This window comes from Pseudomonas sp. MF06569 (assembly GCF_059862735.1).
In genome coordinates, this window is record NZ_JCBCUZ010000036.1 from 1 (window position 1) to 40,515 (window position 40,515).

34 protein-coding genes and 3 pseudogenes are annotated in these 40,515 nt (G+C 54.1%); 24 read left to right on the plus strand and 13 right to left on the minus strand.

Annotated elements, in window-relative coordinates; translation table 11 throughout:
- Window positions 1–770 precede the first annotated feature (770 nt).
- The gene (locus AC19YQ_RS22545; RefSeq protein WP_095019784.1) at window positions 771–1,136 is read left to right on the plus strand and encodes a histone-like nucleoid-structuring protein, MvaT/MvaU family; all 366 of its coding nucleotides are present in this window, start codon (window positions 771–773) and stop codon (window positions 1,134–1,136) included.
- Window positions 1,137–1,441: 305 nt separating this feature from the next.
- On the opposite strand, the gene AC19YQ_RS22550 is transcribed toward AC19YQ_RS22545, so the two are convergent.
- Window positions 1,442–2,422 (minus strand): IS5 family transposase, encoded by a 981-nt coding sequence (locus tag AC19YQ_RS22550; RefSeq protein ID WP_083333486.1) that lies wholly within the window; start codon window positions 2,420–2,422, stop codon window positions 1,442–1,444.
- Between the two features lie 437 nt (window positions 2,423–2,859).
- Between AC19YQ_RS22550 and AC19YQ_RS22555 the strand changes: the two genes are divergently transcribed.
- Both AC19YQ_RS22555 and AC19YQ_RS22560 read left to right on the plus strand, forming a co-directional pair.
- Window positions 2,860–3,321: a hypothetical protein gene (locus AC19YQ_RS22555; protein WP_500595991.1), complete on the plus strand. Its 462-nt coding sequence runs from the start codon at window positions 2,860–2,862 to the stop codon at window positions 3,319–3,321.
- A 188-nt stretch (window positions 3,322–3,509) separates the two neighbouring features.
- Window positions 3,510–5,174 carry a BCCT family transporter gene (locus AC19YQ_RS22560; RefSeq protein WP_500595992.1) on the plus strand — a complete coding sequence of 555 codons (1,665 nt, stop codon included), beginning with the start codon at window positions 3,510–3,512 and terminating at the stop codon, window positions 5,172–5,174.
- Between the two features lie 90 nt (window positions 5,175–5,264).
- Here the strand turns inward: AC19YQ_RS22560 and AC19YQ_RS22565 are convergent, their stop codons facing one another.
- Complete coding sequence (locus AC19YQ_RS22565; RefSeq protein ID WP_095019783.1) at window positions 5,265–5,987, minus strand: 3'-5' exonuclease; 723 nt, start codon at window positions 5,985–5,987, stop codon at window positions 5,265–5,267.
- A gap of 2 nt (window positions 5,988–5,989) precedes the next feature.
- The gene (locus AC19YQ_RS22570) at window positions 5,990–7,864 is read right to left on the minus strand and encodes a DUF294 nucleotidyltransferase-like domain-containing protein (protein WP_037031797.1); all 1,875 of its coding nucleotides are present in this window, start codon (window positions 7,862–7,864) and stop codon (window positions 5,990–5,992) included.
- A gap of 472 nt (window positions 7,865–8,336) precedes the next feature.
- On the opposite strand from AC19YQ_RS22570, the gene AC19YQ_RS22575 reads away from it, so the two are divergent.
- From AC19YQ_RS22575 to AC19YQ_RS22615, 9 genes and pseudogenes are all read left to right on the plus strand, one after another.
- The gene (locus AC19YQ_RS22575) at window positions 8,337–8,771 is read left to right on the plus strand and encodes a YeeE/YedE thiosulfate transporter family protein (protein WP_198821531.1); all 435 of its coding nucleotides are present in this window, start codon (window positions 8,337–8,339) and stop codon (window positions 8,769–8,771) included.
- A 2-nt stretch (window positions 8,772–8,773) separates the two neighbouring features.
- Complete coding sequence (locus tag AC19YQ_RS22580; protein ID WP_130871454.1) at window positions 8,774–9,196, plus strand: DUF6691 family protein; 423 nt, start codon at window positions 8,774–8,776, stop codon at window positions 9,194–9,196.
- Between the two features lie 541 nt (window positions 9,197–9,737).
- On the plus strand, window positions 9,738–9,944 hold the full coding sequence (locus AC19YQ_RS22585) for a GGDEF domain-containing protein (protein ID WP_500596009.1): 207 nt from the start codon (window positions 9,738–9,740) through the stop codon (window positions 9,942–9,944).
- 288 nt (window positions 9,945–10,232) lie between these two features.
- Complete coding sequence (locus AC19YQ_RS22590) at window positions 10,233–11,798, plus strand: methyl-accepting chemotaxis protein (protein WP_500595993.1); 1,566 nt, start codon at window positions 10,233–10,235, stop codon at window positions 11,796–11,798.
- Window positions 11,799–12,542: 744 nt separating this feature from the next.
- A complete protein-coding gene (locus AC19YQ_RS22595; protein WP_500595994.1) occupies window positions 12,543–13,157 on the plus strand; it encodes a hypothetical protein in 615 nt (204 codons plus the stop codon).
- Window positions 13,158–13,883: 726 nt separating this feature from the next.
- The gene (locus AC19YQ_RS22600; RefSeq protein ID WP_500596010.1) at window positions 13,884–13,964 is read left to right on the plus strand and encodes a hypothetical protein; all 81 of its coding nucleotides are present in this window, start codon (window positions 13,884–13,886) and stop codon (window positions 13,962–13,964) included.
- Window positions 13,942–14,208, plus strand: a pseudogene (locus AC19YQ_RS22605) (integrase core domain-containing protein); the annotation flags it as partial. The gene AC19YQ_RS22600 and the pseudogene AC19YQ_RS22605, both read left to right, overlap by 23 nt.
- A 10-nt stretch (window positions 14,209–14,218) precedes the next feature.
- Window positions 14,219–15,313: pseudogene (locus AC19YQ_RS22610) on the plus strand (cation:dicarboxylate symporter family transporter); the annotation flags it as partial.
- A gap of 373 nt (window positions 15,314–15,686) precedes the next feature.
- On the plus strand, window positions 15,687–16,556 hold the full coding sequence (locus AC19YQ_RS22615; RefSeq protein ID WP_133079179.1) for an isocitrate lyase/PEP mutase family protein: 870 nt from the start codon (window positions 15,687–15,689) through the stop codon (window positions 16,554–16,556).
- A 45-nt stretch (window positions 16,557–16,601) separates the two neighbouring features.
- Here AC19YQ_RS22615 and AC19YQ_RS22620 read toward each other — a convergent pair whose 3' ends face one another.
- Window positions 16,602–17,477 (minus strand): LysR family transcriptional regulator, encoded by an 876-nt coding sequence (locus AC19YQ_RS22620; protein WP_500595995.1) that lies wholly within the window; start codon window positions 17,475–17,477, stop codon window positions 16,602–16,604.
- A gap of 201 nt (window positions 17,478–17,678) precedes the next feature.
- On the opposite strand from AC19YQ_RS22620, the gene AC19YQ_RS22625 reads away from it, so the two are divergent.
- Complete coding sequence (locus AC19YQ_RS22625; protein WP_500595996.1) at window positions 17,679–18,260, plus strand: TetR/AcrR family transcriptional regulator; 582 nt, start codon at window positions 17,679–17,681, stop codon at window positions 18,258–18,260.
- Window positions 18,261–18,287: 27 nt separating this feature from the next.
- On the opposite strand, the gene AC19YQ_RS22630 is transcribed toward AC19YQ_RS22625, so the two are convergent.
- A complete protein-coding gene (locus AC19YQ_RS22630) occupies window positions 18,288–18,920 on the minus strand; it encodes a TetR/AcrR family transcriptional regulator (RefSeq protein WP_500595997.1) in 633 nt (210 codons plus the stop codon).
- Between the two features lie 334 nt (window positions 18,921–19,254).
- On the opposite strand from AC19YQ_RS22630, the gene AC19YQ_RS22635 reads away from it, so the two are divergent.
- Window positions 19,255–20,358 (plus strand): alkene reductase, encoded by a 1,104-nt coding sequence (locus AC19YQ_RS22635; protein ID WP_500595998.1) that lies wholly within the window; start codon window positions 19,255–19,257, stop codon window positions 20,356–20,358.
- 39 nt (window positions 20,359–20,397) lie between these two features.
- Here the strand turns inward: AC19YQ_RS22635 and AC19YQ_RS22640 are convergent, their stop codons facing one another.
- From AC19YQ_RS22640 to AC19YQ_RS22660, 5 genes are all read right to left on the minus strand, one after another.
- Entirely contained in the window at window positions 20,398–20,985 is a 588-nt protein-coding gene (locus tag AC19YQ_RS22640; protein WP_500595999.1) for a flavin reductase family protein, read from the minus strand.
- Between the two features lie 235 nt (window positions 20,986–21,220).
- Window positions 21,221–21,604: a nuclear transport factor 2 family protein gene (locus tag AC19YQ_RS22645; RefSeq protein WP_339474660.1), complete on the minus strand. Its 384-nt coding sequence runs from the start codon at window positions 21,602–21,604 to the stop codon at window positions 21,221–21,223.
- 320 nt (window positions 21,605–21,924) lie between these two features.
- On the minus strand, window positions 21,925–22,923 hold the full coding sequence (locus tag AC19YQ_RS22650) for a LacI family DNA-binding transcriptional regulator (RefSeq protein WP_500596000.1): 999 nt from the start codon (window positions 22,921–22,923) through the stop codon (window positions 21,925–21,927).
- 120 nt (window positions 22,924–23,043) lie between these two features.
- The gene (locus tag AC19YQ_RS22655; protein ID WP_500596001.1) at window positions 23,044–24,237 is read right to left on the minus strand and encodes a carbohydrate porin; all 1,194 of its coding nucleotides are present in this window, start codon (window positions 24,235–24,237) and stop codon (window positions 23,044–23,046) included.
- 147 nt (window positions 24,238–24,384) lie between these two features.
- A complete protein-coding gene (locus AC19YQ_RS22660; protein ID WP_500596002.1) occupies window positions 24,385–25,662 on the minus strand; it encodes an MFS transporter in 1,278 nt (425 codons plus the stop codon).
- Window positions 25,663–25,867: 205 nt separating this feature from the next.
- Between AC19YQ_RS22660 and AC19YQ_RS22665 the strand changes: the two genes are divergently transcribed.
- A complete protein-coding gene (locus AC19YQ_RS22665; protein WP_500596003.1) occupies window positions 25,868–27,343 on the plus strand; it encodes a glycoside hydrolase family 32 protein in 1,476 nt (491 codons plus the stop codon).
- Between the two features lie 42 nt (window positions 27,344–27,385).
- Here AC19YQ_RS22665 and AC19YQ_RS22670 read toward each other — a convergent pair whose 3' ends face one another.
- Window positions 27,386–27,520 carry a DUF2256 domain-containing protein gene (locus tag AC19YQ_RS22670; protein WP_019827081.1) on the minus strand — a complete coding sequence of 45 codons (135 nt, stop codon included), beginning with the start codon at window positions 27,518–27,520 and terminating at the stop codon, window positions 27,386–27,388.
- Window positions 27,517–29,055: a cryptochrome/photolyase family protein gene (locus AC19YQ_RS22675; RefSeq protein ID WP_133079169.1), complete on the minus strand. Its 1,539-nt coding sequence runs from the start codon at window positions 29,053–29,055 to the stop codon at window positions 27,517–27,519. The genes AC19YQ_RS22670 and AC19YQ_RS22675 overlap by 4 nt, the downstream gene beginning before the upstream one ends.
- A 261-nt stretch (window positions 29,056–29,316) precedes the next feature.
- Here AC19YQ_RS22675 and AC19YQ_RS22680 point away from each other — a divergent pair, with 261 nt between their 5' ends.
- The 4 genes from AC19YQ_RS22680 to AC19YQ_RS22695 all read left to right on the plus strand — a co-directional run bounded on the left by AC19YQ_RS22680 (window position 29,317) and on the right by AC19YQ_RS22695 (window position 33,864).
- Entirely contained in the window at window positions 29,317–30,108 is a 792-nt protein-coding gene (locus AC19YQ_RS22680) for a bestrophin-like domain (RefSeq protein WP_133079168.1), read from the plus strand.
- Between the two features lie 114 nt (window positions 30,109–30,222).
- Entirely contained in the window at window positions 30,223–31,101 is an 879-nt protein-coding gene (locus AC19YQ_RS22685; RefSeq protein WP_133079167.1) for a LysR substrate-binding domain-containing protein, read from the plus strand.
- 386 nt (window positions 31,102–31,487) lie between these two features.
- Entirely contained in the window at window positions 31,488–32,651 is a 1,164-nt protein-coding gene (locus tag AC19YQ_RS22690) for an MFS transporter (protein WP_500596004.1), read from the plus strand.
- A complete protein-coding gene (locus AC19YQ_RS22695; RefSeq protein WP_500596005.1) occupies window positions 32,644–33,864 on the plus strand; it encodes a cyanate transporter in 1,221 nt (406 codons plus the stop codon). Before AC19YQ_RS22690 ends, AC19YQ_RS22695 begins: the two co-directional genes overlap by 8 nt.
- 76 nt (window positions 33,865–33,940) lie before the next feature.
- On the opposite strand, the gene AC19YQ_RS22700 is transcribed toward AC19YQ_RS22695, so the two are convergent.
- Window positions 33,941–34,831, minus strand: coding sequence for a LysR family transcriptional regulator (locus AC19YQ_RS22700; RefSeq protein WP_500596006.1), 891 nt, complete (start codon window positions 34,829–34,831; stop codon window positions 33,941–33,943).
- 166 nt (window positions 34,832–34,997) lie between these two features.
- Between AC19YQ_RS22700 and AC19YQ_RS22705 the strand changes: the two genes are divergently transcribed.
- The 5 genes and pseudogenes from AC19YQ_RS22705 to AC19YQ_RS22725 all read left to right on the plus strand — a co-directional run.
- A complete protein-coding gene (locus tag AC19YQ_RS22705; protein WP_133079163.1) occupies window positions 34,998–36,080 on the plus strand; it encodes a 4-oxalomesaconate tautomerase in 1,083 nt (360 codons plus the stop codon).
- 45 nt (window positions 36,081–36,125) lie between these two features.
- Window positions 36,126–37,445, plus strand: a complete 1,320-nt coding sequence (locus tag AC19YQ_RS22710) for a dicarboxylate/amino acid:cation symporter (protein ID WP_500596007.1) — start codon at window positions 36,126–36,128, stop codon at window positions 37,443–37,445.
- A 139-nt stretch (window positions 37,446–37,584) separates the two neighbouring features.
- Window positions 37,585–38,889, plus strand: a complete 1,305-nt coding sequence (locus tag AC19YQ_RS22715; RefSeq protein ID WP_339474674.1) for a CitMHS family transporter — start codon at window positions 37,585–37,587, stop codon at window positions 38,887–38,889.
- A gap of 91 nt (window positions 38,890–38,980) precedes the next feature.
- On the plus strand, window positions 38,981–40,234 hold the full coding sequence (locus tag AC19YQ_RS22720) for an OprD family porin (protein ID WP_500596008.1): 1,254 nt from the start codon (window positions 38,981–38,983) through the stop codon (window positions 40,232–40,234).
- Window positions 40,235–40,378: 144 nt separating this feature from the next.
- Window positions 40,379–40,515, plus strand: a pseudogene (locus AC19YQ_RS22725) (amino acid ABC transporter substrate-binding protein); the annotation flags it as partial.

Sequence of the window (40,515 nt, forward strand, 5' to 3'; positions counted from 1 at the left end):
TCGGCGCCGCCGCTCCTGGCCCAAAAGCTCCCCACTCTTATCGTTGCTATTAGTCATAAACATAACCGTTTGCCTATCCCTTATCGTAAGGGGGAAACGGTGTCCTGTCTTTCATGGGGCTCGTTCAAGCTGCTGTACTGACCAATTAACACTGTGGCTACGCTCTACAATCCAATATGCCTGTTTTAGGAGGCGCTTACATCGATTTACACACACCGACGACTTTGGGCAGAGGCAGGGCGATGGTTACCTTAGTCAGCAGGTCAATCCGCAAGAAGCCGTTGAAGTAGCCCGAGGCGTGACTGGACATTCAGTGGATTTAAAAGGCCTGCTTGGGCTGGGCCCGGTGTCCGATCTACATACCCAAATCTGCCTCAAGACGGGAACCCTTCAAATTGGTCGGCAATGTCCCGACGGGCATGATTTTCAGTATCTCGCTAGTGAGATAATCGGCGTGAGCGGAGTAAGTCGCGATTCGCCCTTGCTCAACCGACCTATAAAGCACAGCCGCGTCTGCAACTGCTGGGTAAATCTCAGAATACTCAGCACATCATCCTGAATAACCCCTAGTTTCATAGACACATCCATGCCACAAAGATGTTGACCTCAATACTTCGCTTTTGACAGGGAACGAATAAAATTAGAGTGTGAGCCCAGACTCCACAGTGCGCGTCTTCGTGATCGTTACTCATGGATCTTATACCTAAACGATTGGCGGAAAACTCCAAAGTTGGTGTATTGTTATGGGACTAACTACGTAGAGATTAAACATGTCCAAACTTGCTGAATTTCGCCAACTCGAAAAACACCTTGCCGAACAACTCGAGGCTCTCGAAACACTGAAAGGCGATGCTGGCCTCAAAAAGGAAATAGAGTTTGAGTCGAAGCTGCGCGCTCTGCTTGCTGAATACGGTTACAGCCTGTCTAACATCATCAACTTGTTGGATCCTCAGACTGGCCGCAGCACTCCAGTAGTGAAATCCAAAGCTGGCACTCGTAAACCACGTCAGGTGAAGGTCTACAAAAATCCGTACACTGGCGAGGTCATCGAAACCAAAGGTGGGAATCACAAAGGTCTGAAGGAGTGGAAGGCAGAACACGGCTCAGATACCGTTGAGTCCTGGCTGACCAAGTGATTTTGGTTTGAGTACAAAAGGGCCCTTCGAGGGCCCTTTTTGTATGTTATTTGAGATAGGTGGTTGATCTTCTCGGCGGAGAATTCAAGCATCTCCAGAGGCTCTTGAGTAACTCCTATCTGACGCTGAAATCTGTGCGTTTCTGGCCATAGAAGCTTAGGGATGGTCTGAAGTAGGCCGCTATTTTTCGACTGCTGAGCCATAGGCGCTTTCAAAAAACGGCAGCCGTTCAAAATCGATCAAGTCTGCCGCCTATTCCATCCATTTTTGCCGCTGCACGCGCCTCGCAGCAGCTATTTCACTCATTACGGACGCACCTCTCCTACGCTGGAGAGCAAATATCGACGCGCCATCCACAGGTTTGACAGGGCGAACAGCGTCACCATCTGAGCAGTGTTCTTCACCAAGCCTCGGAAGCGCACTTTCGTATAACCAAACTGGCGCTTGATCACCCGAAATGGATGCTCAACCTTGGCGCGAAACTGGGCCTTGGCTTTCTCGATCTTGCGCATCGCTTTGTACAACGCGCTGCGTTTACCGTGTTTTTTGTAGGTACTGCGCCGGGCTGCAATCTGCCAGATGACGTGGCGTCCCGCATGCTCTTCGCGCTTCTCGACACCGGTATAGCCTGCATCGGCGCAGACCACGTTCTCAGCACCGTGTAGCAATTTGTCGACTTGGGTTATATCCGCGACGTTGGCCGCAGTGACCACCACGCTGTGCACCAGCCCTGACTCATCGTCGACACCAATGTGAGCTTTGGCACCGAAGTAATACTGGTTACCTTTCTTTGTCTGGTGCATTTCCGGGTCGCGTTTGCCGTCCTTGTTCTTGGTCGAACTGGGCGCATGAATCAGCGTGGCATCGACGATGGTGCCTTGTCGCAGTGACAAGCCACGGTCGCCCAGATAGCCATTGATCACGCCGAGAATACCAGCGGCCAACTCGTGCTTTTCCAGCAGGCGACGGAAGTTGAGGATGGTAGTTTCATCTGGGATCCGCTCCAGGCTCAGACCGGAAAACTGGCGCAAGATCGTCGTCTCGTACAGAGCTTCCTCCATCGCAGGATCGCTGTAACCGAACCAGTTCTGCATGAGATGAACCCGCAGCATCGCCATCAAAGGATAGGCAGGACGACCACCTTCGCCCTTCGGGTAATGAGGCTCGATCAGGGCAATCAAACCCTTCCAGGGTACGACACGATCCATCTCGATCAGGAACAATTCCTTGCGGGTCTGCTTGCGCTTACCGGCGTACTCGGCATCGGCGAAGGTCATCTGCTTCATTGAAAAGCTCGGCGATTGGTGTCCGGGGATTTTGCCAAATCAGGAAGTCTTTTTCAGGATTTCCTTAGTGTTAGCCAACTCCCCCAGATTACGACCCATCCTGACCGCCCCTGCTGAGTATCAAAACAATAACCTGATAAACAAGGACGGTTTTCCCCGTCGTATTAGCGACATCGACTTTAAAAACAGCCCCCCCAGTTCATAGTTCCGTGCGTGGATGAGTGGTTGTATTACTTAAGCTGAGAGCTAGAGAATATCTCTAGGCACGACCGGAGCCACAAGCGTTTAATCGCACCGACGGGGCTAGTTGGCAAAGAGACCGACAACACCTTTGCCGACACTAGTCAGTTCGACAGGATCACCCAGCGCATCAATGGTGACCAGAATGGAGTGGCCGATCGGCAAGCGTTGTATGCCCAAGCGCTCAAGGTGTTGGCGTGAGGGCTGATACGGTGCTGGGTGCTGCTGATCATCCTTGCCCTGATGGTGGGCAGCGCGTGAACTGCATGGCCGTGGCAGGCCACGCCTACGATGAGCAATTGGTCGCCAAGGAAGCTGCCCACCAAACCAAGTTCACCCTTCTGGCCAATGCCAGCCCCACGCGGGTTCTGGCAGAGCAGGGCAAGTTCCTTACGCTGGAGCAATCGCTGGCAGCCAGTGACCGATCCTATTGCCGAACTCTGACCGATGCAAAAACCAAACAATCACGCCTGGGTGATCGCTTGCTACTGCCGACCTGTGGCTTTAAGTCCAACTCGACGGAGCTACGAATGGTTGTGACGCAGTGCAACCTACCACCGGTGCCGGCGGCATGGCTTATGGTGCCCTTAGAACCCAACTTGTTCCAGCGCATGCCCAACGAATTATCGGAGTCTACGGCGACGGCGATTAGGGACTAATCGCGTTGCAAGCCTGCAAAGGCTACGCGAGAGAAGTCTCTGGTAAGAAGTCAAAAGAGCTGAGGTTTTAGAAATTTTGTTCCCAAAGCTTGCTAGGATAGCTTGGCTAAAATCTCGTTTTACCATAGGAACAGCGGGGATAATGATAATTACACGTTTTATGACGTGAATCTCAAAAGGGGAATCTTATGGTTGGAAAGCCTACGGATGATAGTCCAAACACACCTTCTCAACCCAGTGAAGGCATTCCTGCTCCTACTGGAGCGGCCAATCTTATCGATACTGACTATGTCATTGGTCAAGACAACATCAAGGGAGAGTTTTCGTTCTCACTCGATATCCACGGTAAAGTTTTCATCATTTCAGCAGCCACCATTTTACTATTCGTGATTTTGACGCTGGCATTGCAGAATGAAGTAGAACCCCTTTTTAGCTCCATTCGAAACTGGCTAACCAGCCATCTAGCCTGGCTCTTCATGAGCATTGCGAACGTTTTTGTCTTGCTATGCATTGCACTTATTTTCTCTCCGCTGGGCAAGGTTCGTTTGGGCGGTAGAGATGCCAAACCAGACCATAGTTACGTCGGTTGGTTTTCAATGCTTTTTGCTGCGGGGATGGGCATTGGGTTGATGTTTTATGGGGTAGCCGAACCCATGTCGCATTACGCTGCTTCAATGGGAGGTGTGACAGTAGATGCGAGCGGTTTACGCACGGATTGGGCGCCCCTAGGAGGTGCCGAAGGTGATATTAAGGTTTCTGCTGACTTGGCTATGGCGGCTACAATCTTTCACTGGGGACTCCATCCTTGGGCTATATACGCGATTGTGGCGCTGTCTTTAGCGTTGTTTTCTTATAACAAAGGCTTGCCGCTTTCAATACGCTCAATTTTTTATCCACTATTGGGTGAGCGTGTCTGGGGATGGCCGGGACATATCATCGATATACTAGCGGTATTTGCCACGCTATTTGGTTTGGCGACCTCTTTAGGGATTGGCGCAGAACAGGCTGCTGCAGGGATTGAATATCTCTTCGGAATTCAATCGACAAATCTGAGCAAGGTTGTACTGATCGTTGGGATCACCATAATCGCTCTTTGGTCAGTCCTTTCCGGCTTGGACAAGGGCGTCAAAATGCTTTCCCAGATCAATATGGGGCTTGCGCTGCTCTTGTTGGTGTTCGTAATCATTGTGGGGCCGACCCTGGCTATTTTCACTGGATTCTTTAAAAATCTGGTGACTTATGTTGAATATTTGCCTGCGCTCTCAAACCCATTTGGACGTACTGATATCGAGTTCACTCAAGGCTGGACTGCCTTCTACTGGGCTTGGTGGATCAGTTGGTCACCATTTGTAGGCATGTTTATCGCTCGCGTCAGTCGTGGTCGAACTGTCAGAGAGTTTCTGATCTCTGTTCTACTTGTGCCTTCAGTAGTTTCTGTATTGTGGATGACTACGTTTGGCGGTACGGCAATTGACCAAGTGACCACTCAAAGCCTTATGGGAGTCAAGGACGCGGTCTTAGAGCTGAAGTTGTTCGCCATGCTGGGAGAGCTCCCCCTCAAGGAGATCAGCTCATTCCTAGGTATTATTCTGGTCATAGTGTTCTTTATTACTTCCTCTGACTCCGGCTCATTGGTGATCGATACCATCACAGCTGGAGGCAAGGTTGACGCGCCTGTTCCTCAACGGGTGTTCTGGGCGGTAATCGAAGGCGTGATTGCGATTGCACTGCTATTGGGGGGCGGTCTGGTGGCACTGCAGGCAATGGCAGTATCCACGGGGTTGCCTTTCGCAATAGTTCTAATGATAGGGTGTATCTCTCTAGTGAAAGGACTAATGTCTGAGCCTCGCTAGTCAGTATGAGCTAGGCTATAGGTAAGATTGACCTCAAGCTTCAAGGTGTAACATATCTATCTGCTTGCACCTTGAAGCTATTAACTTGGTTCAATTCCATAACTCACCGACAGGTGTGAGTGGCGAGTAGTGAGTTGCTATCTGCGCCTGCAACAACTCGGCAGTCGCGAGAGCATCGGTTAATGCATGATGTGCGTGATAAGCCGGCAGGTTTAACCTAGAGCGACTGTCTGCCAGCCGTATGGACTGTTGCTTGCGTCCAATCAGTCGGCCGAACCAGCTAATTTTTTGCCTATGGAAGTGTGCCTCTAACTGCATCGTATCGATGACTGGAAACTTAAGGCCTTCACCTAAATACCTACGCACTGCCTGATCCAAGAAGGCGCGCTCAATATTCCGGTAATGGACGACAATCACTCTGCCCGCCATGGCTTCAAGCAAAGGATCAAGCACCTGCGCAAACACAGGGGCATCTAAAATTTCGGCATGGGTTATGTGATGAAAGGTCACTGACTTTTCATTCAGTTCGGACGATGGTTTTATCACCCAGTAGAGTGAATTCCCGCAACAAATACGATTCAGCGTGAACGGCATAACACCAATACTCACGATGCTGTGGGACTGTGAGTCAAGGCCGGTAGTCTCTACGTCCATGGCCAGCAGTTGAACGCTCTCAATGGGTGCCAGCGCTGAAACCGCGCCAGCTTGATAGAACTTTCGTAATAGAGGATTAACCGAAATCTTCGCCAATGTCTCGAACTCGGCAGACCAGTCCAACACTCTATTTTTAGGCTGCTTTTTTAGGTTTTTCATCGCTAAAAGCGGCCCTTTGAAGGATATCGGAATCGCAAGAAATTTTGGCCATTGCTCAACACCTGAAACGCTTCTTTGAGGTTATGTCGTTCACTGCTAGAAAAGCGCTCGGGCTCAATGTAGTTATTGAGTGATGCCCCCTGTTCAAGTGCGTCCGCCTGGTGTCGAATACGCACCATCGACAGGAACTCTAGTGCGTACCGAAGTTGCTTTAATGCTTCTGGAGGAATGACTTTACTTCGGGCTATAGCATCCATGCGATCAAATGAGTTCTGAGCGGTACTGCCACATGCTAGCGCATGAATCCGGATAAGGTCGGTCAGCGGTGCCGTGCCACGCCCTTTAAGGTTGATGATCCTTTTTTGCTGTCCGTCAGTCTCAACGACAAAAGTACGAAAGAATCCTAATGGCGGCGTTCGATTAAGGGCAATACGAGCCATTGCGCTTAGAAATACAGGGTGTGTACTTGCTTTTCGAGCGCACAGGTCTTTAAGCTCTTGTACCAACTCAAGCTTGCCAAAAACCCCATCCAGATCGAAAAAAATACAGCTATTAAGCAACGTAGTTGGATTAGGTTTTTCGATCCACTGATCGAAGTAACTTCGCCATACCTTCAAAGGCTGTCGCCACTGCTCGTTGGTCGCCATGACCCCGCCCTTGCAGTAGCTGTAACCGCACGCGGCCAGTCCATCGCTAACAAACGTTGCCAGGGCTCGGAAGTAAGAGTCGTGTTGGATCGGATCGAAGCTGTCGTCGAGTACTAACGCGTTGTCCTGGTCAGTCACTAACAACTGCTCATCACGCGCCATTGATCCCAAAACCATAAAGCAGTAAGGCACTGGAGGCGGGCCTAACTTTTTCTCGGCCAGCTCAAGCAAACGCTGGGTAAAGGCACGGCCAATACCTGAAATCGCGCTTCCGATCATGTGCGCAGTAGCCCCGTCACGCACCATGCGGATATAGGTTCCTCGCAGGTCACGCAAAAGTGATCTCAGGCCTTCAACTGAGGTCTGGTTAGAGATTCTGTTAACCAAGTACAAACTGCTATGCGATTCGTACCTGATGATATCCGACAGGTTTATAAGGCCAATTGGATTACCATCGTGCACAACCGGCAAGTGATGAATATTGCGGCGCAACATCACAAGCATGGCTTCAAACACTGAATCATCGGAGCCAATTACAACCGGATCGACTGTCATAATGTCGCTGGCACGAGTTTCGTCAGCGTTTAGGCCCACTGCAACAAATCGCGTGCGAAGGTCTCTATCTGTGACGATCCCTTCTATTTCAGCCGTCTTTAAACCTGCCGGAGACATGACTAGAACGCAGGATACACTTTGCTCAGTCATGATTTTTGCAGCTCCGCCGACAGAGATATCTGACGTGACCCACACCAAGGGACGTGAGATGAGGGCGCGACATTTGAGCTGAATAAGCTCACTAGCACGCCCCTGAGCTTCAACAGCAGTTTTGAGTCTCGAGTTTCCCTCTGCTTCAACGAAGTCAGCGAAAGCATCATGTTGCGCACAAAGGTCAGCGAAAACGTCGGCAGGGATGTAATAGATCAGGCTATCTTCCAACGCTCGGGCGGGAAAGCGTACCTTGTTGCTACGTAACAGACCTGCCTGACCGAATAGGTCACCTTCGACGAGACGGTCATAGAGCTCACCATTACGCCGGTAAATCTCCACCGCACCACTACGAACATAATGCAGATCCTGAATGGTCGCACCGGCTTCAAGAATGTCACTGCCGGCTTTGAAATAACTCACTTCAATTCGCCGAGCGATGGCGTCTACCGACTCCTTTGGCAGGGCATCAAAAGGAGCGAAACGATAGAGGTGGTCGCTAATCTCCTGTAACTCAATCTGCATGAAACCTCGTGATGCTGGAAAAATAAAAGTCGCGAGCGCCATAGTTGGCGAATGGGAATAGTCTTTCTGTATCGGCCACCACATCACATCCTGTGACTAGGATCAAGCTTCGTGGCTGACTTACGTTATGCGTTGTAACCACTTTGAGTAACTGCGTACGGTAATTTTTGCGATACCTAAAGGATCAATATTAATCGCCCCGGGTTTCTGAGGTGTTCAGCAATCACTATTCGCCTAGAAATGCCCCTCCTGAAATGCGGCAACCAGCCAAAAGCGGACTGATCGAACCTTGCCTCATCTTGTGTCCTTTTGAGGCTTCGATATCTCTAGGAGAGCCGGGGCGGATTCAGGGGCTGAAATCCTATAAGGGTCTCGACAGGGTCTTTGATCGCCTTTAGGGGGAGCTCAGAATCTCAGGTGACACCTTTGAAATCCATGTCTTTTACCAGCAATTATATGCAGGAGATTCAAAATGAGCATTGATTGGATCAACTTCACGCCTTGGACTTCATTAGCTGGAGGCGCCTTGATAGGGCTGGCTGCTAGCTTGTTTGTTCTCGCGAATGGACGCATCGCCGGCATCAGTGGACTGCTTGGAAGCGTGCTGCGATTCGATAGTGAGGGTTGGAGTGAGAAGGTGTTATTTCTTCTTGGTCTACTGATTTCTCCGTTGTTGTGGGGAGCGTTTACCGTAATGCCAGAGATCGAGATTAAGGCAGGGTGGCCGACGCTGATCATTGCGGGCTTGCTTGTCGGAGTGGGTACTCGTTACGGATCTGGTTGTACAAGCGGCCATGGCGTTTGCGGGATCTCTCGACTCTCAGCACGATCCATCACGGCAACGATGTGCTTTATGTTTGCTGGCTTTGCAACGGTGTACGTCACCCGTCATGTGGTGGGAGCATGAAAATGATCAAGTTGACCGCCTTTTTTGCAGGACTGATCTTCGGCCTTGGTCTTCTCCTGGCAGGCATGGCGAATCCCGCCAAAGTATTAGCTTTTCTTGATTTGGCCGGGGCCTGGGATCCATCACTCGCACTGGTGATGGGTGGGGCCATCGCGGTGGCGATTATTCCCTTGAATTGGGCGCGCAAAAACAAACAATCCTTGTTGGGTGCCCCGATGCAGTTTCAAATGAAAAGGGAGTTGGATTCCCGCTTGATTGGCGGCAGCCTGTTGTTCGGTATAGGTTGGGGTCTTGCGGGGATATGCCCTGGGCCAGCGTTAACAATTCTGCTTACAGGGCACGGCCAAATCATCATATTCGTATTGGCCATGTTGGCCGGAATGTACTTGTTTAACCTATTAGAACGTAGCGCACGACCCGATTAGGCTGAAACCGTGGACATGAGTACAGCACAGTCAGACTCTCAAACCTGCTGACCAGATCGATAACACGTATTTCCGGCCAATGAATATTTGATGTCCGGGCTGAACGATTCACAAGTCTTCATTTTCGCTGAGCGATTCTTGCTGGCCTGGAACCGAATAAAACTTTCGCTGATGGCGTTTAGATTTTGATTGAACGATCCGGACTATGCTGCAAATTCCAATACCCAACTCGACCCTCGCGCAGAATCTGACAGCCAAAGCTGACCGATTGAAAAACCAAACAAGCACGCCTTCGTGACCGCTTTGCTGCTGATCTGCGGCTGTCAGCCCCACTCGATGTCACCGCCACAACTGCGGCGTGGTTTATTACGCCCATAGAGCCCAACTTGACCGAGCTCATGCTAGACGAATCGTCGGCGACCATGGGCTGATCGCCCTGAAAACCTACCCAGGAAGTATCGGCAAGTAAAAAAAGGAGTGATCGAATCAACATGTTTTGGAGGTGCTGTCTTTAGATTTTGAACCAGTTAGTTGATCAAAGATTTCAACAAGTAAAGTTCTAGTTCGGGTGACTGTTAGCATGGGTGTAGCATTCGCGCTGCCCTCGGGAGATACCCCGAGTAAGTTAGTTGTTAGAGCGGATGATGCGCTTTACTGTGCAAAACAAGCTGGTCGTAATAGGGTCTGTTCTGCTCGTGGTAATGATGACGCTTCGCAAGTTACGACAATGTCGACAAATGACTCTTAGTGTTTGGCGGCAAGTTTAAGCGGATTGAATAAAGTAAACGTGGCTTTTATTTTTCAAGGAAAGTCACAGCCTGCGCGAAGCGGCTATTTATTGGAGCTGTTTTACACCCTGGTCGTGTTGACGCGATGGAGGACTCATAGAGTTTGGTGGCAGCTTGTTCGTTGTTGCCAATGGGCCGCATTCCGAGCGCAGACGGATTACCAGGTGCAAAATACCCTATGGAAATACTCATTAAGCTTTTCATATTAGCTGCCGATACCCTTGACACAGGGCAAGGGATCTATCTAAATGAGAAACAATCAACCGGTCACGCAGCGCGAGATTGCCTTGGGAGCGCAACAAAAACTTATTTCTACAACTGATGCACGAGGTGTCATTACGTATTGCAATGATGCTTTTGTCGAGATCAGCGGTTTCAATAAGTCAGATCTAATAGGCGCGCCCCAAAATATCGTCCGACATCCCGATGTCCCCTCTGCCATATTTGCTCATATGTGGGGCGCTCTCAAACAGGGCCAGCCTTGGATGGGTATCGTAAAGAACCGAACTAGCAGTGGCGACCATTACTGGGTGAATGCTTATGTCACTCCGATTTTCGAGGGCAGCCAGGTAATTGGTTATGAATCGGTCAGAATTAAGCCTACGACCGATCAAATTCGACGCGCAGAGAACCTTTACAATCGCCTAAACCTAGGCAAGTCGGCTATTCCCAGCAGTGACAAATGGCAACCTGTACTCATGGACTGGCTACCACTTTTGGCTATGGGGCTAGTGGGCTCCTTAGGGGGAGTATTTTTCAGTACTTCTCTGGCATTAACCTTGGCGGTATTAATATCTGTTCTCTTCGGGCTGATTGTTTCGCGTCAGAAAAATCAAGGGGCGCTGCATCTGTTGAAAATGGCTGACCCCACAACCTCGGATCAGTTAATTGCACAGATGTATAGCGATGAGCGCGGCCCACAGGCGCGGCTTGAAACCGCATTTGTGAGCCAGACATCGAGGCTCAAGACTTGCCTTACTCGTTTGCAAGACACCGCAGAGCAGCTCACTGGTCTGGCTGAAAGATCGGATAACCTTGCCTCAGATAGCTCGCGCGGACTTGAACGTCAGCGAGTCGAGACTGAGCAAGTGTCAGCTGCAGTTAGTCAGATGGCTGCGACCACGCAGGAGGTCGCAACCCACGTTCAGAGAACCGCTAGCGCTACTCAAGAAGCCAATGAGCTAACAGGACGGGGCCGTGATGTAGCTCGAGATACCCGAGAGGCCATCCAACGCCTCTCGATCGTTGTCGGAGAGACTGGCCAAGCGGTTGCACAGTTAGCTAAAGACAGCAATGAAATCGGAACGGTTGTCGATGTCATTAAAGGTATTGCCGATCAAACCAACTTGCTTGCTTTGAATGCCGCGATCGAAGCTGCACGTGCTGGAGATATGGGCCGAGGCTTCGCTGTGGTTGCAGACGAGGTGCGTCAGTTGGCGCAACGCACCACTCAGTCAACTATTCAAATTCATAGCCTGATCTCCAAGCTGCAAACCTCGTCAATTTGTGCTGTTAAAACCATGGAGAATGGACATCGCCAAGCTGAAGAAGGAGTCGCCTGGGTACTAGAAGCTGACAAGGCATTGGTTGGAATTAGTGATGCGGTAGCTCACATTACTGATATGACCACCCAGATCGCCGCAGCGACTGAAGAGCAAACTGCCGTTGCAGAGGAGATTAGTCGCAACATTACGACCATCGCAAATCTTGCAGATCAAACATCTGAACAAGCAAGAAGCTCGGCAGAGCTCAGCAAAGAATTAACTCAAACAGCGACGACCCAGTACTCATTGGTCGAACGATTCAACCGTTAACAAACGAACCTTCTCGACAAAAGCCCGCTCTGCGCGGGCTCTCAATTGCGCTCTTAGCCGGGCTCTGATCTCAAGGTTTTGCGAGAGCAAATCCAAGGTTTAGAGGGGCTTGTTGATAGCGGTGCCAATCAGCTAACCCTCTCCCATGCTGAGCGCAAAGTGTCCCGGTTTCTGTCAGAAGCATTCGCCCAGTTACCGATGTGACTCGTGCTTACACGTGGTAAATACCGCGAGCTGACTGGCAGGTTGGGTAGGGGATATGGAGCGGTAGGTGGCGGCGAGCGGAGCGCGCAGGCGTGAGGATGGAAGCCCGCAGGGCCGAGACGTAGACTCGGTTTACGATACCAAAGGCTCTAAGCCGCGCGGCGTATATCAGTGAAGCCGCGTCGCCCTAGAAACCCGTTAGATGAACATTAGTCAACATGAGATATTAATATAAACACCGCCTGTTTGCGAACTCTTCCATGTTGTTTTGTTGCCCGACTGACATCCAAAGCTACACACTAAAAAATCAACGGATCAAAATGAAAGATAGACTGTCAATATATACCAATTAGGAATTGGTCAAAGCTAAAGATGGGTTGTCAATATATGTAAATTAGAAATTTGTCAAAATGAAACATGGACTGTCAATATATACCAATTAGATTGAGGTGTATTGAAAGCTTGCACCTTACCATGCTTGCAAGATATTTTTTTTGATTATGATGACCAAAATAAACTGATTAAAGGTCATTGGCTAAAATGAACTACACAGTATATCCTCCACAAGAAGTCGACAACGCTCTGACTGCCAGAGCTGCAATTACGCACTTGGGAGAACATCTACAAGCGTTCCTGAATGCGAATAATATTGCAAACTGGGCTCCGGCGGACGATTACACCCTCAGAGACGACAGAGTGGCAGATGTTCTAGTGTATCTTGGTACCTCGAAGGGTATGAGTATCGCTCAGATTAAATATCAAGCGAAGAAAATTATGAAAGTGGTAAGGTTATCCGGTAGTACGATGAAGCTGAGCTTTGCCTACAACCTTATTGCTAATTGTCTAGGATATGCGCATTTTCAATTTGCTTACATGTGCCGTTCAGTTGATCATTATGTGGAAAACCTATGGCCGTTGGGGTTGCTGAGTAATGGTTGTTTATTTACAGACATGGAGCGATCAAATTGGCCGTCTTCATCGGTTTCGTTAAGAATGCGCGAAAACATTCAGTTCAATAAGATTCGGGATGGGGTTGTCAAAGAAATAAAGCGGAAGAGTAAAAAGGAACGGAGTCAAAAAGAAAATGATTTTTTGACGATAAGAAATACTACCCTGACCCGAAGAGCGACTATGCCAATCGGAACGCGCGAGTAGATATTTTTGAATCTGCCTCACCTTTAGGCAAGACGTGATCCTGGAGCAAACCTGAGGCCTTATTAGTCGTGATGGAAATAGGCTGTCTACTGCAACATTCCATGCCCGTCAGCCAGCTAGGCTTGTAACTTCTGGAGGGCCTTGTCAGTGAGGGTACGTCTATGCCATGAGTCCTACTAAGAACACTGACCAAAATGCGGCATGCGGCAGCAGAGCATGTACACATCCTGGACACCAGTCCCTGGTTCCTTAAGTCCGTTAGAGAAGCTGAGATCTTTTGACCAAGGGTTAGGTTCCTTGAGCTAAAATGCTACTAGTCGATGGTAAAATCATCCGCCTTGGAAATTCGACTTATAGATAGAGTCCCCGTCGGCACTGTTAGCTAAACGGCGAAGAACCAGTGACGCACCGGTTATCGCTCCCCAGACATTCGAGCAAGGAAGATCGATGTACGTTGCTTTCGAGCTGAACGGATACCAACCCCTTCGCAAGGTTTCTTCATTGGAAACCTGCCGTTTCAAAGAGCAGGCGAAGAGCACCTTTAACAGGCTTTCTGATTACATGTTGGGTAAGTTCATAGGCATGGATGTAATCAACGCGGAACAGCTTACTGGCCATTTGTTCACTTCCAAGAAGGCCAATGTGTTCCTATCCCATTCGCATTGGGATGCTGATCAAGCATACGACATACCTGATGGGGTGCTCAAATTGTGCGTTCGCGTTGCCATGGCTGGCTATGTACTACAGTGGTACCACCTCGATTGCTCACCCGACCATAGCATCACGGATAAGGCTTACCTACTATGACTCAAGCCAGAGCATGAGTCGCCGGGGCAATTGCTACGACAACTCGCCGATGAAGCCTGTATTTCGAAGCTTGAAAACCGAGTGGATACCTTCAGTGGGTTATATGTCGGTTCAGCAGGCGCAACGGGACATCAGCCATTATTTGATGCATCGCTACAACTGGATACGGCCTCATGCATTCAATGGCGGGCTCGCGCCTGCTCAGTCCGAGAAAAAACTTAACGCAGTGTCCGGGATTACTTGACCACTACACCATTGTTTTTTGTTACATGATCCTCGGCATCGCAGGGGGAGGTGATAACAAATCCTTTGGCCGTATGGGCGCAAAGTCCCTGATTTACTTCTTTGCGATCACCAGCCTGGCCATTGTCATGGGGCTGGTCTTTGCCAACGTGTTCGAGCCCGGTAAAGGCACCGAGATAGCAGGCATTGCGCACAGCGGCACTTCTACGGTCACGATGGAGCCTTCAAAAGGCGCGCTGATCATTCTGCAAAACATCGTGCCCGATAACGTCATCGTTGCAATGTCGGAAGCGAAGTTGCTGTCAGTGCTGTTTTTTGCCGTACTGCTCGGGATGGCGTTGAACGCATTACCCAAAACCAGGAGTGCGCCGGTCATTGCGGTTATTCAGGGTTTGTCCGATGCAATGTTCAAGGTCGTCTCGTTTGTCATGGCGTATGCGCCGATTGGCGTGTTCGGGATGATCGGGGCGACAGTCGCGACCTTTGGCTTTGCTTCACTGTTGCCATTGCTCAAGTTGATTGGTGTCGTGTACCTCGCACTGATTACCTTTGCCCTGGTGTTCCTGGGAGGTATTTGTTATCTGATCGGCGAAAACGTGTTCAAGCTGATCAAGTACTTCAGGGATGAGCTGATCCTGGCTTTTTCCAGTGCTGCCTCGGCAGCCGTGATGCCACAGTTGATCAGCAAGCTCGAAGCCTATGGCGTTCCACGGCGAATTGTCAGCTTCGTGGTACCGGTCGGTTACGCCTTCAACCTGGATGGCGCGTCCATTTTCCTGGGAGTGGCGACGATCTTTATCGCTCAGCTTTATGGCATTGAACTGTCGCTGACCCAGCAAATTCTGTTGGTGGTGACGATGGTCTTGACGTCAAAGGGCGCAGCAGGAGTGCCTGGGTTCGCGATCATTATTCTCTCGGCCACCCTGGCATCGGCCGGACTGCCGTTGGAAGGGGTTGGATTGATCGCCGGTATTTTCAGGATTATCGACAGCGGAACTACGACCTTGAATGTTCTCGGGAATGCCATTGCTCCCCTGGTGATCGCCAAGTGGGAGAGGGCTCCACTCGTACGTCAGGCTAGCGCGAGCGTTGGGCAAAGCACCTGATCTGAGATGTATAAGAGCCTTCCACGTTGAGAGCGTCGAAGGCTCTTTTTATGTCGATTGAGCACAGGGCTGGGAGCTGAGCTGTATGCGCGCAGAGGCGAACGTATAAAGTTGACGGACAAGGGTTGTGAGCCGACGAAAAATAATCAGCTTTAAATAATGGATCGACCGCGTAAAATCAGTCCCCTGTACGAGGGCAGGAGCCCGCCTGACAGGAAAACGCAAACGACGCCCAGCGCGTCATTTGATTCCTGCAGGTCACTCAGGAGGACAGGCCGTACGGGTGGGCCAAACTGCTCAATTCGCAATCGATTGCGTGTATTACTTCCACCCAGTCTTACCCGTGTAGATAACATTCGTCCGAGGTGCCAACGTGTCCAGACTTTCCCATCAGCAACTGCGGGTCGAATTTCGCAAGTTACTCGCTTCTACATCCTGCTTTCACACCGCCTCCGTGTTCGATCCCATGTCTGCCAGAATTGCCGCCGACCTGGGTTTTGAAGCCGGTATCCTGGGCGGTTCGGTTGCTTCGCTGCAAGTATTGGCAGCCCCAGATTTTGCCCTGATCACATTGAGTGAATTTACCGAGCAGGCGACCCGGATCGGGCGTGTGGCACAGTTGCCGATCATTGCCGATGCCGATCATGGTTACGGCAATGCGCTCAATGTGATGCGTACCGTGGCGGAGCTGGAGCGTTCCGGCGTGGCTGCATTGACCATCGAAGATACCCTCCTGCCTGCGCAATTCGGCCGCAAATCGACCGATCTGATCTCGATTGAAGAGGGCAGTGGCAAGATCAAGGCTGCCATTGAGTCTCGCGTAGATCCTGAACTGGTGATCATTGCCCGAACCAACGCCGGGACGTTATCCGTCGAGCATGTGAAATCCCGTATCAAGGCTTACACCGAGGCCGGTGCAGATGGTATTTGCCTGGTTGGCGTGAAGGATTTTGCTCACCTTGAGCAGATTGCCGAAGGCGTCGAGCTTCCGCTGATGCTGGTGACCTACGGAAACCCCGAACTGTCCGACAGCCAGCGTTTGGCTGCGCTGGGCGTGCGGATCGTGGTAGCCGGGCATGCGGCTTATTTTGCTTCGATCAAAGCCACTTACGACTGTTTGCGCGAACAGCGCAATGTCACCTGCAGCACCTCTGATCTGAGTGCTACAGAGTTGACCCACACCTACACGCGACCAGAGCGTTATCAGGTGTGGGCCAAAGAGTTCATGAACGTAGACGAGTAGTTAAATAAAGTGATCATGTTCAGCGACTGATTACCGTGGCAGGCATCAGGTTTTTTTCAGAACCTGCTCGGTAATCAGCTGGACAAGTGACTTCACAGGCTCGCTGAGGCTGCGGCGCGCGCGATGCACGAGCCCGATATCACGATGAAATGTCCGTTGCTTCAGGTCTATGGCCCGAACCTCTGCCGGCCATCCTTGATGGGTTGCCGTTTCTGGAACCAGCGCAACGCCCACCCCATTGGCAACCAGCTTGATGATCGCATCCAGCTCATCGAGTTCGCATACTTCTCGCAAAACCACATGGGTTTGGCGCAAGAATCGGTCAACCTGCCGACCGCCGAAAGACGATCGGTCGTAGCGTATGAATGGCTCGGTCGAGACCAGTTCAGACCAGTCATCCCCGGGCATGTCGGCCGGCACGATGAGCCGATAGGGTTCGCGCGCCAGCGTTGTCCATCGCAAGTCACTTTGAAGTGAGAAAGGCGGGCGGATGATCACAGCCATGTCGATCTCGCCAGCATCCACCTGATTGACCAGCTCCATTGAAAGGCCCGGAATCACTCGAGTCCTGCACTCCAGGAATAGTTGGTGAAACTGCGCCAGTGCTTCCGGTAAAAAAGAGCGTTGCACAGAGGCAATGGCTCCAATCGTTACCAGAATGCTTGCAGGCAGCCCAACAGTTGTTGTGCCCAGATTCTTGAACTGGCGCACCAGCTCCTGTCCCTGCAACAGCACTTGATGACCCATCCGGTTGAGTTGGGCCGAGCGGCCTTGTCGGTCAAACAGCTCGACGCCGAGTTCCGCCTCCAGACGTTGCATTTGCGCACTGACAGCTGCCTGGGTCAGCCCAATCTTGCTGCCCGCAGCCGCAAAGGTGCCTTCTCTCGCCACGGCGATGAGGGTTTTCAATTCTTTAATCATGGTCAAATAATAGTTATGTTTATGCGGTAAATATATTCATTTCTGTTGTTGGTTGTCGCCGGTGACGGTGAAGCCAACTCACCGGTTTCAGGGCGGATACGTCGTCTATGAGCACGTTGCCCATCGCTGGCAGGAGGGGCGTGTGCGCACCGTTTAAAAGCATGCGACCCACGATGCTTTTTTGATAGCATGCGCCGCACTATGAAGAAACCAGTCCAAGACATGCGCCAGCACATCATTGATGTCGCCCGATCGCTTATGACCCAAAAAGGTTACACGGCGGTTGGCCTGACCGAGTTGCTTGGCGCCGCCGGCGTGCCTAAAGGCTCGTTTTATCACTACTTCCGCTCCAAGGATGAATTTGGCCAGGCACTGCTCGAAGAGTACTTTGAAGAGTACCTCTCGCGGGTTGATGTGCAGATGGCCAAAGAGGGCAGCGGGGCAGAGCGACTGCTGAATTACCTGCGGTATTGGGCCCAGACCCAGGCTTTTGATCACACCGACCAAAAATGCCTGGTGGTCAAACTGGGGGCAGAAGTGTGTGATCTCTCCGAAAACATGCGTGCCGTCCTTGAAAAAGGCACTGCGCTGATCATCGAGCGGATGACTCGCTGCGTTGAGCAAGGCAAATCCGATGGTTCCATCACCGCGCCCACTGAAGCCTCTGTACTGGCAGAAGCGCTTTATCAGATGTGGCTGGGTGCCTCTTTGCTGGTCAAGGTCAACAGAACCCACGCACCGTTTGATGTGGCGTTTGAAATGAGCCGTCGGCTGTTGGCCTGAAAAGCAGTCAGCGCAAAGCCAGCCTCATCATTGGGCAAGTGAAGGGGCGAGCATCGCCACGGCGGTGGCGCCGATGCCCTCAAGGTCTTCGCGACTGGCCCCATCATGGGCCTGCAACGACATGCCCTCGAGCAATGTATTCAACGCACTGGCGAGAATGCGGGTATTGGTCTGCGGCTTGAGTTGACCGTCCTCAGCCCCGCGATCCAGTCGTTGCTGCAGGTAGTCCCGACCTTCCTGGCGCAGGGCTTTGAGTGCCGCCGAAACCTCTGCGGCATCCTCTGAAACGTTGACCGCCGCCAGAACCACCATGCAGCCACACGGAGCCAGGGGTTCTGTCAGGATGGTGGCTGATGCCTGGAAAAAGTCGCTGATGCCGCGCACCAGGTCCGGCTCACTGCCCATTTTTTCCCAGGTGGCATCCCAGAAGGTCGCTTCGTAGTAGTCGACGGCTTCCAGAAACAACTTGGCCTTATTCCCAAACGCCGCGTACAGGCTGGGTGGGTTGATACCCATCGCGGTACACAGCTCTGCCACCGATGCAGGTTCATACCCGCGCCTCCAGAACACCGTCAGGGCCTGAAGCAGCGCCTGGTCGCGGTCGAACGTGCGAGGGCGCCCCTTGGTGCGCGGAGCGGAGGATGAGATGGCGTTGGTCATGGGGTGGACTACCTTAATGCCTGTCGCCAGAAAATCGCGTCTGGAGACGATGTTTAGGGGCCGATGATACACAAAATGACCCGAGCCCGTTGTGCGGTGCCAGCTGGCGGCAGTTTGAGGCAGGCCAGATACGACAGACCGTTGATCGAGAGTCATCCTGATCTTGGATAATTCCTAGACGACCGGTCTATTCATGCCTTAGGATACCTGCACCATTCACCCGGCTCGAACGCTGTATCGAGCTGGGACGCGCAGCGCTTAAAGATCCCTGACCAGGGCAAAGCGACTTTTTTATTACCTTAATAGACGACTGGTCTATTAATTCAGGTTGACCATGACAGATAACAGTAACCGTACCGACTTGTTCACCCCCGTCACCATGGGTGACATTGAACTGGCTAATCGCATCGTAATGGCCCCTGTCACCCGCAGTCGCTATGGCGAAGACGGCATCCCCAATGAGATGCACGCGGAGTACTACGCGCAGCGTGCCACAGCCGGTTTGATCGTTGCCGAAGCCACCAATATCTCCCCTCAAGGCCGCGGTTATGCCGCTACGCCCGGCATCTGGAGCGACGAACAGGTTACAGGCTGGAAGAAAGTTACCGATGCCGTGCACGCTGCCGGTGGCAAGATCGTCAGCCAGCTCTGGCATGTGGGTCGTTTCTCCAGCGTAGAGTTGCAGTCAGACGGCGTTGCGCCGGTCGCACCTTCTGCGATCCAGGCTGAAGGTCAAACCTATACCGCGAATGGTTTTGTTCCGGTGTCGATGCCTCGAGCACTCGAAACCGATGAAATTCCGGGGATCATCGAACAGTACAAACGCGCTGCCGAAAATGCCAAGCGCGCCGGTTTCGATGGTGTGGAAGTTCACTCTGCCAATAGCTACCTTCTGGATCAATTTCTGCGCGACTCGACCAACCACCGAACCGACCACTACGGCGGCTCGATCGAAAACCGTGCACGCCTGACCCTGGAAGTGACAGACGCGATCGTCAAGATCTGGGGCAATGACCGCGTCGGTATCCGCTTGTCTCCGGTTACACCCGACGCCGGTAACACCCCCCCGGACAGCAATGTGATGGCACTGCACGGCTACCTGATCCAGCAGTTGAACGCCTTCAATCTCGCCTACCTGCATTTTGTTGAAGGGGCGACTGCAACTTCCCGTGAAGTGCCGGAAGGCGTGGACATGGACGCCCTGAGCGCACAGTTCAATGGCTTCTTTATCGGTAACAACAACTACGACCTGGAGATGGCAATCGAGCGTCGCGCCCAAGGCAAGATCGATGCAGTAGCATTTGGCCGGCTGTTTATTTCCAACCCTGATCTGGTTGAGCGCTTGCGTTGTGACAGCGAACTGACCATTGCACCCCGCGAGTCCTATTACGGTGGTGGCGCCAAGGGCTATACCGACTGGCCTGTCGGCAGCTACTGATCACGGCTGTACCAGCGGTGATCAACAATGCTGGCGACGTCACGTGACGTCCTTGGCCTCCACACTCAATGCTTCGCCGATGGCATAGAAATGGCCTCCCGCGATGTAGTGCAGGCTGCGAAGGTCCGGATGGGCGGTTTCAAAGTGCCAGTGCCCATCCCTGAAGACTCGGGTGTCTGCCCAGGCACCCACCACCTCGCCGATAAACAAGTCATAACTCGCCTGGTTGTGAGGCTCGTGTATCAACGTGCACGCAAGCCACGCCGAACAGCCCGCAACGAAGGGCTGGTCATGGCCGGGCATGCTGAATAACTGGACATTGCTCTTCGCCAGTTTGTCCGGCGTATCGGACAGGCTCATGCTGCCAACATCACTGGTCAGTTTGAGCTGGGCCACGGTAGGAACCTGGATCACGAAAACGCCACTGCCCTCTACCAACTCACGAGTCCGGGTCATCTTGTCCAGCACTACAGTCACTTTTGGCGGTGAAAAATCCAGCGCGCAGGCCCACGCAGCGGCCATGACATCCTTTACCCCGTCGTGCTGAGCAGATACCAGTACGGTAGGGCCGTGATTGATCAGCCTGTAGGCCTTTTCAAGGGGTACAGCGGCAATGTGGTCGTCCATCGTTACTCCAGAAAAAAAGGCCTCGAATCCATGAATGGACCGGGGCCGTTCAGGTTTAAACCGAAGCCGTTCTGCTCAGGTGAAGCTGAAGGCTTTCATGGCCACCTACGATGAGCGACCCGATGGCAGGGGTCAATTCGGTCTTCGAACCGGGCGCTATATTTCACCTTTGCCACTTATTACGCGCGCTTGTTTTTACCCGCGTCTACGCGCCTCGGGAATGCGTCTGCACGGGTCAGGGGGCCACGTGGGTGTGGTAAATCTTGCTGACTACGGTCCACTGGCCTTCAACTTTCAGCAGGTTGAAAAAGTCGGTGAAACAGAAGCCGGAGATGTCGTTGGTATCGATGCGTGCACTGGCAGCCGTGCCGACGATATCGATGTTGACGATTGCGCACTGGGCTTCTGGGGAAGGGCGGAATGCGTTGTCGATGATGTCGAACAACCCTTGAATCGGGCCGCCGGTGAGTTTGCTCTCGGCGTCTACGCCAAAGATCGTCGCCTGCTCGCTGAAGGCAGGTTTCATGATGCTGCTGTTGGCGTGTTTGCCACCTTCGTTGTACTGGTTCAGTACAGCGACGATTGCGTTGTATTCCTGCACGTAAGTCGGATTGCTCATGATGGGGTCCTGTTTGTGGGTTCGCTCAACCATTAATGTAGTGGTCACTACTTAAGTGTGTTGATTCTATAGCGAGCACTACAGTTTATGCCAATGATTTCGTGGGCGGTCGTCGGGTGTGATGTAAATGGCAAGGCTTCGCCTCAAACGGGTTACCGTTCAGGCAATCCATCAGCGAGCAGGCGAAGCACCGCAGAGCACGGGAAGGTGCCAAGGGCGGGCATAAAGGGCGGGGGCACGAGCAGCTTCGTGCCAAGGGCAATGCATGTGGGGGTTGCAGTGGTCGTGTTTAAACGCCGGTGGTAAACCGGCACGCAGCGTTACAAGGACATGCGTTCGACAAGGGGGCAGGGCACCTTGTGAGTGAAGGGCTCATCCTTGTTTTCGATCAGGTGCAAGGCGGCACGACGGCCCATCTCGTAATAGGGCAGTTGCACGGTGCTCAGGGGCGGGTAAAACAACTCCGCGACTCCGATCATGTTGTCGAAGCCAAGCACCGCAACGTCCGCCGGAATTCTCAAACCCTGGCCAAGCAGGAACTGATAGGCAACCAGGGCGATACGGTCGTTACCACACACCAGCAGGTCGAAGGTCGGCTTTGCCGGTGACTCGCCCAACTGTCCCTTGAGCGCTTCAATGGTTTCCAGGTACTCGTCATCCGCAGACAAATCATATTGCAGCACACTGTCCAACGGGATGCCTGCCTCTGTGAATGCACGTGACAAGCCCTGCTGGCGCAACTTCCAGGCAATGCTGTGGCGGGGCAGGTTAATGCACAGCGGGCGCCGATAACCCCGTTGAAGTGCCTGGCTCACCGCCTGGTACTGACCCTCTTCGTCATCGGAGACATAACACGCCACACCCGGGCTGGAGCTTATGCAATTGCTCAGTACCAGCGGGTAGCTGCGCAGCGCCTCAGGTATCTCCAGCTCGCGCAGTTCCATGGAACTGAAGACGATTCCGTCTGGACGATGTGACAGCATCAGATCGATGGATCGCGAGTCCGGTGGGTTTTCGAACACGTTGATGATCAGGACGTTCCAGCCGTTTTCCCGTGCAGTGTGCTCAAGCGACAGCAGCATGTTCACGGCGAAAGGGGTCGTCGCGGTGTCCAGGGCGAAAACCCCGATCAGTTTGCTGCTGAAATGCCCGCCGCGAATATTGCGTGCGGAGAGATTGGGCACATAGCCCAGGGTCTCGATGGCTTGGCGGACAGTCGCCAGGGTTTCGGCATTGAGTTTTTCGGGAGTGTTGATCGCTCGAGACACGGTCATCAGGGAAACCCCCGCCAACCGTGCAACATCTTTAACCGAGGCCATTTACGAATGCCATTGAGTTTTCTCCATGCATGAAAGTCATGTCCGGCAAGAGCATGACATCATGGCAATGGTGACGTAAATGACCGAGTCTTTCGCCCGCGTCGGCTCGACCGTTTCAGGTCAGAAAAAATAATACTTGAAGCGCACCCGGGCACCATAACGATCGCTGTCGTCATTTGCCCGACTCCCATCGTTATCGGGAAGGTTGAGCATTGACCAATAGGCACCCAGATCAATATTGAAGTTGTCCATGTCCATGACATTGGTGATGCGATAGGACGTATGGATCGTGTGAATGTCATACCGGCCAGGAACAGTTGCCACACCGTCTTTGGCAACCAGATCATTCATGTTGAACGCTTGAATATCATTTTTGGCAAAGATGTAGCCGAGTTCAAAGTTGCGCCACAATATATTGCTCCCGGCACTGAAGTCTTTTTCATCCTTGGCGTTCATGTAGGCCGTGCTGATATTAAAGACAATGCCATTGGTGGGATCTTCTTTTAATGAGTTCCAGGTAAAGGTCGCACCGTATCCAGTGCGTTGTGACTGGTCTTGAATATCTCCCGAGGCATCGCGAAAGCCATACGCATTGCTGACGATGTTGGTTTCCATCGCCAGCGCGATGGAGGCTTTGTCGAAACGTAACGCGGCGACGGGCCGGACGTAGGCTGCATTTTTTTCATTTTCCAGCACATTGCCGTGATAGCCATTGTCGGCAAACAGGGTGGTGCCGTCCTTTACCAGGGTATTGAGTTCGAGGTACAGCGGCCCTGCCTCCTTGCTCAGCAGTACCGCGCCGCCACCGCTGCTGCGCCCGCGTCCTTCTTTCATCATATAGATGTAGCCGAAGCCATCGCTGTACAGGTCGTTGGAGGTATTGCCCGAATACTGGATGAACGTGTCCTGGTTAAGCGGGAACATGTCGTAGGCTTCAAAACGGCCAACTTTGATTTTCCAGTTTTTCTCCTGACCAAAAAAGAACGCCGCATCATCAGCACTCAAGTTCCCGGACACATTAACCAGTGGCTGAACGCTAAAGCCGGCGAACTGATCATTTTTGCCTTTGCGGTAGCCATCGAGTCCTAAAAGAATTCGCCCGTTGATATCCCATTTTTCCGAGTCACCGACACGCCAGTCTTTATTGTCATCGGTTTTGAACGACGTCAACTGACCCGCACTACTGGCGGCATCAAGGTTGAACTCTACATCGCCGTAAACTTTCAAATCGCCGTGTTCCGTAGTCCAGGTCATATCCGCCATGCCCGACGAAGAAAACATGCCCAGTAAACAAACAACTAAACTCTTTTTCATGGCCGTGCCCAATCAAGTTATGGACGCACTTTCCCTTGCCCAAAGAATGGGAGGCATGCGATTTTTTTTTTTAGTGTGCTGCGCGAGCAAGCCCAGCGACGTTCAATGCTCAACGTTCTGCTTTTTTAGTGCGCAAAGGCACCGCCGCTACACGACTGCTGTCGTGGCCGGTGGTGAAGGCGCGTGATCCGGGACGGTGGAGGAGGGGGTTCGAGAAGACTCCGAGCGCAAGGTCAAGCACGAGATCAGGAGGCAAGCGCCCACGACTCCCGCCATTAGGACATACACGCTGGAAAATCCAATATGGTCATAGCCATACCCGGCGACGGGGGCCAGGAACATGGCGGTCAACGACTGGGCAGCCTGGAAGCCCACGAGATAAATGGTCGAAGACAAGCGCGAATCGAAATTACCGGCAATGTACTTGAATGCAGAGACGAGCAAGATCGGCACTTCGAGGGCATGCAACATCTTGCAGCTGGCTATCACCCACACATCCACGGCCACTCCGGACCCCAAAATGCGCACGAACATGATGGTGCCTGTGAGGATCAAGCCATTCTTGGCTCCGATCCGCGATACCAGCCAGGGTGCGAACAGCATGCACAGCGCTTCAACGAAGACCTGCGAGGAGTTGAGATAGCCGTAGGCGCGTATCCCGTCTTCCGGGTTCGGATAAAAGGAGGAGAAGTACACGGGGAACTGTTGGTCGTAGACCGCGTAAATCCCGCAAACCCCAGTCATGAACAGGCCGAATGCCCAGAAACGAGGCAGGGTCATGAGTACCCAGAAATCTTTCATCCGCAACGGGTTGGCAAACGCCTTGGCCGCCCGGGATGTTGAGTCGCAATACTTGCCCAGGTCCATGCGAAACAGGATCAGCAGAAAGATGATGCCGGAAGCCGTGCTCATGTAGAACATGATGTTGGGGTTGATGCTGAACATGACCCCCACCACACCGGTGGCAGAAGCCCAGCCCAGCGATCCCCACAGCCTGGCCTTGCCGAACTCAAAGCCCATGTAGCGCGATAACCGCTCAGTGTAGGACTCCATCAGTCCAGCCCCTGCGAGCATGGCAAAGCCCAGAAACGCCGCACCCACCACGACGCCCAGTACCAGGTTCGTGGCCAACAGCCAGGAGTAGACATAGATACAAAAAGGCGCAGTGCAGCAGAGCAGGACACCAATCCAGACCAGCAGTTTTTTCGACATGCCCAGTCGATCCTGGAGCACGCCATAGAAAGGCAGGATAAGCATGGCCGCAATGGTGTTGGCCGCAAAGACCATGCCCGTTTCGGCACCATTCAGACCTATGGCTTTGTGAATCCAGATAGAGAACAGCGAGAAGCTGGATGAGAATGCGAAGAAGAAAAAATAAAGCAAACCACTGACTTGCATGTACTCGATTTTTCTAGAAGCGCGCATTGAGGCACCCTCTTGTTTTTATTTTTGATAACGTTAACATCGAAGATATTACGCGCTTGGCGGTTGCTCGCTGTCAAGCGTAATTCCAGGGGAGGGCCTCAGGGATTGATTCTGATGGCGCGAGGTTTACGCCAACCCGGATGCGCCAGCGACAGGGACGGACCAGAGAGCTGGCCACTCAATACCCATTCAAACAAGGATAATCATGCACGCTGTCTTGCTGGAAAAAGCGCATCACGCCATCAAAGAAAAACTGCCCGAACGCGGCAACGATCATCGCCTCGGTTTTCATCTGTCGCCCCCTGTGGGGTGGATGAATGACCCGAACGGGCTGGTGTATTTTCGGGGTGAGTACCATGTGTTCTACCAGCATCACCCGTACTCACCACAGTGGGGGCCCATGCACTGGGGACACGCCAAAAGCCGTGACCTGGTGCATTGGGAACACTTGCCCATTGCACTGGCGCCCAGTGAGTCCTATGACCGGGACGGGTGTTTTTCAGGCTCGGCAGTGGTGGTCGACGATACGCTTTACCTGATCTACACCGGGCATGTCTGGCTGGGTGCGCCACGGGATGACAATCAGATCGAGCAGGTGCAATGCCTTGCCAGCAGCACCGATGGCATTACCTTCACCAAGCACGGGGTGATCATCGACACACCACCGGCTCCTGAGATCAAGCATTTTCGCGACCCCAAGGTCTGGAAGCGCGGGGAAGAATGGTGGATGGCCCTGGGAGCCCGCAAAGGGGATGACCCCCAGCTGTTAATTTATCGTTCTGCGGACCTGTACCACTGGGAATACCTGAGCTGTGCCCTGCAAGGCGTGCGCGAGTCAGACGGCTACATGTGGGAATGCCCGGACCTGTTCGAACTTGATGGCAGCGACGTGTTCCTCTATTCGCCCCAAGGCCTCAAGCCCAGTGGCTACGACAACTGGAACACATTCCAGAACAGCTACCGAGTGGGCCAACTGGACGACAGCGGCCACTTCAACACGAGCGCAGCCCTGCACGAGCTCGATCACGGCCATGACTTTTATGCTGCCCAAACCCTGCTGGCACCGGACGGGCGACGCCTGCTTTGGGCGTGGATGGACATGTGGGACTGCCCGATGCCAAGCCAGGCGCAACACTGGTGCGGCGCGCTGTCCTTGCCCCGTGAGCTGAGTCGTGAAGGCGATCGCCTGCGCATGCGTCCCGCCCGTGAGCTGACTGCGTTACGCAAGTCCCGACACGGGCTGCAGATCCCGGTGGTGGAGTCTGCCAGTCGTCCCCTCGATGTGCGTGGCGCACTGCTTGAAATTGAACTCGAACTGGATCTGGCTGGCAGCACCGCCGAACACTTTGGTCTCGCGCTTCGCTGCAGCGAAGATCAACACGAGCGGACGTTGTTGTACTTCGATGCCATGGCCCGTCGCCTGGTTCTCGACCGGCAACATTCGGGGGCGGGCGTGAGCGGTGTTCGCAGTGTTCCGATAAGCCCGGAACAGACCCGCATAGCACTGCGGATTTTTCTCGATCGCTCATCGATCGAGGTGTTCGTCGACGACGGTGCCTACACCATGACCAGCCGGATTTATCCACGGCCCGACAGCCTCGGGATAAGTGCTTTTGCCGTCAACGGAACAGGGGTGTTTGGCGATCTCGAGGCCTGGGAACTGACCGACCTTAAAATCTGACCTCATCCGGGATGAGCCCATTGGCACTGCCCGCCAATGGGCTCACAGGTGCTTGCTACGTCGGCAACGCTCTGAGCAGTAACGCACCTCATCCCAACAGCGAGCCCACTTTTTTCGCCATGTGAAAGGCAGGCCACAGGTCACGCAGGTTTTGACGGGCAACTCGCTCTTTTTCAAAGTGACTCGCCTTTATCCAGTGTGGCGAGCAACAACTGGCCTCGCTGCCACAGCGCCTGCTGTTTGGATTCAGGCATCCGGTCAAGGTTTTTATAAATCATGCCCATGCGCTGATTGCCTCGCAAAAGCTCACCGTGACGCATCAGGAAGTGCCAATAGAGCGCGTTGAAAGGGCAGGCGTCATCGGTGGTGCTTTCGCTCACTTTGTAAGCGCAGCCACGGCAATAGTCGGACATGCGCTTGATGTACTGGCCGCTGGCACAGTAAGGCTTGGACCCCAGATAGCCGCCATCGGCGTGCATGACCATGCCCAGCGTGTTGGGCAACTCCACCCAGTCGAAGGCATCCATATAGATGGCCAGGTACCACTCGCATATTTGACTTGGAAGGATGCCGGCGAGGAGAGCGAAATTGCCGGTGACCATTAGCCGCTGGATGTGGTGGGCGTAGGCATGTTCGAGGCTTTGGCCGATGGCTTGGCTCATGCAGTTCATTTTCGTGTCGCCGGTCCAGTAGAACTCTGGAAGCGACCGGGTGTTGCCGAATACATTGCCATCGGCATAGTCGGGCATCTTCAGCCAGTAAACCCCACGCACGTATTCCCGCCAGCCGATGAGTTGGCGAATAAAGCCTTCGGCGGCATTGAGTGCAATGCTGCCCGACCAGTACGCGGACTCCACATCGCTGCATAGCTGACGAACATCCAGCAAGCCAATATTGAGCGCAGCACTGATGCGGGCATGAAACAGAAACGGCTCGTCGCTGGCCATGGCGTCTTGATAGTCGCCGAAGGCTGCCAGGCCCCAGTCCAGGAAGTAGCTCCACAAGGCCTGAGCCTGGGCGTGAGTGACCGGATAGTCGAACGTATCGAGGGTGCCATAGTGGGTGGTGAAGTTTTTTGCCACCAGCTCCAGTACATCCCGGGTAATGGCATCGGGTGAGAAGCGGGCGGGCGAGGGCGGCTTGATGCCTTTGGGCAGCGCCTTGCGGTTTTCTGCATCAAAGTTCCAGGCGCCCCCGACCGGGCTGCCATCGCCGTTGAGTAACAACCCGCTCTTGCGCCGCATCTCCCGATAGAAATACTCCATGCGCAGCTGCTTTTTGGCATTCGCCCAGGCGGAAAACTCAGGGCGCGAGCAGAGAAAGCGAGCATCGCCATGCCACTGGATCCCCGCGCCACACGCCTTGAGTGAATGCTCCAGACGCCAGTCGCCGCACTCCGTCATATGGATTTCATCAGGCTGCAGGAGTGCTTCCCAGCGCCGTAATTCACCTGGCACCGATCCGCTGTTGTCCGGGTCATCGAGCTTGACGTACTGCACCCGGATTCCACGCTGTTGCAGCGCCTCGGCGAAGTGGCGCATGGCACTGAACACCAGAACGATTTTTTGCGGGTGATGGGGGACATGGCTGGCTTCCTCCATCACCTCGACCAGCAGCACGGTGTCGTTTTCGGTATCCAGGCCCTGCAATGAACGAAGGTCAAAAGACAATTGGTCGCCCAAGACGAGGCACAGTCGGCGGGTAGCATTCATCGAGCAGATTTCCGTTGAGTAGACACATGTGAAGGCCTGGGGACTTCGGGGCGAAAGGAAGGCAGGCTGCCTTGTACAGTAGAAAATTATTGTACAAGTATTTCGTGTCTGGCAGGCAGGAAAACGCCTGCGATCTTTTCCGGTCAGCGCCCATTCCCGGGGCTTGCGTGCTGGGTCTCAACACACGGTTTTTTTCAAATGTATGTGTGTTGCGGCCGTGTTATAACGCGTGCATCCGTATAAAAACCCTAAGAAAAAACTATGCCCTCGATCTTGTATTCCGTTGATGTCAATTCCTGGTACCTGTTGGTCTCCATGCTGCTGGGTTTATGCGTGGCGGCTTTCGCGGGGAAGATGACCTGGGGTCAAAAAGTCAGGCGTGACGCTGCGTTTGATGATGAATTGAAAGTCGTACTGGGTGGGACGCTGTCCATGTTTGGTTTGCTCATGGGCTTCATTCTTTCGTTTGCAATCAGTGGTCTGAACACCCGGATGACGGCTGAAGAAAATGAAGCCATTGCCATTGGCAACGCCTTCCAGCGTACAACGTTGCTGAGCGAGTCCCAGCAAGAGCAAGCCGAAAAAATGCTGATGGACTACCTGGCTATCCGCATTTCATTCTTTGCCACGGAGGATGACGATCAGCGCGCAGCCATCCGGTTGGACTCCATTAAAATGCAATCGCACATGTGGGCTTTGATCAGCAAGATTGCCAAGGAAAAACCCAGTTCGGTGATTGTCACGGCCCTTAACGCCACGAATGAGTTGTATGTGTCGCAACAAAAGACGATGGCCAGCTGGCGGCCTCAAATACCCGGTGTGGCGTGGGCGCTATTGATCCTGTTTGCCGTCTGTTCCAACTTTTTGATTGGCTACAACGTCAAGGGCAGCCGGGGTGGAAACACCCTGGTCTGTGTGATGCCGATATTTACAGCTTTGGCGTTATTCATGATTGCGGAAATTGACGTTCCGGGCAAAGGCATCATTCAGGTGGTTCCAGATAACTTGAGGGCTCTTATAGTGACTCTGGAACACGGTGGGCTGACTTTATAACCAGCTAAAGCTGCTTGCTTTAGAGGCACTTGATAATAAGTGTTCAAGCGTGGCGTCCCCTTGCCTGTCTTGTGTCTGGCATGGAGGTGCCTACGGAATCCGGGGTAATGCACCATGAATAACGATCACAAACCCGCCAGGCCGATCTTTGACCTGGACATGCTCAGAACGATGGTGATGGTCGCCGATTGCGGCAGTTTCACCACCGCTGCAACCAGACTGCACTCCACCCAATCCACCGTCAGCCAGAAGGTGCGCCGACTGGAGGAACTTGTGGGGCACCAGTTGCTTGATCGAAGCAGCCGGGAAATACGTCCCACTGATGCCGGCATCATCCTGTTGGGGTATGCGCGCCATCTTCTGGCCGTGAGCAATCAGTTGGGCGAGGCGCTTTCGAGCGGAATGAGCGTCACCATACGGCTCGGTGTTCCTGATGATTTCGCCGCAAGCAAAACCATGCCCGTGCTGGCCGCCTTCAATCGCAAGCACCCCAAGGTGAAGCTGGAAATCATCAGTGGATTGAGTTCAGACCTGCTTCGCAGCTATGACCGCGGCGAGCTGGACTTGATCCTGATAAAACAGCGACGCCACAGCCGTGAGGCCAACGCTTGCCGATCAGAAACCATGGAGTGGATTGATAGCGCGACGCGTCCGTGTTTCGACCAGGACCCTATTCCCTTGGTGACATTTCCGTCACGGGGACTCTATCGGGATGACATGATCAGCGCGCTCGAAGCCCTTGGCCGTACGTGGCGCATCTGTTTCACGGGCACCAGCCTTGCCAGTATTCAGGAGGCAGTGGCCAATGGGTTTGGTGTCAGCCTGCTCCCAACCCGGGCAGTCACTCCTGATCACAAGGTGCTGGGTGTCGAGGACGGGTTGAGCCCGATTACCGCATTCGAGATAGCCGTATTCCATCGCCCGAGCATCGACCCGGTGATCAAAGAACTGGCTGATGTGCTCATCCAGATAGTGGATGAAGAGGTGCATTGATCAAGCGTGCCGGGTGAGCGAGGCATCTGGCGCCAGGGCGATGTCTCTCAGTACGCCAATGCCCCTCTCTAATGTACGCAGATGACCCGCTGCCGGCAGTAGCGGTCGAAGCCACTTTATTAAAAATCCGAATACTTGGGATTCCTTTTATTAACTTTCAATAGGGCGCAGTGCCGGTCTAGGATCCGTTGCAAGGACGTGGATGAATCAAGGCCCGCCGGGCCATCCCGTTCTACCTGGGTTATCCAAAACTACAACAACGAGTGCTGCGTATAGACGGGTGGCAGCTACAGGCTGCGGGCGCTTTCGATGCCTGTTCTGGACAGAACGCCAAGGCACTGTCGAGGCACACACCCCCTAGTTCGCTCAGCGCATCAGGGTCCCATATGAATAGCAATCCCAAGATACTGCGTGCCTCCCTCATCTTCATTGCGTGTACGGCGTTTATCGTGTGTGGTGTTCAACCCATTTTCATGGGGTTGCTGACAGATCAGTTGAATCTGTCGCTGGATCAACAGGGCTGGGTGGTTTCAATAGAAATGGTCGGGATGACATTGGGCACCATTATTTGTCCACCGCTGATGAAGCGCTACAGCGCCAGAAACCTGTGCCTCTACACAGGCATGCTTTGCGTTGCGCTCAGTGTCGCCACAGCATGGGCATCAACGAACAATCTGTTGCTGGTGGTGCGACTGCTTGCCGGGACCTGCGCGGGATTGATCTACGCGTATGCCGTATCAACCCTGGGTCGTCTTCCCAATCAGGACCGCTCATTCGGGTTGATGCTGCTTTTGCAAACGCCTGAATATTCGTTTTTCTCCGCAGCACTGCCCATTCTCGCGGTACAAAGCGGAATCGTGACCGCGCTGTGCTCTTTCGGCCTGTGGTACGTCCTGATCTGTGTTGCCAGCCTTGCGCTGCCGCGCAAGGTGGCTGACACCAGCGAGACGCTACAAAGAGTCGCGGCCCAGGATGGTTCGTCACGGGAAGGGCGCAGTGCGCTGATCGGAATGCTGTTCATGCAAATCGCCATTTACTGCGTGTGGGGCTTCATCGATCAACTGGCCCGGGATCAGGGTATTTCCAGTGTCGATATTGGCTGGGCATTTGGCCTTTCGGCTATCGCCGGTTTGCCGGGCGCAGCGCTTCCAAGCCTGCTGGGTGGCCGTGTCAATCGCCGCTTCATGATCGGCCTGGGCTTGCTGTCCGTGTTTGTGTCGATTGCCATGCTCACCTCGTACACGCGCACACCTACTCAACTGTTCGCCGCTCTTTTCTTGCTGCAATTCGGCTGGGTACTCGCGCTGTGTTACTACATGGCATTGATTACCACCAACGATCCCACCGGCAAACTGACGCCTCTGGTCAGTATTACGCTGATGGGGGCTGCAGCCGTGACGCCGGCAGCCATTGCGCTGCTGGTGCAGGGCTCCAACCACCAACTGATCTTTGTGCTCGGCACAGGTGCACTGCTGGTGGCCTTCGCGGTGACTTGCCTGGGCGGGCATGCAAAGGGCATCTGGCGCGAAAGAAGTGCGTGCCATGACTGATCGCGCTTCGGCTTTCATCGCAGCCTGCGCGCCGCGTGCAGGCAAGGTGTCACTGACCGCACTGGTGCTGCTGGTGCTGCTTGGCTTGAATTTGCGGCCCTTCTTGACTTCGGTTGGGCCCGTGCTCGATTTGGTGCGTGGCGACATTGGCCTGGATTTTCGCGCCGCTGCAATGCTGACCACCTTGCCTTTCGTGTTGATGGGGCTGATGGCCTTTATTGGTATAGGTCTGGCCCGTCGCTTTGGGGAAAGGCAGGCGCTGACCGGCGCATTATTGCTGCTGATGCTCGGGTGTGCGTCACGGGCGGTGGTCAAGGACGGCGCGCAGTTGATCGCCTGCGCGGGTATCGCCGGCACCGGCGTGGCAGTGATCCAGGCCTTGGTGCCGGCGATCGCCAAGCGCTGGTTTCCTCAACAGATAGCGATGGCGATGGGGCTTTACTCGGCGGCACTGGTCGGCGGCGGGGCGCTGGGCTCGCTGGCAAGCACGTGGCTCACTGCCTATGGCGGCTGGAGGTTGGGCCTTTCCGTGTGGGCGTTGCCGGCACTTGTCGTGCTCCTGCTCTGGCTGCTTTGCGCGCCGCGCACACCACCGCTGGTTGCAAGCGGACCTGCTCCGGTTTTGAGTAGCTTCTTCAAGAACCGGCGGGCGTGGCAGTTGGCTGCCTACTTTGGACTCACCAACAGCGGCTATTCGAGTCTGGTGGCATGGTTGCCGTCTTTCTACCAGCAGCAGAACATGGGCCTGCAGGCTTCGGGCAACCTGCTCGCCTGGTTGGCGATATTCCAGGCGACGGCGGCATTCGCCATGCCGATGCTGGCACGGCGCAGTGCTGACCGACGCGGGCCCTTATTGCTCACGATAGCGCTGCAGACTGTGGGTTTCGCCGGTTTCGCCCTGGCTCCCAACGCCGCGCCGTGGGTGTGGGTTGCACTGGCCGGGTTTGGCCTCGGCGGGTTTTTCTCGCTCAGCCTGATTGTCGCGCTCGACCATTTGCCCGGCGCCCAAGCGGCTGGCACCTTGGCAGCCTTCGTCCAGGGGGTTGGTTTCTTGCTCGCATCAAGCGCTCCCTGGTTGATCGGCTGGCTGCTTGACTGCGGTGGCAGCTTCATTACGGGGTGGTGGTTACACATTGGGGTTCTCGCCGTGATGGCGGTGCTGACGCTCAACTTCTCTCCAGCGAGCTACCGCCCCAGCATGGGAGAGAGGTGAGCCAGGTTCAACCAGGCATGCCGCGCGTCCGGGTTTTGCGGGCGCTATGTGGTCGAACGCCGCCTCGTTCCACTCGTCATTGCTCCCACTGCTCCAGCAATATGGCGACGAATTTTTCCGCTGCCGGCGACAGTGACGCGCCTCGCCGGTAAACCAGCCCCAACGATCGGTTCACAACCGGATCTACCAGCGGGACGCTCACCAGCGTTGGGTGATCCACTGCCGGCATGGCCAGGCTGGGCATGGCCGACACTCCCAGACCCGCTTCCACCAGGCCAAGCGATGTCGACAGGTGCTGCACCTCATAGAACCACTGCGGACGCCAGCTCAAGCCCGACAGGGCGTGGTCAAGCAGCATCCGGTTGCCGCTCAGGCGACCGACCCCGATAAGACGGTAATTGCTGAGTTCTGCCCAGGACACCGAGCTGCGCTCTGCCAGCTCATGATCGCGTCGGCAAGCCAGGACAAAAGGCTCGTTGACCAACGGCACGAACTCAATGTCCGGGTGCTGGCCGCTCATCATATTGATGCCAAAGTCGGTTTCACCGCGCAGAACAGCTTCCAGCCCTTCGTTCGCACTCAGATCCAGAAGCCGGATGCGGATTTGTGGATAGCGCTCGTTATAAAGGCGTATCACCGAAGGGAGAAAGTAAAAGGCCGCCGTCGGGATGCAGGCCAGCGTGACACGACCGCTCTGGCGCTCTGCCAGCTCCCGGATGTTGAGAATCGAATCGTCGAAGTCATCCAGCAAGCGTCGAGCCTTGGGCAGAAAGTCCCGCCCAACGCTTGTAAGGCTCACTCGTCGAGTCGTGCGGTCAAGAAGCGCTGTACCCAATCCGTCTTCGAGCTTTTTCATCCTGCGGCTTAACGCCGGCTGGGAAAGATGCAACGCATCCGCAGCCTCGTGAAAGCTGCCAAGTTCTGCGATTTTCACGAAAGATCGTATGTCATTCAGCTCATAATTCATCATTTTGATCCAGGCCGAAGAGAAGGGTGCGTTCAAATCATCCTAAATTTATCATTCGTCAAACGCAATAATCCGGCTGATATTTGCATTGGAAACAATTTTAGAAGCCTGCGACTCTTGCTTCCAAGACATCAATCACCCGGATTGATCAACAAGAGTCCGTCCCATGCAAAGAATTCCCTGTGTGCTAATGCGCGGTGGTACCTCCAAGGGCCCGGTATTTCTCGCCTGGGATCTACCGGCTGCCATCGAAGAACGTGACGAGTTGCTGCTCAACCTGATGGGCTCTGGCCACGAACTTGAGATTGACGGTATCGGTGGCGGCAGCCCGCAAACCAGCAAAGTGGCGATCGTAAGCCCGTCGCTTCACGCTGACGCTGACGTCGATTATCTGTTCGTTCAGGTCATGGTCTCCCAGCGTCGGGTCGATACCGCGCCCAATTGCGGCAATATGCTGTGCGCCGTCGGCCCGTTTGCCATCGAGCAGGGGCTGGTGAAAGCGTCCGCCGATGTGACGCGGGTGCGTATTCGCAACCTGAACACCGGGACATTTGTAAACGCCGAGGTACAGACCCCCGGCGGCAAGGTCAGTTATGAAGGCGACACTGCCATCGACGGCGTGCCGGGCACCGCCGCGCCTGTGCAACTGACGTTCCTAGACGCTGCTGGCAGCAAGACCGGCAAACTGTTCCCCACCGGGCACACACAGGATGTGATCGACGGTTTTGCGGTAACGTGCATCGACATGGCGATGCCGATGATGATCGTCGAGGCCAGCCAGTTGGGTAAACAGGGCGATGAAAGTCCCGCTGAACTGGATGCCGACGTTGAGTTTCTGCGCCGACTGGAATCCCTGCGCCTGAAAGCCGGTTTTGCAATGGGCCTGGGCGATGTCAGTGACAAAGTGATTCCCAAGCCGGTGCTCGTGTCACCGGCCAGGTCTGGCGGTACGATTCAGGTGCGCTACTTCATGCCTCACACCTGTCATCGTGCACTGGCAATCACCGGAGCTATTGGCCTGGCGACCGCCTGTGTCACGGAAGGCAGCGTGGTCTCGCAACTGTTGGGTAACGTTGATGAACCCCGTTTGAAACATGTGCGAATTGAACATCCAAGCGGCGGGATAGACGTTGTATTGTCTTACACCGGCGCTCGGGAAGAGACCATTCGCGCCTCGGTCGTGCGCACATCGCGCAGGCTGTTCTCCGGTTTTGTTTACGCTACAGCTTCCCAACGACTCGCCGGATAATTTCCCCCAGGTCATTGCCGCTTTTGCATCAGTACAATTCTAAAAATGGGTGATGCCATGAAAGTTATAAAATCGCTCTACTTCCAGATTCTCTGCGCCGTAGTGTTAGGCGTACTGTTCGGACACTTCTGGTCGCAGCAGGCCATTGCCTTGAAACCCCTGGGTGATGCGTTCATCAAGCTGATCAAGATGATGATCGCTCCTGTGGTGTTCTGCACAATCGTGACCGGTATCGCCGGCATGAGCGACAAGCGCTCGTTGGGACGTTTGTTGAGCAAGACCATGCTGCTGTTCCTGGCCCTGACCGTGATCAGCCTGATCATCGGCCTGGTGTCGGTCTATCTGTTCAAGCCCGGAGCGGGAATGAACATTGACCCGAGCCAGTTGAGCACCCAGGGATTGTCGCAGTACACCGATTCGGCTGCGAAGCTGGGAGTGGTCGAGTTCTTCATGCACATCATCCCGGATACCTTTATCGGTGCTTTCAATAAAGGTGAAGTGCTTCCCGTGTTGTTCATCGCGGTACTGTGCGGCTTTGCGCTTTCGGCAATAGGTGAGCGGGGCAAGCCCGTACTGGTTGTACTGGAGTCCGCATCCCACATGGTGTTCAAGATTTTCTCCTACCTGATGCGGTTTGCCCCGATCGGTGCATTCGGAGCCTTGGCGTTTACCGTAGGCCAGTACGGCATTACATCGCTGGGCTCGCTGGCCAAGCTGATCATGACTCTGTACATCGCCTGTGCCTTCTTTGTCTTTGTCGTGCTGGGCAGCATTTGCCGGGCGAACGGTTTCAGCCTCTGGAAGCTGCTGCGCTATTTTCGTGAAGAGTTTCTGGTGGTACTCGGCACTTCTTCCACCGAGCCGGTCATGCCCAGAATGCTGGAAAAGCTTGAGGCCCTGGGGTGCAAAAAAGGCGTAGTGGGGCTGGTGTTGCCAACAGGGTACTCCTTCAATCTCGACGGCACGGCCATCTACCTGTCGCTGGCTGCCGTCTTCATTGCGCAGGCCTGTAACATCGAGCTGACCCTGACGCAGACGGTGACCATGCTGGCAATCATGCTGCTGTCTTCCAAGGGTGCGGCAGGGGTCACGGGGGCCGGTTTTGTTGCGCTGGCCTCGACCCTGACCGTCATTCATGACATTCCACTGGCCGGTCTTGCCTTGTTGATTGGTATCGATCGATTCATGTCGGAAGCCCGTGCGTTGACCAGCCTGGCCAGCAATGCCGTCGCCACCGTGGTGATGTCCATCTCGGAGAACGCCTGCGATCGCGAAACCCTGATGCGTACATTGGACCGCAAGCCATTGCTTGTTGCGGCCCCGGATGAGTCCTGGGATGGTCCGGCGGTGGTTGAGCGCGTCTGACTATTTAGTGCAGTTCAAAGCCCGATAGCTTCTCGTTAAGTCCTCCCGCCAGACATCGTTGGTTCATGTCGTCCGGCGGGAATGGGGTCGTGCGCCTTTGCGCCGGCCGCACTCATTATAAAAACAAGAGAATTGACCTATGCTCGCATTTCTTGGTTTGGCCATGGTGGTCGTCTTCACCTTCCTGATCATGACCAAACGGCTGTCACCCATTGTGGCGCTTGTTGTCGTGCCGATCGTATTTGCCGTCATTGGCGGTTTTGGCGGCACCACCGGCAAAATGATGCTCGATGGCCTGAAAATGGTGGCGCCTTCAGCTGCGCTCCTGTTGTTTGCCATCCTGTTCTTCGGCTTGATGATTGATGCAGGCTTGTTCGACCCGCTGATCCGCAAAATCCTCAAGCGCGTCAATGGCGATCCGATGAAAATCGCGGTCGGCACTGCACTGCTGTCATTGCTGGTCGCACTCGACGGCGACGGTACAACCACCTACATGATCACCTGCGCTGCGATGTTGCCGCTGTACAAGCGCATTGGCATGAACCCGATGGTTCTGGCGACCATCGCCATGTTGTCCTTGAGCATCATGAGCGGCATGTCTCCTTGGGGCGGACCTGCTACCAGGGCCATCGCGGCCCTGGGCCTGGACGCCGGCGAATACTTCGTGCCGATGCTGCCGACGATGATTGGAGGCGCCATGTGGGTAGTCTTCACGGCCTTCTTGCTGGGTCGTGGCGAGCGCAAGCGCATTGGCAATATCCAATTGCAAAGCGGCGGGGGTAATTGCTACATCAAGGCCATCCTTGAAGACACACCCTACAAGCGCCCCAGGCTGGCCTACATCAACCTGCTGCTGGTGATCGCGGTGATGGTTGCGCTGGTGATGGGGATCATGCACTCGGCGATCCTGTTTCTGATCGGTTTTGTCCTGGCATTGATGATCAACTACCCGCAACTGGATATTCAGAAAGAACGCATCCTTGCCCACTCCGGCAATGCGATGACCGTGGTGTTGCTGGTGTTTGCCGCTGGCATCTTTGCCGGGATCTTCTCGGGCACCAAGATGGTCGATGCTCTGGCTCAAACCCTGGTGGACTGGATTCCGCCGTCCTGGGGGCATCTTTTCCCGCTGGTGGTGGCGATCACCAGCATGCCGCTGACGTTTGTCCTTTCCAACGATGCTTATTACTTCGGGGTGGTGCCGATCCTGGCCAATGCGGCGGCGGCCTATGGCATAGACCCCCTTGAAATCGCCCGGGCATCGGTCCTCGGCCAGCCCGTGCACCTCATGAGCCCGCTTGTGGCTTCGACGTTGCTGCTGGTGGGCATGGTTGACCGTGATATCGGCGACTTCCAGAAAGCCACCGTCAAATGGGCGGTGCTCACCTCCCTTGTGATTACGGCACTGGCCTTGCTGACCGGGGCGATAAGCCTCTTCTCCTGATACACCCAGACATCCTGCTTTTTATCGACGCGCCTCGACGGTGAGGCGTGCGCAGCCCTGCACCCCAAATAACAACAATGAGAAGTTTGCCATGACCTGCTTACATACCCGTTGGACGTTGCTTTCTGTTCTAGGACTGCTACCCCTGGCGAGCGCCAGCGCAGACGGATTTGTCGATGACAGCAAGCTCAAGCTGCAATTGCGCAACGTGTACTTCAACGAAAACTTTCGCGACGAGCATGGCATGAGTGCGAAATCAGCAAGAACGGCGAAGAGCGAACGAACCGAGTGGGCCCAGGGATTTCTGCTCGATTACCAATCGGGATTTACCCCTGGAACCCTGGGCTTCGGTATTGATGCGCTGGGCCTGCTGGGGGTCAAGCTCGACTCGGGTCGCGGTCGCAGCGGCACAGGACTGCTGCCTGTGCATGACGATGGTCGGGCCGCAGACGAGTTTTCAAGCGCCGGGATAACGGCCAAAGCCAGGCTCGCCAGGACCACCCTGAAGTACGGAACCCTGCTCCCCAAAACACCGGTGCTGATCTACAACGATGCGCGTCTTTTGCCCCAGACCTACAAGGGCGGCCAGATCATCAGCAGTGATATCGAGAACCTGACACTGACAGGGGGGTATCTGGAACGTTTCAAGTTGCGAGACTCCACTGACAGCATTGCACTGGTGCCCGACGGTTACGGAGGCGATAAATCGGGGGATTTCAGCTACGCCGGTGCCGAATACAAAGCAGGCAAAACCATCCGCCTCAGCTATTTCTACGGGGAGCTTGAGAACTTCTACCGGCAAAATTTTGCCGGAATCCAGCACGATCTGCCCATCGGCGCAGGGGTACTCACCAGTGACCTGCGTTACTTCAACAGTGCCGATACGGGGGCGGCCCATGGGGGCAAGATCGATAACGATATGCTCAGCGGCCAACTGACCTACGCAATTGCGGGCCATTCCTTTGGTGGCGGCTACCAGACACTCAGTGGCGATGCCGGGCTGCCCTACATCAGCGGCGCAACCGTGTACTCCTTCAGTAACGCGGGTATCGGCAAATTCATTGAGGAAGACGAGAAGACCTGGATGCTGAACTATGGCTACAACTTCGCCGCCGTGGGTGTACCAGGGCTGACATTCGCCACCCGCTACCTGAGCGGTAACGACGGCAAATCCAGCAGTACAGTCAAGGAATGGGAGCGCGATGCCGAACTGGCCTATGTGGTGCAGCAAGGTTCACTCAAGGGGGTGGGGGTCAAGCTGCGCAACTACGTCTATCGTTCGGACTTCTCGCGAGGACGTGACAGTAACCGGGTCTACCTGACTTACGATATCGCGCTCTGGTAGTGCCTGTTATATGTCAGTTATGTCGCGATGAATCGTGGGATATAACCCAAAGTGAGGTTGTTATTCCATCAAACCAGTTCAAATGAGATTTATAGTACGTTCTAATCTATTCATATAACTTTGAAATGATTGGAGTTTTTGTCCTTGAAAACATCGGCGCTCTTACCTTTCGGCCTCGCTTTGCTCGCGACCTGTGCAACGGCTTTTGCGGGCCCCACCCTGGATCGCGTAACCCAAAAAGGGGAGATGACGGGCGTGCTGATGGAGAGCTATCCGCCATT

Bases quoted from the DNA above. Each gene is read 5' to 3' on its own strand.
- AC19YQ_RS22545 (WP_095019784.1), top strand. From the start codon at position 771: ATGTCCAAACTTGCTGAATTTCGCCAACTCGAAAAACACCTTGCCGAA.
- AC19YQ_RS22550 (WP_083333486.1), bottom strand. From the start codon at position 2,422: ATGAAGCAGATGACCTTCGCCGATGCCGAGTACGCCGGTAAGCGCAAG.
- AC19YQ_RS22560 (WP_500595992.1), top strand. From the start codon at position 3,510: ATGGTTGGAAAGCCTACGGATGATAGTCCAAACACACCTTCTCAACCC.
- AC19YQ_RS22565 (WP_095019783.1), bottom strand. From the start codon at position 5,987: ATGAAAAACCTAAAAAAGCAGCCTAAAAATAGAGTGTTGGACTGGTCT.
- AC19YQ_RS22570 (WP_037031797.1), bottom strand. From the start codon at position 7,864: ATGCAGATTGAGTTACAGGAGATTAGCGACCACCTCTATCGTTTCGCT.
- AC19YQ_RS22575 (WP_198821531.1), top strand. From the start codon at position 8,337: ATGAGCATTGATTGGATCAACTTCACGCCTTGGACTTCATTAGCTGGA.
- AC19YQ_RS22580 (WP_130871454.1), top strand. From the start codon at position 8,774: ATGATCAAGTTGACCGCCTTTTTTGCAGGACTGATCTTCGGCCTTGGT.
- AC19YQ_RS22590 (WP_500595993.1), top strand. From the start codon at position 10,233: ATGAGAAACAATCAACCGGTCACGCAGCGCGAGATTGCCTTGGGAGCG.
- AC19YQ_RS22595 (WP_500595994.1), top strand. From the start codon at position 12,543: ATGAACTACACAGTATATCCTCCACAAGAAGTCGACAACGCTCTGACT.
- AC19YQ_RS22600 (WP_500596010.1), top strand. From the start codon at position 13,884: ATGGCTGGCTATGTACTACAGTGGTACCACCTCGATTGCTCACCCGAC.
- AC19YQ_RS22620 (WP_500595995.1), bottom strand. From the start codon at position 17,477: ATGATTAAAGAATTGAAAACCCTCATCGCCGTGGCGAGAGAAGGCACC.
- AC19YQ_RS22625 (WP_500595996.1), top strand. From the start codon at position 17,679: ATGAAGAAACCAGTCCAAGACATGCGCCAGCACATCATTGATGTCGCC.
- AC19YQ_RS22630 (WP_500595997.1), bottom strand. From the start codon at position 18,920: ATGACCAACGCCATCTCATCCTCCGCTCCGCGCACCAAGGGGCGCCCT.
- AC19YQ_RS22635 (WP_500595998.1), top strand. From the start codon at position 19,255: ATGACAGATAACAGTAACCGTACCGACTTGTTCACCCCCGTCACCATG.
- AC19YQ_RS22640 (WP_500595999.1), bottom strand. From the start codon at position 20,985: ATGGACGACCACATTGCCGCTGTACCCCTTGAAAAGGCCTACAGGCTG.
- AC19YQ_RS22645 (WP_339474660.1), bottom strand. From the start codon at position 21,604: ATGAGCAATCCGACTTACGTGCAGGAATACAACGCAATCGTCGCTGTA.
- AC19YQ_RS22650 (WP_500596000.1), bottom strand. From the start codon at position 22,923: ATGGCCTCGGTTAAAGATGTTGCACGGTTGGCGGGGGTTTCCCTGATG.
- AC19YQ_RS22655 (WP_500596001.1), bottom strand. From the start codon at position 24,237: ATGAAAAAGAGTTTAGTTGTTTGTTTACTGGGCATGTTTTCTTCGTCG.
- AC19YQ_RS22660 (WP_500596002.1), bottom strand. From the start codon at position 25,662: ATGCGCGCTTCTAGAAAAATCGAGTACATGCAAGTCAGTGGTTTGCTT.
- AC19YQ_RS22665 (WP_500596003.1), top strand. From the start codon at position 25,868: ATGCACGCTGTCTTGCTGGAAAAAGCGCATCACGCCATCAAAGAAAAA.
- AC19YQ_RS22675 (WP_133079169.1), bottom strand. From the start codon at position 29,055: ATGAATGCTACCCGCCGACTGTGCCTCGTCTTGGGCGACCAATTGTCT.
- AC19YQ_RS22680 (WP_133079168.1), top strand. From the start codon at position 29,317: ATGCCCTCGATCTTGTATTCCGTTGATGTCAATTCCTGGTACCTGTTG.
- AC19YQ_RS22685 (WP_133079167.1), top strand. From the start codon at position 30,223: ATGAATAACGATCACAAACCCGCCAGGCCGATCTTTGACCTGGACATG.
- AC19YQ_RS22690 (WP_500596004.1), top strand. From the start codon at position 31,488: ATGAATAGCAATCCCAAGATACTGCGTGCCTCCCTCATCTTCATTGCG.
- AC19YQ_RS22695 (WP_500596005.1), top strand. From the start codon at position 32,644: ATGACTGATCGCGCTTCGGCTTTCATCGCAGCCTGCGCGCCGCGTGCA.
- AC19YQ_RS22700 (WP_500596006.1), bottom strand. From the start codon at position 34,831: ATGAATTATGAGCTGAATGACATACGATCTTTCGTGAAAATCGCAGAA.
- AC19YQ_RS22705 (WP_133079163.1), top strand. From the start codon at position 34,998: ATGCAAAGAATTCCCTGTGTGCTAATGCGCGGTGGTACCTCCAAGGGC.
- AC19YQ_RS22710 (WP_500596007.1), top strand. From the start codon at position 36,126: ATGGGTGATGCCATGAAAGTTATAAAATCGCTCTACTTCCAGATTCTC.
- AC19YQ_RS22715 (WP_339474674.1), top strand. From the start codon at position 37,585: ATGCTCGCATTTCTTGGTTTGGCCATGGTGGTCGTCTTCACCTTCCTG.
- AC19YQ_RS22720 (WP_500596008.1), top strand. From the start codon at position 38,981: ATGACCTGCTTACATACCCGTTGGACGTTGCTTTCTGTTCTAGGACTG.